At 51.6% G+C, this 56,236-nt stretch carries 63 protein-coding genes and 5 pseudogenes (2 of these 68 only partly in view); 20 read left to right on the top strand and 48 right to left on the bottom strand.

All coding sequences use genetic code 11. From position 1 onward, the window contains the following. Positions 1-349, bottom strand: partial view of a cupin domain-containing protein gene (locus BLP91_RS17070; protein ID WP_245662171.1) — the 5' portion only. Its footprint begins 239 nt before the window's first position; 349 of the gene's 588 nt are visible here — the first part of the coding sequence; its start codon is at positions 347-349; the stop codon falls past the left edge of the window. Positions 350-627: 278 nt separating this feature from the next. Between BLP91_RS17070 and BLP91_RS06885 the strand changes: the two genes are divergently transcribed. After that, positions 628-894, top strand: a complete 267-nt coding sequence (locus tag BLP91_RS06885) for a metal-sensitive transcriptional regulator (RefSeq protein WP_091568128.1) — start codon at positions 628-630, stop codon at positions 892-894. Between the two features lie 40 nt (positions 895-934). On the opposite strand, the gene BLP91_RS06880 is transcribed toward BLP91_RS06885, so the two are convergent. The 7 genes from BLP91_RS06880 to BLP91_RS16710 all read right to left on the bottom strand — a co-directional run bounded on the left by BLP91_RS06880 (position 935) and on the right by BLP91_RS16710 (position 4,852). After that, on the bottom strand, positions 935-1,198 hold the full coding sequence (locus tag BLP91_RS06880; protein WP_091568125.1) for a metal-sensitive transcriptional regulator: 264 nt from the start codon (positions 1,196-1,198) through the stop codon (positions 935-937). Positions 1,199-1,230: 32 nt separating this feature from the next. Further along, the gene (locus BLP91_RS06875) at positions 1,231-2,019 is read right to left on the bottom strand and encodes a sulfite exporter TauE/SafE family protein (RefSeq protein WP_091568123.1); all 789 of its coding nucleotides are present in this window, start codon (positions 2,017-2,019) and stop codon (positions 1,231-1,233) included. 61 nt (positions 2,020-2,080) lie between these two features. Then, complete coding sequence (locus BLP91_RS06870; RefSeq protein WP_091568120.1) at positions 2,081-2,308, bottom strand: sulfurtransferase TusA family protein; 228 nt, start codon at positions 2,306-2,308, stop codon at positions 2,081-2,083. A gap of 49 nt (positions 2,309-2,357) precedes the next feature. After that, complete coding sequence (locus tag BLP91_RS06865) at positions 2,358-3,512, bottom strand: MBL fold metallo-hydrolase (protein ID WP_091568119.1); 1,155 nt, start codon at positions 3,510-3,512, stop codon at positions 2,358-2,360. 22 nt (positions 3,513-3,534) lie between these two features. Continuing rightward, positions 3,535-3,930, bottom strand: a complete 396-nt coding sequence (locus BLP91_RS06860; RefSeq protein ID WP_091568116.1) for a DsrE/DsrF/DrsH-like family protein — start codon at positions 3,928-3,930, stop codon at positions 3,535-3,537. Between the two features lies 1 nt (position 3,931). Beyond that, positions 3,932-4,504 carry a sulfurtransferase TusA family protein gene (locus BLP91_RS06855; protein ID WP_091568114.1) on the bottom strand — a complete coding sequence of 191 codons (573 nt, stop codon included), beginning with the start codon at positions 4,502-4,504 and terminating at the stop codon, positions 3,932-3,934. Between the two features lie 18 nt (positions 4,505-4,522). Continuing rightward, positions 4,523-4,852, bottom strand: a complete 330-nt coding sequence (locus BLP91_RS16710) for a rhodanese-like domain-containing protein (RefSeq protein WP_425412192.1) — start codon at positions 4,850-4,852, stop codon at positions 4,523-4,525. A 250-nt stretch (positions 4,853-5,102) separates the two neighbouring features. Here BLP91_RS16710 and BLP91_RS06845 point away from each other — a divergent pair, with 250 nt between their 5' ends. Then, complete coding sequence (locus BLP91_RS06845) at positions 5,103-5,582, top strand: DsrE/DsrF/DrsH-like family protein (RefSeq protein WP_245662170.1); 480 nt, start codon at positions 5,103-5,105, stop codon at positions 5,580-5,582. Positions 5,583-5,652: 70 nt separating this feature from the next. Here the strand turns inward: BLP91_RS06845 and BLP91_RS06840 are convergent, their stop codons facing one another. Beyond that, a complete protein-coding gene (locus tag BLP91_RS06840) occupies positions 5,653-6,222 on the bottom strand; it encodes a class I SAM-dependent methyltransferase (protein WP_091568109.1) in 570 nt (189 codons plus the stop codon). A gap of 178 nt (positions 6,223-6,400) precedes the next feature. On the opposite strand from BLP91_RS06840, the gene BLP91_RS06835 reads away from it, so the two are divergent. Continuing rightward, positions 6,401-6,664 (top strand): hypothetical protein, encoded by a 264-nt coding sequence (locus BLP91_RS06835; RefSeq protein WP_091568106.1) that lies wholly within the window; start codon positions 6,401-6,403, stop codon positions 6,662-6,664. A 356-nt stretch (positions 6,665-7,020) separates the two neighbouring features. Here BLP91_RS06835 and BLP91_RS06825 read toward each other — a convergent pair whose 3' ends face one another. The 13 genes and pseudogenes from BLP91_RS06825 to nhaC all read right to left on the bottom strand — a co-directional run bounded on the left by BLP91_RS06825 (position 7,021) and on the right by nhaC (position 16,746). Then, complete coding sequence (locus BLP91_RS06825; RefSeq protein ID WP_245662186.1) at positions 7,021-7,623, bottom strand: sortase; 603 nt, start codon at positions 7,621-7,623, stop codon at positions 7,021-7,023. Between the two features lie 18 nt (positions 7,624-7,641). Then, a complete protein-coding gene (locus BLP91_RS06820; protein WP_281220458.1) occupies positions 7,642-8,358 on the bottom strand; it encodes a cytochrome c biogenesis CcdA family protein in 717 nt (238 codons plus the stop codon). Positions 8,359-8,377: 19 nt separating this feature from the next. Then, on the bottom strand, positions 8,378-9,001 hold the full coding sequence (locus BLP91_RS06815; protein ID WP_176757877.1) for a TlpA family protein disulfide reductase: 624 nt from the start codon (positions 8,999-9,001) through the stop codon (positions 8,378-8,380). Positions 9,002-9,070: 69 nt separating this feature from the next. Continuing rightward, complete coding sequence (locus BLP91_RS06810) at positions 9,071-9,838, bottom strand: hypothetical protein (RefSeq protein ID WP_091568092.1); 768 nt, start codon at positions 9,836-9,838, stop codon at positions 9,071-9,073. Between the two features lies 1 nt (position 9,839). Next, positions 9,840-10,163, bottom strand: coding sequence for a hypothetical protein (locus BLP91_RS06805; protein WP_091568090.1), 324 nt, complete (start codon positions 10,161-10,163; stop codon positions 9,840-9,842). Next, complete coding sequence (locus BLP91_RS06800; RefSeq protein WP_176757876.1) at positions 10,156-11,571, bottom strand: sensor histidine kinase; 1,416 nt, start codon at positions 11,569-11,571, stop codon at positions 10,156-10,158. The genes BLP91_RS06805 and BLP91_RS06800 overlap by 8 nt, the downstream gene beginning before the upstream one ends. Further along, positions 11,568-12,233 (bottom strand): response regulator transcription factor, encoded by a 666-nt coding sequence (locus tag BLP91_RS06795; RefSeq protein ID WP_218119241.1) that lies wholly within the window; start codon positions 12,231-12,233, stop codon positions 11,568-11,570. The genes BLP91_RS06800 and BLP91_RS06795 overlap by 4 nt, the downstream gene beginning before the upstream one ends. Positions 12,234-12,904: 671 nt before the next feature. Continuing rightward, positions 12,905-14,043 (bottom strand): annotated as a pseudogene (locus tag BLP91_RS06785) (GMC family oxidoreductase N-terminal domain-containing protein); the annotation flags it as partial. Beyond that, positions 14,036-14,197 carry a gluconate 2-dehydrogenase subunit 3 family protein gene (locus BLP91_RS16360; RefSeq protein WP_245662169.1) on the bottom strand — a complete coding sequence of 54 codons (162 nt, stop codon included), beginning with the start codon at positions 14,195-14,197 and terminating at the stop codon, positions 14,036-14,038. The gene BLP91_RS16360 and the pseudogene BLP91_RS06785, both read right to left, overlap by 8 nt. Then, complete coding sequence (locus BLP91_RS06780; protein WP_091568081.1) at positions 14,198-14,425, bottom strand: hypothetical protein; 228 nt, start codon at positions 14,423-14,425, stop codon at positions 14,198-14,200. 35 nt (positions 14,426-14,460) lie between these two features. Beyond that, positions 14,461-14,622 (bottom strand): hypothetical protein, encoded by a 162-nt coding sequence (locus BLP91_RS17065; RefSeq protein ID WP_245662191.1) that lies wholly within the window; start codon positions 14,620-14,622, stop codon positions 14,461-14,463. 24 nt (positions 14,623-14,646) lie between these two features. Continuing rightward, positions 14,647-15,129: pseudogene (locus tag BLP91_RS16935) on the bottom strand (DUF169 domain-containing protein); the annotation flags it as partial. 201 nt (positions 15,130-15,330) lie between these two features. Next, positions 15,331-16,746: a Na+/H+ antiporter NhaC gene (gene nhaC / locus BLP91_RS06770; protein WP_091568078.1), complete on the bottom strand. Its 1,416-nt coding sequence runs from the start codon at positions 16,744-16,746 to the stop codon at positions 15,331-15,333. A gap of 337 nt (positions 16,747-17,083) precedes the next feature. Between nhaC and BLP91_RS06765 the strand changes: the two genes are divergently transcribed. Next, on the top strand, positions 17,084-17,362 hold the full coding sequence (locus tag BLP91_RS06765; RefSeq protein WP_091568075.1) for an HPr family phosphocarrier protein: 279 nt from the start codon (positions 17,084-17,086) through the stop codon (positions 17,360-17,362). 252 nt (positions 17,363-17,614) lie between these two features. On the opposite strand, the gene BLP91_RS06760 is transcribed toward BLP91_RS06765, so the two are convergent. After that, positions 17,615-17,980: a DUF2512 family protein gene (locus BLP91_RS06760; protein WP_245662168.1), complete on the bottom strand. Its 366-nt coding sequence runs from the start codon at positions 17,978-17,980 to the stop codon at positions 17,615-17,617. Between the two features lie 160 nt (positions 17,981-18,140). Then, positions 18,141-19,130, bottom strand: coding sequence for a zinc-dependent alcohol dehydrogenase (locus tag BLP91_RS06755; protein WP_091568069.1), 990 nt, complete (start codon positions 19,128-19,130; stop codon positions 18,141-18,143). A 228-nt stretch (positions 19,131-19,358) separates the two neighbouring features. Between BLP91_RS06755 and BLP91_RS06750 the strand changes: the two genes are divergently transcribed. From BLP91_RS06750 to BLP91_RS06740, 3 genes are read left to right on the top strand one after another with little or no spacing between them, the layout of a single operon-like run. Further along, the gene (locus BLP91_RS06750) at positions 19,359-20,420 is read left to right on the top strand and encodes a Bug family tripartite tricarboxylate transporter substrate binding protein (RefSeq protein ID WP_091568066.1); all 1,062 of its coding nucleotides are present in this window, start codon (positions 19,359-19,361) and stop codon (positions 20,418-20,420) included. A 7-nt stretch (positions 20,421-20,427) separates the two neighbouring features. Next, a complete protein-coding gene (locus tag BLP91_RS06745; protein WP_091568063.1) occupies positions 20,428-20,886 on the top strand; it encodes a tripartite tricarboxylate transporter TctB family protein in 459 nt (152 codons plus the stop codon). A gap of 13 nt (positions 20,887-20,899) precedes the next feature. Further along, positions 20,900-22,423 (top strand): tripartite tricarboxylate transporter permease, encoded by a 1,524-nt coding sequence (locus BLP91_RS06740; RefSeq protein ID WP_091568061.1) that lies wholly within the window; start codon positions 20,900-20,902, stop codon positions 22,421-22,423. A 193-nt stretch (positions 22,424-22,616) separates the two neighbouring features. On the opposite strand, the gene BLP91_RS17260 is transcribed toward BLP91_RS06740, so the two are convergent. Further along, positions 22,617-22,739 carry a hypothetical protein gene (locus BLP91_RS17260; RefSeq protein ID WP_281220454.1) on the bottom strand — a complete coding sequence of 41 codons (123 nt, stop codon included), beginning with the start codon at positions 22,737-22,739 and terminating at the stop codon, positions 22,617-22,619. A 261-nt stretch (positions 22,740-23,000) separates the two neighbouring features. Between BLP91_RS17260 and BLP91_RS06735 the strand changes: the two genes are divergently transcribed. Further along, positions 23,001-25,613 carry a phosphoenolpyruvate synthase gene (locus BLP91_RS06735; RefSeq protein WP_091568058.1) on the top strand — a complete coding sequence of 871 codons (2,613 nt, stop codon included), beginning with the start codon at positions 23,001-23,003 and terminating at the stop codon, positions 25,611-25,613. A 305-nt stretch (positions 25,614-25,918) separates the two neighbouring features. Here the strand turns inward: BLP91_RS06735 and BLP91_RS06730 are convergent, their stop codons facing one another. The 4 genes and pseudogenes from BLP91_RS06730 to BLP91_RS06715 form a co-directional block, all read right to left on the bottom strand. Beyond that, positions 25,919-28,270: an FdhF/YdeP family oxidoreductase gene (locus BLP91_RS06730; protein ID WP_091568055.1), complete on the bottom strand. Its 2,352-nt coding sequence runs from the start codon at positions 28,268-28,270 to the stop codon at positions 25,919-25,921. 149 nt (positions 28,271-28,419) lie between these two features. After that, the gene (locus tag BLP91_RS06725) at positions 28,420-29,436 is read right to left on the bottom strand and encodes an MBL fold metallo-hydrolase (protein WP_091568052.1); all 1,017 of its coding nucleotides are present in this window, start codon (positions 29,434-29,436) and stop codon (positions 28,420-28,422) included. Between the two features lie 201 nt (positions 29,437-29,637). Continuing rightward, a pseudogene (locus tag BLP91_RS06720) lies at positions 29,638-30,614 on the bottom strand (NAD(P)/FAD-dependent oxidoreductase). A gap of 239 nt (positions 30,615-30,853) precedes the next feature. Continuing rightward, positions 30,854-31,690, bottom strand: a pseudogene (locus BLP91_RS06715) (aldehyde dehydrogenase family protein); the annotation flags it as partial. A gap of 2 nt (positions 31,691-31,692) precedes the next feature. Between BLP91_RS06715 and BLP91_RS06710 the strand changes: the two are divergent. Then, positions 31,693-32,076 (top strand): annotated as a pseudogene (locus BLP91_RS06710) (acyl-CoA thioesterase); the annotation flags it as partial. A gap of 67 nt (positions 32,077-32,143) precedes the next feature. Further along, on the top strand, positions 32,144-33,031 hold the full coding sequence (locus tag BLP91_RS06705) for a PaaX family transcriptional regulator (RefSeq protein ID WP_091568048.1): 888 nt from the start codon (positions 32,144-32,146) through the stop codon (positions 33,029-33,031). Positions 33,032-33,147: 116 nt separating this feature from the next. Here BLP91_RS06705 and BLP91_RS06700 read toward each other — a convergent pair whose 3' ends face one another. Together BLP91_RS06700 and BLP91_RS06695 are read right to left on the bottom strand one after the other, a co-directional pair. Then, positions 33,148-33,369: a hypothetical protein gene (locus BLP91_RS06700; RefSeq protein ID WP_176757875.1), complete on the bottom strand. Its 222-nt coding sequence runs from the start codon at positions 33,367-33,369 to the stop codon at positions 33,148-33,150. A 124-nt stretch (positions 33,370-33,493) separates the two neighbouring features. Continuing rightward, positions 33,494-34,375: a hypothetical protein gene (locus BLP91_RS06695; RefSeq protein ID WP_091568044.1), complete on the bottom strand. Its 882-nt coding sequence runs from the start codon at positions 34,373-34,375 to the stop codon at positions 33,494-33,496. 405 nt (positions 34,376-34,780) lie between these two features. On the opposite strand from BLP91_RS06695, the gene BLP91_RS06685 reads away from it, so the two are divergent. After that, the gene (locus BLP91_RS06685; protein ID WP_091568038.1) at positions 34,781-35,062 is read left to right on the top strand and encodes a hypothetical protein; all 282 of its coding nucleotides are present in this window, start codon (positions 34,781-34,783) and stop codon (positions 35,060-35,062) included. 274 nt (positions 35,063-35,336) lie between these two features. Further along, positions 35,337-35,819 (top strand): divergent PAP2 family protein, encoded by a 483-nt coding sequence (locus BLP91_RS06680; protein WP_091568036.1) that lies wholly within the window; start codon positions 35,337-35,339, stop codon positions 35,817-35,819. A gap of 116 nt (positions 35,820-35,935) precedes the next feature. Here BLP91_RS06680 and BLP91_RS06675 read toward each other — a convergent pair whose 3' ends face one another. Then, positions 35,936-36,499 (bottom strand): GNAT family N-acetyltransferase, encoded by a 564-nt coding sequence (locus BLP91_RS06675; RefSeq protein WP_091568033.1) that lies wholly within the window; start codon positions 36,497-36,499, stop codon positions 35,936-35,938. Between the two features lie 57 nt (positions 36,500-36,556). Between BLP91_RS06675 and BLP91_RS06670 the strand changes: the two genes are divergently transcribed. Then, the gene (locus tag BLP91_RS06670; protein WP_091568030.1) at positions 36,557-37,363 is read left to right on the top strand and encodes a cobalamin-binding protein; all 807 of its coding nucleotides are present in this window, start codon (positions 36,557-36,559) and stop codon (positions 37,361-37,363) included. Between the two features lie 44 nt (positions 37,364-37,407). On the opposite strand, the gene BLP91_RS06665 is transcribed toward BLP91_RS06670, so the two are convergent. Next, on the bottom strand, positions 37,408-37,662 hold the full coding sequence (locus tag BLP91_RS06665) for a YuiB family protein (protein WP_091568028.1): 255 nt from the start codon (positions 37,660-37,662) through the stop codon (positions 37,408-37,410). A gap of 203 nt (positions 37,663-37,865) precedes the next feature. Here BLP91_RS06665 and BLP91_RS06660 point away from each other — a divergent pair, with 203 nt between their 5' ends. Continuing rightward, a complete protein-coding gene (locus BLP91_RS06660; protein WP_245662167.1) occupies positions 37,866-38,633 on the top strand; it encodes a chlorite dismutase family protein in 768 nt (255 codons plus the stop codon). 64 nt (positions 38,634-38,697) lie between these two features. Here BLP91_RS06660 and BLP91_RS16705 read toward each other — a convergent pair whose 3' ends face one another. The 3 genes from BLP91_RS16705 to BLP91_RS06650 form a co-directional block, all read right to left on the bottom strand. After that, a complete protein-coding gene (locus tag BLP91_RS16705) occupies positions 38,698-38,838 on the bottom strand; it encodes a YuiA family protein (RefSeq protein WP_245662166.1) in 141 nt (46 codons plus the stop codon). A gap of 159 nt (positions 38,839-38,997) precedes the next feature. Then, positions 38,998-39,483 carry an NUDIX domain-containing protein gene (locus BLP91_RS06655; protein ID WP_091568022.1) on the bottom strand — a complete coding sequence of 162 codons (486 nt, stop codon included), beginning with the start codon at positions 39,481-39,483 and terminating at the stop codon, positions 38,998-39,000. Positions 39,484-39,558: 75 nt separating this feature from the next. Beyond that, positions 39,559-40,752, bottom strand: coding sequence for an NAD(P)/FAD-dependent oxidoreductase (locus BLP91_RS06650; protein ID WP_091568019.1), 1,194 nt, complete (start codon positions 40,750-40,752; stop codon positions 39,559-39,561). A gap of 435 nt (positions 40,753-41,187) precedes the next feature. On the opposite strand from BLP91_RS06650, the gene BLP91_RS06645 reads away from it, so the two are divergent. Together BLP91_RS06645 and BLP91_RS06640 are read left to right on the top strand one after the other, a co-directional pair. Further along, the gene (locus BLP91_RS06645; RefSeq protein ID WP_091568017.1) at positions 41,188-42,189 is read left to right on the top strand and encodes an NAD(P)/FAD-dependent oxidoreductase; all 1,002 of its coding nucleotides are present in this window, start codon (positions 41,188-41,190) and stop codon (positions 42,187-42,189) included. A 116-nt stretch (positions 42,190-42,305) separates the two neighbouring features. Further along, on the top strand, positions 42,306-42,500 hold the full coding sequence (locus tag BLP91_RS06640) for a hypothetical protein (protein WP_091568014.1): 195 nt from the start codon (positions 42,306-42,308) through the stop codon (positions 42,498-42,500). Between the two features lie 270 nt (positions 42,501-42,770). Here the strand turns inward: BLP91_RS06640 and BLP91_RS06630 are convergent, their stop codons facing one another. Continuing rightward, a complete protein-coding gene (locus BLP91_RS06630) occupies positions 42,771-43,283 on the bottom strand; it encodes a DUF2179 domain-containing protein (RefSeq protein ID WP_245662163.1) in 513 nt (170 codons plus the stop codon). A 239-nt stretch (positions 43,284-43,522) separates the two neighbouring features. Between BLP91_RS06630 and BLP91_RS06625 the strand changes: the two genes are divergently transcribed. After that, on the top strand, positions 43,523-45,595 hold the full coding sequence (locus BLP91_RS06625; RefSeq protein WP_091568008.1) for a catalase: 2,073 nt from the start codon (positions 43,523-43,525) through the stop codon (positions 45,593-45,595). A gap of 365 nt (positions 45,596-45,960) precedes the next feature. Here the strand turns inward: BLP91_RS06625 and BLP91_RS17060 are convergent, their stop codons facing one another. From BLP91_RS17060 to BLP91_RS06605, 4 genes are all read right to left on the bottom strand, one after another. Then, a complete protein-coding gene (locus tag BLP91_RS17060) occupies positions 45,961-46,269 on the bottom strand; it encodes a hypothetical protein (protein ID WP_091568005.1) in 309 nt (102 codons plus the stop codon). Between the two features lie 356 nt (positions 46,270-46,625). Then, on the bottom strand, positions 46,626-46,982 hold the full coding sequence (locus BLP91_RS06615; protein ID WP_091568003.1) for a HesB/IscA family protein: 357 nt from the start codon (positions 46,980-46,982) through the stop codon (positions 46,626-46,628). Between the two features lie 103 nt (positions 46,983-47,085). Further along, positions 47,086-47,325, bottom strand: a complete 240-nt coding sequence (locus BLP91_RS06610) for an aspartyl-phosphate phosphatase Spo0E family protein (protein ID WP_091568000.1) — start codon at positions 47,323-47,325, stop codon at positions 47,086-47,088. Positions 47,326-47,557: 232 nt separating this feature from the next. Next, complete coding sequence (locus BLP91_RS06605; RefSeq protein ID WP_091567997.1) at positions 47,558-47,818, bottom strand: DUF1450 domain-containing protein; 261 nt, start codon at positions 47,816-47,818, stop codon at positions 47,558-47,560. A gap of 211 nt (positions 47,819-48,029) precedes the next feature. Between BLP91_RS06605 and BLP91_RS06600 the strand changes: the two genes are divergently transcribed. Beyond that, the gene (locus BLP91_RS06600) at positions 48,030-48,635 is read left to right on the top strand and encodes a class D sortase (protein ID WP_176757874.1); all 606 of its coding nucleotides are present in this window, start codon (positions 48,030-48,032) and stop codon (positions 48,633-48,635) included. Positions 48,636-48,700: 65 nt separating this feature from the next. Here BLP91_RS06600 and BLP91_RS06595 read toward each other — a convergent pair whose 3' ends face one another. Genes BLP91_RS06595 through BLP91_RS06585 form a run of 3 tightly spaced genes read right to left on the bottom strand, consistent with a single transcriptional unit; the run spans position 48,701 to position 51,106 of the window. Continuing rightward, positions 48,701-49,018, bottom strand: a complete 318-nt coding sequence (locus tag BLP91_RS06595) for a YuzD family protein (RefSeq protein WP_091567992.1) — start codon at positions 49,016-49,018, stop codon at positions 48,701-48,703. Between the two features lie 25 nt (positions 49,019-49,043). Continuing rightward, positions 49,044-50,177, bottom strand: coding sequence for a bifunctional cystathionine gamma-lyase/homocysteine desulfhydrase (locus BLP91_RS06590; protein ID WP_091567989.1), 1,134 nt, complete (start codon positions 50,175-50,177; stop codon positions 49,044-49,046). 2 nt (positions 50,178-50,179) lie between these two features. Beyond that, the gene (locus tag BLP91_RS06585; RefSeq protein WP_091567987.1) at positions 50,180-51,106 is read right to left on the bottom strand and encodes a PLP-dependent cysteine synthase family protein; all 927 of its coding nucleotides are present in this window, start codon (positions 51,104-51,106) and stop codon (positions 50,180-50,182) included. A gap of 265 nt (positions 51,107-51,371) precedes the next feature. Here BLP91_RS06585 and BLP91_RS06580 point away from each other — a divergent pair, with 265 nt between their 5' ends. Together BLP91_RS06580 and BLP91_RS06575 are read left to right on the top strand one after the other, a co-directional pair. Beyond that, on the top strand, positions 51,372-51,593 hold the full coding sequence (locus tag BLP91_RS06580; protein WP_091567984.1) for a NifU family protein: 222 nt from the start codon (positions 51,372-51,374) through the stop codon (positions 51,591-51,593). A gap of 110 nt (positions 51,594-51,703) precedes the next feature. Then, the gene (locus tag BLP91_RS06575) at positions 51,704-52,981 is read left to right on the top strand and encodes an Nramp family divalent metal transporter (RefSeq protein ID WP_091568273.1); all 1,278 of its coding nucleotides are present in this window, start codon (positions 51,704-51,706) and stop codon (positions 52,979-52,981) included. A gap of 44 nt (positions 52,982-53,025) precedes the next feature. Here BLP91_RS06575 and BLP91_RS06570 read toward each other — a convergent pair whose 3' ends face one another. The 4 genes in view from BLP91_RS06570 to BLP91_RS06555 are tightly spaced (at most 17 nt apart) and all read right to left on the bottom strand, a layout consistent with a single transcriptional unit that may run on beyond the window. Beyond that, positions 53,026-54,045: an ABC transporter ATP-binding protein gene (locus BLP91_RS06570; protein ID WP_091567982.1), complete on the bottom strand. Its 1,020-nt coding sequence runs from the start codon at positions 54,043-54,045 to the stop codon at positions 53,026-53,028. Beyond that, on the bottom strand, positions 54,042-55,076 hold the full coding sequence (locus tag BLP91_RS06565) for an ABC transporter ATP-binding protein (RefSeq protein ID WP_091567979.1): 1,035 nt from the start codon (positions 55,074-55,076) through the stop codon (positions 54,042-54,044). The genes BLP91_RS06570 and BLP91_RS06565 overlap by 4 nt, the downstream gene beginning before the upstream one ends. A gap of 17 nt (positions 55,077-55,093) precedes the next feature. Then, entirely contained in the window at positions 55,094-56,035 is a 942-nt protein-coding gene (locus BLP91_RS06560; protein ID WP_143003486.1) for an ABC transporter permease, read from the bottom strand. 9 nt (positions 56,036-56,044) lie between these two features. Continuing rightward, on the bottom strand, positions 56,045-56,236 hold the 3' portion of the coding sequence (locus tag BLP91_RS06555; protein ID WP_091567976.1) for an ABC transporter permease. It continues 738 nt past the right edge of the window; the window shows 192 of its 930 coding nt (coding positions 739-930); its start codon lies off the right edge, out of view; the stop codon is at positions 56,045-56,047.

Here is a 56,236-nt window from a genome sequence, read left to right as displayed (position 1 = left end):
CCATCCTTCGGATCCATTTTTCCTTCGATTGCGACTTCAATAATTCAAACCCAACATATAAAAGATATAACCCGCTCTCACTTTTAATCTGGTGCAAGATACCGGGTCTTGAAAAAAACATGACGTTTTCCTTTAAGGGATAGTTAACGCCATCATCGATATACGTTCCGTTCCCATCCACCACATAACAAACTTCAAAAAAAGAAGGTTTATGCGTCGGGTTATCAAAGTGTTTTGGCACCACACCCCAATAATGGATATGGAAAACAGCTCCGTGATCATCTAACCGAATCGCATACTGGTTCAAAAAGTTTTTTCCCGATATCCATCGATATAAGGACACATGCATCCCCCTGTACTCCCCATGATACATGGCGACTGAGCGGAGAGAGCGGCTGATCTGCACTCATAAGTAATCCATCTTGTATGCTGATCCATGTTAACATAACATAACCAAAAAATTCACCAATGAAAAACGCAAAAGAGAAACTTGCAACCGGTGTTACTCCTCAGTCGTGGGTGCTCTCTTTCCAAACATGAGGACTCGCGTTTGACATCCCTTCGCCCATTCCCTATCATACATATAGGAGTACAACTATTTCATTTCAGACAGGGAGTCATGAGACCATGGAATACCCCGACGATATGAAACGCCGTCTGCGTCGAATCGAAGGGCAGATCGGGGGCGTTTTGCGGATGATGGAAGAGGAAAAGAACTGCAAGGACGTCGTATCACAACTTTCCGCGATCCGTTCCGCCGTCGATCGAGCCACTGCCTATATCGTCAGCCGTAATTTGGAACAATGCATCCGTGAAGAATTGAAAAACGGCCCAGAAGGCGATACTGAAAAACTGGTCCAGGAGGCCATAAACCTGCTTGTAAAAAGCCGCTAATGTTTAAAGAACGGGCCCTGGGGCGGGCCCGTTTTGCATGTTAACGACTCTTTACCAACAGCTGTACCGCTTCATCCACCAGATGATCGGCGGAATCATCGGGATGATTCTGTGCTTCCTGGAGGCATTCCTTCAGGTTGTCTGCGACAAGGATGGCCGCTGATCGATCAATCGCGTTTCGGATTGCCGAAAGTTGTGCCACCACCTCTCTGCAGGACTTCTCCTCCTCGATCATCCGCAGCACCCCTCGCATCTGTCCTTCCACCCGTCGGAGCCGGTTGAGTTGTTCTTTCCGATATGTCATCTCTATCCCTCCTTTCTGAATGATCAACAGAATTAAAACAGGATATCATACCAGACTTTCACAGCCGTCAGCAGAATAAGTGTAGCAAGTGTCCCTTGAAGGAAACCACGTTTGGCGGTCTGTCCCATTTTAGCGCCAAAGGAGGCACCCAGGAGACTGCTGACGATCAGAATGGTCGATTCAGCCCAAATGACTTGTCCCGCTAAGATTTTCCCGGTCATACCACCGATGGAAGAAAGCAGGACGATAGCCAGAGATGAAGCGATGGTGACCCGAAGCGGGATTCTTAATACGGAAATCATGATCGGGATCAGGATAAAGGCGCCTCCTGCGCCGACGATTCCGGACAAAATCCCAACGATAAAGGAGGAACCCACGCCGATCCCACGGGGATAGGTGAGAGGCTCTCCCGTCGCTTCTCCTTCTTCGTTCTCCTTACGGCCGGGTTTCAGCATCATAACTGCAGCGATCACCGCCATGATGCCGTAGACCAAATTGACCGCCTCACCAGGAATAAATTTGGAACCGTAAGCACCGATGAGACTCCCGATCACGATGCTGATCCCCATATCCAGCACCAATCGTTTGTCGATCAGATCGCTTTTTCGATAAGCCCAAACCCCTCCCAGGGTGGCAAAGAACACCTGGACCATGGCCAGAGCGGACACCTCTTGTGCCGTATAGGTGGCCACGCCGAATAGAGGGGGTAGATAGAGAAGCATTGGATACTTGACGATCGATCCCCCGATCCCCAGCATGCCTGATAAAAAGGAACCCAAAAAACCGATCAAGAACATCACCAAAATCAATTCGATAGACATGCAGTTTCTCTCCCTCCCTTACAAAAAGGGGGAAAGGGATCGGCCCTTTCCCCGTGGAGAATCAACCTTTTTTCACGTAGAAGGTGTAGACCCCACCCTCTTCCTGAACATCCAGCAGTTCATGGTCAGTCTGTTTCACCCAACTGCGAAAGTCGTTCAGGGAGCCTTTGTCCGTCGATTCCAATTTCATGATCTGGCCGCTTTCCAGCCCATCGATTCCTTTTTTCGCCCGCACAATCGGCATCGGGCAGGACAATCCCTTCGCATCGATCACTAGATCTGCTTTCATGATTCCTCTCCTTTTTTCTTCTAGATATATAGAACCAACCTTCAGCATTTCAGTCGTCATAAGCTTGGGACAGGGCACAGATATTGCGGCCCAGTTCCAGTTCGGATGCTTTATCCTCGTCCGCCTGAAGCAAGCCGGCGTTCACCCGTTTGATATCCACGTATTGAGGCGGGAACGTGGGCAAGCTGGACAGGATATATTGAACGAAAGCCTCTTTTCCTTCTTGAACCTTGCGCAATCCGTCATTGCTTTGCTTTAGTTCACCCAGTGTTCCCGTATACAGACCGTTCTCGTCAGCTTCATGTGGGCTGCTGAAGTGACCGGGCAGAACCACGGTCTCGTCCGGCAGCTCCAACAGCCGCTTAAGGGATTCATAGTGGACTGGCGCCCAGGTCTCCCCCTTACCACCCAAGTCGGGACGGGCGATCGACTGCAGAAAGATTGAGTCGCCGCTCAACAGATAACGGTCATTGATCAGGTAAGTGATGTTACCGAGGGTGTGACCGGGGATGTGCAGAGCTTTGATCCGAGTCGAACCCACCTTAAATTCTTGATTCGGCTGTACCATTTCGTAGGAGATACCCGCCGGCAGCATGTCGATGGGATGGATACCGTCGTAGGGATGCAAGTAGTAGGGCACATCCAACTCTTTGGCCAGGGCAGGCCCTCCACTGATGTGGTCGGCGTGTCCATGGGTATCCAGCACCGAGACCACCTTCAGCCCTTTTTCCTTCACAAATTGCAAATAACGGTCGATATGGCGCAGCGGGTCCACGATGATCGCCTCATCCCGGGAAGCGATCACGTAGCTGAGGCAGCCCCGAGCCGGACGAATCCCCTGGTAGAGGCTGATGTCGCTGTCCTCAACCACTGGCTGGAATGTGTAAAAATCGCCCCAGGCTTGCATGCCCCCTTCCAGGGAGAAAACATCGTACCCCTGATCTGCCAACATTTCCGCTACCATTTCCGAGGAGCCGCCCTTGACACAAACGACAACCACTTCAGTCTCCTTGGACAAGTGAGATTCCGCCGCTTTTTCATTATCCAGAAAATCGAAATAGGGAATGTTCAGATTCTGGACGTTTTTCCCTTCGATTTTCCAGTTCTGAAAATCCTCCGGGTTGCGCACGTCTAGAATCAACAGGTTTTCCCCGTCCGCGATTTTGTCTTGCAGTTTTTCTACCGTGATAGTTTTAATAGACATCGATTTCTCCTCCTCTCCGTCGTTAAAAACTGAGCGTGATATCCGCATCGTAGGCAAAGTCGAGAAAGCTGGCCGCGCCACCCACTTCGACGCCATCAATCAACTGGTTTTTATCGATACCCATCGCATCCATGGTCATCTGGCAGCCGATCAGCTTGACTCCGCTCTCCCGAGCGATATCCAGCAGTTCACCGATAGAGGGGACGCCCGCTTTTTTAAATCCTTCTGCCATGTGCTCTTTGCCGGGGCCCATCGACAGCTGTTGATGGCCCTCCCGGTGAATGATATTCAACCCTTCAAAAGTGAAGAAAATCCCCACTTCCGCATCGCTGGCTGCCCCCGCGGTGGCAATGTTCATTGTTTTGTAGGCGGTGGCCAAATCGCCATTGGCGGCAATGATCGCTACTTTTTTCGCCATCTCATTCATCCTCCTCTTTTTCAGTGGGACCTTGCCAATCCTTCATTCCTGGCACCACATTTTTGACCTGGAATCCCTTCTCGTGCAGTTTCTGACTGGCCAAATCGCTCCGGGAACCGGACCGGCAGATCACCCAGATTTCCTTGTCGGTATTCAACTCCGACAGGCGCTCATCCAATTCCCCGAGGGGGATAAGTTTCGCTCCAGGAATGTGGCCGAAGGCATACTCCATCGGTTCCCGTACATCCAGCACCGTCAGATCGGGATCGGAATAGCGCTTTTCCAACTCTTTCAGTTCCACCACATGGGGGAAACGTTGTTCTTCCTTCTCCTCCCCTTCGGAGGATTTGCGGATAAAGTGATGGAGAACGTCCCCTTCTTCCTTGCTGCCCAGGTACTGGTGTCCGGACCGTTCTGACCAAGCTTTGAGGTCCGCAAGGGAGCCACGGTCCGTCGCTTCCACCTGCAGCACCTCGCCTGGATTTAATTGATCCATCGCTTTTTTGGTCTTCACCACCGGCATCGGACAAGCGATTCCTTTACAGTCCAGCCTTTGATCCACCTTGTCACTCACTTCTTCATCCCCCTCCCCTTATTCAACAGGTCCGATCCATTTCTTCATGCCGCCTTCCAGATTCCAAACGGCATCAAACCCTTGGTCAGCGACGTATTGGCATGCCTTCTTGCTGCGGTTTCCGCCGGCACAGACAAAGACAATCTCCCTATTGGGGTCCAATTCCGACAGACGCATAGGAAGCTCTCTCAGCGGAATGTGTTTCGCTCCGGGGATCTTTCCGGTGCGGACCTCCCCATCTTCACGCACATCCACTAGGATCAAGTCTTCCCGACGATCCATTCGATCAAATAATTCCTGGGATGTTACTTTCTGGTATTTAGCCGTGTCGACACCTCCATAACATATACCCGTATGGGTAATTTGGGAAACAAACAAAGGGAAAGCAAAATCTAAATGACTTTCGTGTTGCAGTTCGTCCGTTTGGACAGCCCTATTATACATATAGGGGTATATCTATTGTCAAGGGATGATTTTTGATTCAACAGTTCTGTTCAGTACGTTTGCCCATCGTGAGATGTTTGACAAAATCGAAAGCTACCCATATACTTACACGGGTATATGTATTATAACATTTTTATTGAGGGAGGTTTCTGCTTTGGAAGAGAACAACACATCAATCGTTGTATTCAGCGGCGATCTGGATAAGGCGATCGCCAGTTTTATCATCGCCAACGGCGCCGCCGCGATGGGCGGGAAGGTGACGATGTTCTTCACTTTTTGGGGACTAAATATCCTGCGCAAGGAAAATTACGTCTCCCCCAATAAAAAGAGTTTCATGGAAAAGATGTTCGGCAAAATGATGCCTCAGGGCCCCAACCGCCTCGGCATCTCCAAGATGAATTTTGGCGGGTTGGGAAGCCGCATGATGAAAAAGGTGATGAAAGAGAAAAACATCTCCACCCTTCCCGAACTGATAGACATGGCCAAGGAGATGGAGGTCAACATCGTCGCCTGTACCATGTCGATGGATGTGCTGGGAATCAGTGAAGACGAACTGATCGATGGCATCGACTACGGCGGTGTCGCCGCTTATTTGGGCGAAGCTTACGATTCAAAACACAATCTATTTATTTGAATAAAGGATTCCTTCAACGACTTAACGTCGCCGTACTGATGGCCAGACACGGCGACGTTTTTATGCGGAATCATTTCTTTTTGGCCAAAATCATGTAATGATTCTCCGTGAGTAAACGGGTCCGAAGCGGCATCAGCCCCTCCGCCTCCATCACCTGTTCCATGTCGGTCGATTTCACCCGGTGATGAAGCGGCGGCCCTTCTTCACTCTCTTTTCGCTCCCATTCCAGACACAAACAGGTTCCCTGCGGTTTTAACACACGGTGGATTTCCTTGAGCGTTTTGGAAAGATCCACTTCGTGCAGGACCATGGACGCGATGATTCGATCCACTTCTTGGGATGGCAAGGGGATCTCCTGGATATCTCCTTTGAGAACCTCAACGTTAGACAGATGTTGTTCCTCGATTCGTGCCGATAAAGATTCTAGCATCTTCGGTTCGATATCCAGGGCATAAATGGTTTCCTTCGTCATCTGCGCAACAGGCAGCGTAAAATAACCGGTTCCCGCCCCCAAATCCAAGACTTTGTCCGATGATTGAATCGACAACTCCTTCAACACCATCTCAGGGGGCAACTGACGTCTGCGCTCTGGCGAATCAAGCCGGTCGGATTTGGCCGGGTCAAATCTTCGATCTGCCATTGATGATCTCTCCATTCTATCGGTTCATCTACCATAACATACCTTATCATGTATCGTTATTTACATCCTCGGTCATAAAAAAGTTATCGATGCACATATACCCCTACATGTATTTAGGGGTTGTCCGATCGGACAGACACGATTTCCGGGAGTCGTTTAACCCGAAGGAGTGGATCATATGAATCGTTGGATGAAAGGACTCAGATTTAGCGCGTTGGCGATGACTTTAACTTTTGCCGGAGGGGCTTTTTCTCCGTCCACGGTATCGGCAAACAGTTTGCAAACTGACACAGGTATCGCAATCGCGTCGGAAGATGAAGACGAAAATGCCCAATTGCGGGTCGGTGTGGCGGGTTGGGCGCTTCTTCAGAGGATGATGAAGCGAACGGTAAAGCAGATCTTGGAGCGTCTGTATCTTCTGAGGATGAAGGCGATGAATTGAGCCTCGACATTTTACTCGATGTACTCTTCAACGACGAGAACGAAAGTGACTCCAAGGATAACGATGACGATTTTCTTGGTTTGTTTTAAGTAAGGCCATCCATGTGGCGGACCTACCCTTTCGGGCTTTAGGTCCGCCTTTTTTACCGCAACAAACTCTTTAACATCAGTTGTAGAGGCTACCGAAAGGGAAAAACCACCCATGAGCAACTGTTTCTACTGGGGGTGGTTTACTGATCTCTTATTCTTCCAGGTTCGAGACAGACCTGGCTACGATTTGCTGGATTTCCAAGCATGTTCGGGCATTCTCCACCCTTTAAAACCGATCGCGTTCCAACACAATTGTTCACACCGGTACTACCGGTTTTTAATATCGACGAGGTCCGCACGGATGATGTAGCGCTGGGGAGCACTGCCCACCATGTCGAAAGGATAACAGGTGATTAACGAAGCATCGGGTTGATCATGTCCCACGATGACGGATCGGTTGTCGTCATCCACAATAAAGGTTTTTCGGATCTGATAAGTAAATACGCGGTCCTTGGTTTTAACATAAAATTTATCCCCGTCTTTCAACTCTCCCGCTCGGCGAAAGGCTGTTTCCCGATGTCCGGCCAGTACCGTGTGTCCTGTTTCCCCCGGGAGAACCGTTCCATATCCGATATATTGTCCCACTCCCTGGGCCAACTCGTCATCGCCGGTTCCGTAAATGATCGGAACTACCACACCGATTCGCGGCACGTAGAGTTTGCCGATTTCTTCTCCTCTTTGTGGATCAAGAGGGGAGGAAATCCCTCGGGTCAGGGAGGGCTCCCGTGTCCGTTCATCCCAGTTGTTTGCAATGCTCACGGCCAATTGTGGATCTGTCGCAGCTATTTTGAGCTGATCCCACCACTGAACCCCGTTGTAGGCAACCATCATTCCCCCGGTGATAATGAGCAAAATCGCTAAAAACCGCACCAATCTTGATTCCTCCCCTTAGAATCCCGTAAACCCGCCAAAGAAACCGGTCAGCCAGGAAATAATCAGGGGCATCTGATTGGTATACAACAGCACGCCGGAAACAATCATCAGGGCACCGCCCACTTTCATCAAGCGAGAGGAATATTTCAGAATCCACCGGGTGCGCCCCAGGAAAAAGGCCATCACAAAGAAAGGAATAGCGAATCCCAGAGTGTATGCAGTGATATACGTAAGCCCCGCCGAGGGATTAGAAGCGGCCAGGGCTAACACCGACACGAGGATCGGACCAACACATGGAGTCCAACCTGCGGCAAAAGCCATCCCAACCGCGGAAGAGCCGATGTAGCCCCACCGCTTGGTTCCGATATCAAACTTTTTATCTTTCATCATGAAGTTCGGTTTAAAAATCCCCAGCAAAAACAAGCCCATCGCGGCGATCAAGACCCCGCCGATCATCCGGATCAGATCGCGGTATTGGCTAAAAATCGTCCCAACCCAACTGGCCGAAAAGCCAAGGGCGAAAAAGATGATCGAAAATCCCAGGATGAAAAACAGGGTGTGAATCATGGTTGCTCGCCGTATTTCCTTGGAACAGTTGTCTTCCTGTAACTGTCTTACGGACATCCCAGTGATATAGGAGATATAGGAGGGATACAGGGGCAAACAGCAGGGGGATATAAATGAGAGCACACCTGCTCCAAAGGCCAGCCATAAAGTTACATCCGCCATCATTCTTCCTCCTTTCCCCTTTTTATGAGGTGAGATCTTCCATGATTTCCTGAAGTTGTTCTTTTGACATCGCTCCGGTGATCTTCTGAATCACTTCCCCTTTTTCATTTACCACGTAAGTCTGGGGAATGGAAAAAGCTTGGTACTTCTCCCCCACCTCGCCTGTTTCATCCAACAAAATAGGGAAGGTAAATTGTTCTTTTTTTACATACTTTTTCATTTTCTTTTTGTTATCCAAGCTGGTCAGGTTCACCATATGGAAATGGACTTGGTCCCCGTATTTTTCGTAAGCTTCCTGGATGTGCGGCATTTCCACCTTGCAGGGCGGACACCAGGAGGCCCACAGGTTAATGATACTGGGCTTTCCATCGTTCTCCGACAGGGTGACTTCCTCTCCTTCCAAGGTCTTCAACGTAAAGTCGGGAGCCTGAAATCTTTTCGCCGCTTGTTGATCCCGCGCCGGTCCCTGAGCCCCCTTAGCATTGTCTTTCGCGCTAGCATTTTCTTGATCGGCGGTGGAACGGTCCGACTCAGAAGTGTTTTGCTCCGAGCTATTTTGCCCCCCGGAGGTCCAAACGGCACCGGCGACCGCTCCCAAGATGACGACGCCCACCAGTAGATTGCGCCATAATACACGTTTCCTCATTCCCATTCCTCCTTCAACAACCCTTGTCGGGTTTTTTGAAAGATATCAGTTATCCATCGCATTCCAAACTCATGATAAAGGAGAAATGTGGTTTTTTTGTGGAGAATCGGGTTCCTTTTCATGGTGTCCCCATGGCCACCATCCGGCGATCCACGCCAATAGGGCCAAGCCGATGAACGCCCATTGTTCGCCGGAGAGGCCCAACCATAACCTGTTTGAATGGTAATCGAAGCAGGAGACCAGCAATAGAGAGATCCCCGTCGCCGTCCCGAGACGAACAAAGGTGTTACCAGAGAGGAGCCATCGCCTCTTCTTCCACCCCCACATCCACACCGCCGCCAACACGATCACACGGTACAGATGGACCGGATGATATTGTTGGCTGTATCCCTCCGGTGACATGCCCCAAAACAAGGAGGTGGTCTTGCCCAACCGTACCAACAGCAGATTGTAGACGATGCCTGCTGTCACCGCAGCGACGACGAGAACATCGAGAAAGCGTCCAATGCCGACACGCTTTCTGCGAAGGAACCAAGCGAGAAAACCGGCCGCCACCGCACCGCCCAACCAGACCCCCTTTTCCGTTCCGGATACGAACAGAAGCGCGCGGGGGTTCTGCCCAATCGCCGTCGGATCCCATAACAGCGGACTCCAGCGCCAGACGATGAACCACAACAGAGCGGCGTGGATCAGCACTTCGCTCCAGGAGATACGATTTTGAACCGGCGCTTCCCATTTTTCAGCCACCTTCCCGCCAGCGGCGATCGAGAGAGCGCCGATCATCCAGACGAGAGGCAGTAAAAACGGCCCCAAGGGAAGTACATCTTGTGTAAACATCTCATCCCTCCTTCTCACCAAATTCCCTTTTCCTATCTTTGTACCGGTCGGTTGTAGGCCGCCCGCAATGAGGGCAATAATGCCAAGATGCATCCAGAGACGTGCCACAGGAACACATTTTTTGTCTTTGCTGTTTAAACCATCGCTCGATGATCCGAAACAGCAACAAAGCCAACAGAAACAACAGCAAGAGGCGCAATCCCGTCAAAAAAGGGATTATCATCTCAGAAACCGGTCCGAAGGGGGTGGCCTGAACGGCCGTGGTCAGGCATCCTCCGCCTGCGAGAAACAACAGGATCACGATCCACCATTCCCGTCTACTCAATCGAATCCCCCCCTCTTTCCCCGCCGGATGTCCACATGGGAAACTCCATCAGAAACACGGTCCCTTCCCCCGGCCGACTTCTAACTTCAATCGTCCCCTGATGCAGATGGACCAACCGCCGGACAATGGATAAACCTAAACCACTCCCGCCATGCTCACGGGAGCGAGATTTCTCCACGCGATAAAAACGATCCCAGATGCGCTCTAATTCCTCTGTATCCATGCCCATCCCATGGTCTTGCACCTCCATGCGCATCCGGTCGGTTTCCGGTAAAGTGGACAGGCTCACGTGCACTTGGCCACCTGCTTCGGAGTGACGGATGGCGTTATCCAACAAGTTGAGTAAGATTTGGTCGAAACGGACCGGATCAAACCATAACGTTTGATCCACTTGACTCGACCACCGCAATTGAACCCCGTTCTTTTCAGCATGAGGTTCCAACTCTTGAATCACCTTTTCAACCCGTTCTGCCGGTAAGATGTACGCTTTATCCACCTCCAGCTTTCCCTCATCCAATCGACTTAAGGTCACCAAATCCTCCACCAACCGTTCCAGCCGGTCGGTCTGCTCCCGAATCACCTGTGTCAGGCGCTTTGACTTTTCCTTTGACAAGTCCCGCTCATCCAACAACGCCGTATATCCCTTCAGATAACTTAGAGGTGTACGCAACTCGTGGGAGACTTCGGAGAGAAAGGTGCGGCGGGAGGAGCGATAGGAGTCCAAGCTTTGAGCCAATTCATTCATGCTCTTACCCAGGGAAGTGAGTTCATCGTTTCCCCGTACGGAAACTCGAGTCTGATAATCTCCATGGGCCAGCCGTACCGCAGCATTCCGAATATCAAGAATGGGTCGCACGGTTTGATGGGAGAGAAGTAGTGCGATTCCGCCCCCGATGAGCAAAGCACCGACTCCGGCCAAGAGCATCAATGATTCCAGGGAATGAAAAATGGATGAAAGCCAGGTCATTTCCAACACTACCGCCACTGTTCCTCTCGCTTTCTCCGAAGGGGTGAAGGGTGAGGCAACCATCAGAGCCGATCTCCGGGAACCTGGCACCGTCATTCGATGCCGTTGAACTCCATCCCTTTGCCGAAGTCGATCCTGCACGGCCTGGATCAACGCTTTCTCCTTTGGCTTATCGTTATATAGCTCTCCTGAAGGTTGAAATACAAATACCCATCGCCCTGATCCCTGTTCCATTCGACGAATATATTCCAGCGTCTTCGGTGAAAAATCTTCGGACAACAGGGAGGCGTAAATACGCGTGCGATCTTCCAGGTTTTTTCCGACAAAAGAGGCGAAATGTCCGGTCACCACTTGGTAACTAGCCGTACCCAGCAGCAGAAGGCCGATCGTCATCGTCACCAGGACGGACAAGAGCCACTTGCCGGTGATCCCACGTATCATGGAGAAGACCTCCATTTATATCCATAGCCCCAAACGGTTTCCAGCGCTTCTGCTGTTTCTCCCGCTTGTTTAATTTTCTCGCGTAAATTTTTCACATGGGTATCTACAATCCGTTCATCCCCCGGAAAATCGAGCCCCCACACCCTTTCCACCAGCTCCGCTCTGGACCACGCCCGTTGGGGAGACGAGATCAAAGCTTCCAGTAAATCAAACTCCGTCCGGGTTAACTTCAATTCTTTCCCGCCTGCATAGGCGGTTCGTCCCTTCCGGTCCATGTGAATCCCCCCATCCCTTCCTCTGCCGGTCCGTCGCAGAACGGACTTGACGCGGGCGACCAGTTCAGGGGGGTCAAAGGGTTTGGTGACATAGTCATCGGCGCCCTTTTCCAAACCCGTCACCCGATCTCGGGGATCCGTACGCGCAGACAAAATGATCACCGGAAGGCGATCACCTTCTCTGGACAGGTGCCCCAGCACCTCCATCCCATCCCGATATGGCATCATCAGATCGAGAATACACAGATCAAAGGAATGAGACTGAAGCAGTTGTAAAGCTTCCTCCCCATCGGAAGCGGTAACAACGGAAAACTCATCTTCCAATATCAGAGTGAGCATCTCCCGCATTTCCGCTTCATCATCGACGATCAAAATAGAAGGCTGCAATATAAACCCCTCGCTTGTTGTCTACACTTAAAAGGATTGTAGACAAAAAATGTGTTTTTTTTGTGGAGAAGCGGGATCCTCCTCCCCTAACTTTCACCTACATCCAAATGGTTGATTCTTAGGGTCATCCCATGATGATACGCTTCCATTTTTGAATAGTTGGAGGATGGCCTTTCCGCCGTCCATGTTATCAGAATAGGATAGTCATAAAGAAAACTAAGATGTTAGGAGGAAAGAAAAATGAAAGGAAAAGCGCTATCTCCCTATCAACTAAAACCACATCACCTGGGGAAGCACCAAAATCCGCTTGAGAATGGAGATGAAATCTACGGGACGATTCAAGGGATCCGAGGAAATGGGATGATATTTATTCCAGCTACCAAACCCCTTTCCAAACATCGTGCAAAGTCCACCTTTTTCCCCTTGTTTCGTCCCCATTATTTTTATCTTCTTAATGAAAAATCGCTCCCCGATGACACGAAACCCTTGAAGATCTCCCGAGGAAATCTTTAAGGGTTCAATTTTCGCGATCCTCATCTTGCCGTAGCTGTTAGGGCTTGCCCATGATGCAGCATGTCGTTTTTACAACTCACGCAACCCGGGCTTTTCCCTTGATGTAATCGGCCGTTCGAGCGGCCAGCGCCATCACGGTGTTGGTCGGGTTTCCGCCCCATGGTAATCCGTCCGTAGTAGTTATAGCCCAATATGATCCGCTTCAGCTCTTCCCCCCACAAGGGCCCTTGTCTAGAACCGGTCACGCTCCCGTGAGCATGCAGGGTGTAGCCACGAGCGAACTCGTGTTGGGATTCGTTGCGGTAAAAGGCCTGGGTGGTGGCCAGTACCGACGTTCCCTTATACAAGCGGATCTCCTCATCAAACTTTCCGTACACATCATAACTGCTGTGGGGCATAAAGGCTTTACCCACCCAACCGCTGCTGTTGGCCACCCCCTCCGGAAACCGGTTGTCGGCGGAATTGAAGAGCAGACACGGGGTCTCCACCACAAAGGCGGACAGGATCATCAGCTTGGCTTTCTGTTCAAAGATTTTTCCCCCGTGGATAAATTGGACACCGGTGGCTCGGCCCCGCTGGTCCGTCAGAACCCGGGTCACTATGCAGTCGGGCAACCTCCGCACCCGCCCGAATCGCCTTCGGGATGTGGACGATCAAGGTGCTAAATTTGGGGCGTCCGGCATACACCCCTGGTTGCAAAACCCGCGGTTGATGCAAGGGGGGGCATCCTTCAAAAGGAGCGGACAGGATGGCTAGGAGGGAGACCACGCTCTCGATCCCCAGATTTTACACCCGTTTTGAAACATATAGGCATTGGGGCCTAAGGGCTCCCGCTCCGGATAGGGATACGGTCCGTGAAAATTGCCCCAGGGAAAATGTTTGGGACCGGAGACGGCGATCTCTTTTTCGATTTTGTCATAATAGGGGGCCAGGTCTTCATAGGTGATCGGCCATTCTTCCCCGACTCCGTCCAGAGTCCGCGTCCGGAAATCAGAATCGTGGAAACGGAGAAAAACCCCCGTAAAGTGGACGGTGCTTCCGCCCACTCCACGCCCGCTGTTATTATGACCCATGGTGAGGGGGTTTTGGCCGTCAACGATCCGAGTATCCTGCCACCCGAGATTTTTCATGGACAGCTCATCACTGGCAAAATCTTTTTTCGGGTCGCGCATCGGCCCGGCGTCGAGGACCAACACCTTCACCCCCGCTTTGCTCAGTTCATGGGCCAACACACCGCCGGCACTCCAGCTCCCACAGTTACGACATCCACTTCTTCATCGGCGTATTTTCTATTCATGTTCGGGCTGCGCCTCCCATGGATCCAACTGACCCATCTCTGTTCGCACGTACCCCCGCGGATAAGCGGGACCGCCGTAACCGATTTCCGACCAAGCGACCAGATGAGAATAATAAGCTTCCACAGTCATTTTGAGTAAGTAGTTAAGCCTCATCTAATCGATCAAAAAAGCTGTCCGTGCTGCTGATGCCGACGCATCAAGGGCTTTCAGCCCCTTACGGATCAGAACCGAGCCCTTCGGTACACCAGCCTTCCGCTGTCCTTCCCCGATTTTGGACGTGAACGTCTGACCGATGTGGGACAACACGAAATCGACAAGCACCTCTCGCTCATCCCCGGCTGATCGGGAGCAATAGATGCAGATACGGAAAGTAGTTTCCATAAAAAAAGCATCCGAATATGAATTCGGATGCTTTGCTATCGGGTTAATCCTTCTGCACCCACTCCGGGTAAATCGGCTCCAGAGGGGTCCGCTTGAATGCCGTAGGAAGGGATCGGATATCGCAAGCCGTTTTTGCAAAGCTGAGCCATCCCTTCGATCCCCTTCACTAGATCCTCCGGCGGGAGGGCCATTAGCATTTCTTCATCCAGCACCCCGCCAAAGCGGCATTCAGCGTAACAAGGAATCGATAAACTGGGTTGGCCTGTGGATAGGTCTTTACCCCATGAATCGGCGCAGGCGCTCTCGCCGACGACACTCCATTCAAACTTTTTATATCCTTTCCATTACAATCCGTTAATCAACAGAATCATCTGCCCCGGTGTGCCGTAAATCAAACAGATATCCGGTGGATCCAGCCGCCCGGTTGCCAGCCGGGAGACAGCCAGAGCTTCGTACCTTCCGTAGGGAACAACATCCAGCGCTCCTTGGTGAGCAGCCGAATCTTCCCGCGTTTCAAACCAAACCCCTTCCATCGCTTCACCAGTATACCACTCATGATCTTGTGCCATCAGCCAGACGATGGCTCCACATTGTTTCAGGGCAAGGTCATCGGCGGTGACGCCTAGAGTAAAGCAGATCCGTGCCGCTTGAGCCACGATTTGATCCAATAAATAGCGTCTTTTCGGGCGGCCTATCTTTGGCACCGCCTCATTTTCATCCCGATCGGGATGGTTTTTAAACGGAGGTATCAGTTTAAATCATCGGAAATCTGTTTCCAATGGAATTCTGTTTCTGTTGGCACGGGACATCTTCTCCCTTCTATGCGCACCATGGTTTGGACAGACGGTGCTACGAAGCCGACCATCCTTGGGAAAGACTCTCCTTTTCGGTGCCATTATCCTTTTCTATAAAGATGCCTTCTCTTCTTGTTCCAGTTCAAGCATCTCCTCTTTGGTTAGCTTTTGAATGGTGACTCCGTAAACTGCGTACAGGATGGAAATCATTGGTACGACAAAGTTGAGGATGGCATAAGGGGCATAGTCGAAGGGATGGACACCCAGTGTACCGATGATAAAGACGCCGCAGGTATTCCAGGGAACAAACACTGAGGTCAGCGTACCGCCATCTTCCAGCGCCCGTGACAAATTTTTGGAATGAAGCCGATGATCTCGGTAAACTCTCGCATACATGCGGGAGGGGATCACGATAGAAATGTATTGATCCGAACAGGTGGTATTGGTTGCAAAGCAAGAGATCACCGTGGAGGTAACCACCCCTTTGGCGGACTTGGCCAGCTTCAGGATCTGATTGACCATCACTTGAAGCATTCCGGAATGTTCGAGAATACCTCCAAAGGTCATCGCTACCATGGCCAGAGAGACGGTGTACATCATCGATTCCAACCCACCGTGGTTAAACAGATTGTCGACCATTTCCGTCCCCGTATCAATCACATACCCGCTTTGGAGAGCGGCCACCGCAGAAGCAGCCGAGTCGCCTTGAATCACGATCTGGGACAGAAACCCCAAAGCGATCCCCACCATTAAAGCCGGAATGGCCGGTACTTTCCTCGCAGCCAACACGATAACCAGGAGGGGAACAAGTAACAGATAGGGGGAGATGACAAAATGGTCTTGCAAAACTTGAATCGTATGCTCAATATGGGTGCCATTCATCTCCCTTCCTCCGAACCTCATCCCCATAAACCCGTAAACCACCAGAGCGATCAAAATCCCCGGAACGGTCGTGTACAGCATGTGACGAATATGTACAAATAGATGGGTACCGGTCAGCCCCGCGGCCAAGTTCGTGGTATCTGAAAGCGGCGACATTTTGTCGCCGAAGTAAGAGCCGGAAATAATTGCTCCGGCGATCATCGGTGCCGGAATCCCCATGCTTAATCCGATACCCAGTCCAGCCACCCCGATGGTACCCATGGTCGACCAGGAACTGCCGATAGCCAATGATACGATCATGCAGGTCACTGTGATCGACACCAGAAACAGAGAGGGCGACATGATTTTCAATCCATAAAAGATCATCGTCGCCACAATCCCGCCGCCAATCCAGGAACCAATGGTTAAACCGATCAACATAATGATGACGAGAGCCGGTAAAGCCAAGCGGATACCCTGATACATCATCTGTTCGATTTCAGACCATCTGTAACCGTAGCGCCAAGCCACCATGGCCGCCACCATGGTACCGAAAACCAAGGGCATATGCGGACTCTGCTCCAAAAGGATCACAGTCACAGCCATCGCCGCAATCATACAGGACAGTGGAAGCAATGCCACCGGAAATGAAATCTCTTTTTTCATCGTCAAATCCCCACTTTTTTTCATGATTTAGGGTTATCATAAAGGATTCCGACCCATTAGTCAAAATATTCGTAATAATACTCCCTTCTCTCGAACCGATCTGGAAGTGAAATCGTTCTCCGAGAAAAGCTAAGCAAAACGGTCCCTGCGGAAGACCAAACCGTCCAAAGGGGGTAGAAAAAAAGACCCATAGGGCCGCGCAGGTCTTTTAGTCAACCGTCACCATGGATCCGTTTTTTGATCAGTTCTCCCAAAATGTTCAATATTTATATAACGATACTTAAAAATCATCGGGTATATTTAAATGTAAAGGCATACAACGAAAGGGGATGCCCCGTTGCTTCGACAAAAGTTACTGGTATTATCGACGAGGATCACATTGGATCAGATCTTGGATCTGCGGCAAAAGTTCCTCCTCTTTCAAAGCGAAATTTATCTCCGCAAACAAGCAGCGGAGATCAACGGAAAAAGCATATTAAGTTTGGCGTGGTTCTTCAGTCACCTTCGACCGGGAGAATCCTTTCATATAGTGGCTCATGGAACCGATGCCGATCGAGTCATAAGTTGTTCGGAAAAGATGTTTCCCGTACCCAAACTTGCCCTGGAAGCCATGTGAAAGGGGAATCACCCTAACAATCGATGACTCCCTTCTACCCTCCGCATAAAGGATGGGCCAAATGGAGGGGGAAAAAACTATCCTTCCGACTGATCGACCAAAAAAGTCTCTTTTGTTATATTGAATTCAGAAAGGTTACCCGACCCAACCTTTCTCCCTCTTTCACCATCATCTTTCTCTGACCCGGAATACCGGCCATGATCGGCCGGTATTCTTTATTTTCACACCAGCGAACCCGTTTCCCTGTTCTCCTCACCAAATTCCGTCTGTAGGTTCGGCTCCGACGGAACATCCGCCCCGCCTCCTGCACGTATACCGATGGAAAAAGGCTTCCCCAATGGCGGTAACCACAGCGGAGATCAGCACTTCCATCCCCAGGGCAATCGGCCTTGTAAACAAAAGGGAACCCAACAGCCAGGCGCTTGCCAGGGCGAGACCAGAGTCCGCGATGGTCGCTATTCCATGACCATATCGCGGCAATACAAACCGGTCACCGATGAGATAAGCGAGACCGGTAGCAACACACTGGTGGTGAAAAGGGTTCCAAAGGAGATCCCGAAAAGCCCTCCCAGTACAAGCCATAAGACGGCGGTCATCATGATGAATTTGACCACCCATTTCTTGAAGCACTTCATCCTGTTCACCTTTTTCCTTTTTGAATAAAACTTTTTCTCATCTTAACTCCCTTCCATCTCCACACCGGACCCGTATTCCCGAAATTTTGAGGCGTTACACAGCAAAAGGCGGCAGCTTTTTCAGCTGCCGCCTCATTTTTCCTTTAGGATCCTCGAAAATCCAATAAAATTTTGCCATATTCACCTGACATCGCTTTTTCGTAAGCTTTCTCAGCCTGGGAAAAGGGAAGGATCTCGGAGACGACCTCATCCACCTTGAAGCGCTCGTCCCGCAAATACTGGATGCTTTTCAGATAATCATCGGGATAGTTATAGATTATGGATCCGTATAAGGTCCATTCTTGGCGCACCATTTGCATCACCGGAATATTGGCTTCCTGGGTCATGCCGATCATGACCATGGCACCGCCAGGGGCCACATGCTGGATACTCTGCTCGACGGATAACTTCGTTCCCGCGGCTTCGATCACCACATCGAAGGTTTCCTCGTCGATTTCCTCTGGTTTTGCTGCGCGAACCCGCCCAAGACGGCTCACCCACTCCCGCTTGGACGGTTTCAAGTCGACGGCGGTGACATCGGCTCCCAAATGATCCGCCAGGCAAGTCGCTAACATTCCCTCATTGCCACAACCGACGATTAATACGGCGGTACCTTCTGTTATGTTCACCTTGTTAAAGGCGTGAACCACCACCGCAAAGGGTTCGATCAACACCGCTTTTTCATCGGGGAGATTATCGGGAATCGGCAGCACATAACGACCGGGGAGGATCCATTCCTCCGCAAACCCACCGTCGGCATTGACGCCAAGGGAGCGTTTGTGACGGCAGAGATTGGTTCTCCCCTGTAGACAAAAATCACATTCTCCGCAAAATGTATTAGGGAGGATCACGACCCGAGTTCCGATATCGTAACCTACCTCTTTCCCCGCCTCCACAATCTTTCCCAATATTTCATGTCCGGGCCGGAGCGGATAAGTGGCATGGTGTAGTCGACCTTGAAAGAGACTGAGATCCGAGCCGCAGATTCCCCCGTAGATGGTTTGGAGCCGGATCTCTTCCTCCCCCGGGGACCGAAGGGGTTCCATCTCTCTTAACTCCAGATCACCGGGTTGATTGAGACGGATTTCCAACATGATTGATTTCTCCTTCAATTGTGAATGGTGTCCCTGTTTGTAATCGGTTCATGATCATCATTGTAAGTGGGACCCCCTGTTTCGTAAAGCGATGGCTGTTTTCATTTTTATATTTTTCCCTTTTGTGTAGACAAATCTTTTTAGCGTCTGCTATACTTCGTTCCAATCTGCAACTTTTATCATTTAACGGGCTAAATTTTCTCGATCATTGCCAAGGAGGTGGCATCTATGAAATGGTTGCGGTTAGGGACTGGCATGGTCCTGATTTTGAGTCTGATCCTATTGTCCGCCTGTAACGCTCCGGTTTTCCTGTCTAATGAATTCCAAACGACAGGCACCTATCCCTCCAAACCCATCACCGGCGTCATCCCCTGGGATCAAGGCGGGACCACCGACAGCATCGCCCGCACCATCTCCCCATTAGTTGAGAAAGAACTGGGACAGTCGATCGTGTTGACGAATAAGCCCGGCGCCACCGGCTCCATCGGAACCCACTATGTTTATGAACAGGAGCCCGATGGTACCCATTTGCTGTTTTCCGCGGAAAATCCGGCTCTGTATGGGGTACTGGATATTTCGGCGCTGGGATTTGACGACTTTGAACCGATTGCTCTGTACGCACGAACGATGGCAACAGTGGTGGTGCCCGCCGACTCCAAATACAAAACCCTGGATGACCTGCTCCAGGATGCCAAGGCGCGCCCCGGAAAGATCAAGATGGGATCCACCGGGCCGGGCGGACTGCCCCACGTGGTCAGCAGCATGATTAACGGTGCAGCCGGTACCCGCTTTAATCTGATCCCCTTCCCGGGAGATGGACCGGCTTTAACCGCCTTGCTGGGCGGGCATATCGATGCCACTGTTTCCGCCTTGAGCGCCGCCATCAATAATCAGAAGGCCGGCAAGGTAAGAATTCTCGCTGTGATCAACGATCAGCCGGTTCCAGCCATACCTGATGTGCCGACTGTGACGCAATCCTTGCCCCAACTGGAACAACACCTGCCATGGGGGCCTTTTTTCGGGGTGTGGGTGAAAAAAGGGACACCGGAACCGATAAAAGCGAAACTGGCGAAGGCTTTTGCCAAGGCGGAAGAAACCCCCAAATTCCAGAAAGCGCTGAGGAATATCGGCGCCATTCCCATGAACCTCCACGGCAAAGAGGCGGAACGATATTGGCGCGATTGGCAATCCACCACCGCCTGGTTGATCTATGAGGGCGGGGAAGCCAAGGTGCACCCCGCCAAGTTAAACATTCCCAAAAAACCATCCCGTTCCGATCAAGAGAGGTGATTGACGGATGACCGCTTCCAGCCGGGGAGTTCCCTTTCTGTTAACTGCGATCAGTCTGACAATCCTGGGGCTATCCTTCAACATTGAAGACAATCAGGTGTTAGATCCGTCATCCGCCAGTTTTTTTCCGGCGTTGATCGCCATTCTTCTATTGATTTGTTCCCTTTTGATATGGCGGAGGAAGGCCATCCCCGCCTCCGATGAAAAAGAGGACCAGGGCTCTGATGAAGGCTCCGAGCCTTCCCTTCCACTGGTAAGGCTGGTCTCTTTTATCGGTGGTATCCTTCTGTTTGCCGTGTTGATGCAGGTCATCCATTTCCTCCTTTTGTCGATTCTTTACCTATTTACCTCCATGACGATACTGAATCGCTCCCGTTGGCTGACCAACCTTTTGGTTGCGGTGATTACTGCTGGTGTGATCTACGTTCTGTTTGTCTATATCTTTAAAATCGTTTTTCCATCATAAGGAGGTGAATTCCTTGGCCTGGTTTGAATATCTCCTTATTCCATTTACGGACCCAAAACTGTTTTTCATCGCCGCCTTCGGTACCTTCGCAGGATTTATCATCGGAGCCTTGCCGGGTCTGTCGGTCACCATGGCCGCCACCCTGCTGGTCTCGCTGTCCTATACATGGGATACGATTCCTGCCATCGTTTTGATCATCGGGGTCTTTTTTGGCGGAGTGTATGGCGGTTCCCGCTCTGCCATTCTGCTCAATATTCCGGGAACCCCTTCCTCTTTAGCTGCCACCTTTGATGGATATCCCCTGGCACAACGGGGAGAAAGCGGGCTGGCCATCGGATACGCGACGGTCTATTCCGTTCTGGGGGGACTCTTAGGGATCGCGGTACTGGCCACAGCGTCCCCTCTCATCTCCTCCATCGCCCTTTCCTTTGCACCGCGTGACTATTTTCTGATGATGCTCTTAGGGATCCTCGTCGTCGGCAGCGTAGGATCCAAAGATTTACCGAAATCGATTTTCGTCGCCGGTTTAGGGATGATCATCGGTCTGGTGGGGATGGATTCTCTGACAGGCGTTGACCGTTTCACCTTTGGCAGTGTGGAACTGAAAGGCGGGATCAACTTTATCGCCTGCATGCTGGGGCTATTCGGGCTAGCCGAAGTGCTCCACCAACTCCGCCATCTGAAAAAGAACCGAATGAACGACATCTCAGGCCAGTTTCTCCCTTCCTGCGCTCAATTCCTCCGTTTTCTCCCGCTATCCATCCGGACCTCCGCCATCGGCGTATTGATCGGCTCCCTGCCAGGTGCAGGCGGCGAAATCGCCAGCCTGATGGCCTACGATCACGCAAAGCGAACGGTCAAAAAACCTTCCCGTCCCTTCGGCAAAGGGGCATATGAAGGGGTGCTCGCCCCCGACACCGCCAATATGTCGGCCATCGGCGGCGCCCTGATCCCGATGTTGACCCTGGGCATTCCAGGGGATGCGGTGACCGCCGTCATCCTCGGCGGATTGATGATCCAGGGGTTGACCCCGGGTCCACTGCTGATCCAGTCATCACCGGACCTGTTTGGGGTGATCATCGGTGCCGGAATCATTTCTGCTGTATTCGTATTTATCTGGGGATTGATGGGATTGTCCACTTTCGCCCGGATCGTCCTGATCCCCAAGCATGTGCTGCTGCCCATCATCGCCTTCTTGACCGTGGTCGGCGCGTATGCGATCCGCAATAGCGTCATCGACGTCTATTGGATGGTTATCTTCGGCGTCATCGGCTACTTCATGAAACAGTACCGTTTTCCGACCGGTCCCATGGTGCTGGGCATGATTCTGGGGCCGATGATGGAAGGGCACTTTCGCCGGGCGATCATGATCGAACAGGGAAGCCTCCTCGGCCTCACGACAAGCCTATTCACCCATCCGATCAGCTTTCTCTTAACCTTCGCCATCGTCTTCACCCTCGTCACTCAGACGCCCTGGTATGTCCGTTCCAAAGCAAAGCTCTTTAAACAGCACCAACGCCCCGCGAAAATCGAATAAGCAACTACGACCGGAACGGATCCCGTTCGGGTCTTTTTTTGAGATTGAAAAGATGAGGATCATGAAAAATAACTGCTTCCAGCCACCGATTATTGAATTGTGATAGAGAGAGAACTGTGAAATCTCCGCCCACAATGAGGTAGGCAAATGGTGCAGGTACATGTCGAGGGCGTCCTCGTGCTGCCACAGAACATCAGTCGTTTGGGGCTCGGGACAACTCCTTCGCTTTCTGCTGAATCAAAGGATGAGAGACCTCCACTTCCTCTGTTTCCGCCAGATCATCGGACAAGGAGGAAGACTGGCAAACCCGTTTCATCACGTCACTCCCTTTCGAATATTCATTCGTATAATATTATAAATATACCATCTGTCACGTTGATTCTGGATGTTATATTCCATGCCCTTCTCCCCCCTTATAACCCCAAGGAGGCCGATCGCAGTGAATTTCTCCAGAATTAAAGTGAGTGCTCACTTTAAAACTGATTTATGATATATTAACCTTACATCGGGCTTACGTCGATGGAAAGCACAAGTAGGCACATCCGGTCATTTCAATATGAGAAAAGGAGTGCGATGCATGGGATCCCGTATCTTGTTTTTTGAAGAGGTGGATCGGTCCAGCCTCTCTGATGTCGGCGGAAAGGGAGCCAACCTGGGCGAGTTGAGCCGTGCCGGATTTCCGGTGCCAGGAGGTTTCTGCGTGACCACTTCGGCTTACCGACATTTCCTCGCAACCAGCCCCGACGTGGATACATACTTGGACGCCTTGAATGCCTTGGACCCTCATGATTTGGAGTCCTTACGCAAATGGGGCGAACGGATTCGCAACCATCTGCTGCATTTGGACATCCCCGCTTCGCTGGTTCGGGAAATCGTCTCGGCCTGGGAATCCGTTGGAACACAAAACGCTTACGCCATCCGCTCCAGCGCGACGGCGGAGGACTTACCCACTGCCTCCTTCGCGGGACAGCAGGACACATTTCTAAATATCCGAGGCAGGGACGAACTACTGCAGTCCATTCGAAAATGTTGGGTCTCCTTGTTTACCGATCGGGCGATCGCCTATCGGGCAAAAAACGGCTTTGACCACCGTCACGTTTATCTATCGGTGGTGGTGCAGCGGATGGTGCAGCCGGAAGTGTCCGGCATCCTGTTTACCGCTGATCCCACCAACGGCCATCGAAACACGGTATCGATCAATGCCAGCTTTGGCCTGGGGGAAGCAATTGTCTCCGGCATGGTATCGGCGGATCTATACAAAGTCAAAAGCGGCCAAATCATTCAGAAAACCATCTCGGAGAAAAAATTGGCGATCCAATCCTTGCCGGAGGGAGGGACGATCCAAAGAGAGTTGCCTTTGGAACAACAGTCACAACCGGCCCTTACTGACAGCCAAGTGTTGCAACTGGCCACATGGGGAAAGGAGATCGAAAAGCATTTCGGATCCCCGCAGGATATTGAATTCTGTATCGAAGGAGACGAAATCTTCACCGTGCAGAGCCGTCCGATCACCTCCCTATATCCCCTTCCGGACATTCCTAGAGAACCGCTGCAGGTGATGTTCTCCTTCGGACACGTACAGATGATGACCGATGCGATGAAGCCTCTGGGGATTTCCGTCCTGCGCACGATTCTTCCCAAACAGGTCCTTCTGGAAGCGGGCAGCCGTCTGTTTGTCAATCCCACGGAGTTTCTGCGGACCCGCTTCGGCCGAAAGGCCTTCCCACGAGTGCTTCATCACTTATTCGATGAAAGGATCAGCCGGGCCATCCACGATGTGATCCAACGGCCGGACTTTCAGCAAGTTTCTCCCAAACCCCGGTTTTTCCGTTCCAAATGGCCCTTTTTCGCTCCCATCGCCAAAGAAGTGTGGAACAATCTGTGGCAGCGTGACCCAGAAGAGACCCAACGTCAGGTGGAGCGATTCATGGAGGAGAAGTGGAAGGAAGTCCATGAAAGGGTACAAGGAAGCCATGGCGTCGAGCGCTTGGAGACCATCCAGCGAGTGTTAAATGGTTTGGGAAAGGAGTTATTGCAAAACCTCTTTCCCTACGTCATCTCTTTTCCGATCTCTTACCTTCTGTTAAAAAAAGCCCTTGGAAATCCCGATGAACTGGCTTCCTTAAATAAGTCCCTCCCCGGTAATCTGACCAGCGAAATGGGTCTCCAGATCGGAGATCTAGCTGATCGACTTCGCCAGCTACCCGAGGTGGAAGCGTATCTCCGACAGGCTGAGGATGACCGTTTCTACGAAGGGCTGGATCAAGTAGAGGGCGGCGCCACCTTTCGACAAGCCTTTACTGATTTTATCCAACAATACGGTCACCGCTGCCCAGGGGAGATCGACCTGACCCGTCCCCGCTGGCGGGAGGTGCCCACCCAGCTGGTTCCAGCCATCTTGGGACATATGCGCAGCGTGGAGCCCGGGGCCCATCGACGCAAGTTTCAACAAGGGGAAGAAGAAGCTCAGGAGGCGAAGCAACGGATTTTAAACCGGGTTGGAGGAGGATGGAAGGGAAGACGGATTCAGCGTCTGATCCAGGTGTACCGTTACATGGGCGGACTGCGGGAGCACCCCAAATATCTGGCGACCCGGATTCTGGATGAATGCAAAAAAGCGATCGTGGCCGAGTTGGAAGAATGGGTAAAACAAGGGGTTCTCAACAAAGTGGCAGACGGATATTATTTCACCTTAGAAGAGTTGATCCAGATCGCCCACAGTTCCTTTCCATCGGACATTTCGGCCACCGTCGCGGAGCGAAAAGCGGCCTTTGAACGCCACCAAAGCCTCACCCCGCCCAAGGTAATGACCAGCGAGGGGGAACGGGTGACCGGCTCTCCCCGACAAGGCAACTTTCCCGAGGGAGCGCTTCTCGGAAATCCCGTTTCCGCCGGTGTGGTGGAGGGAAAAGCCCGCATCGTCCACAAGCCGGAAGAAGCCCAACTCCATCCCGGGGAGATTCTCGTCGCTCCCCATACCGATCCCGGGTGGACCCCGCTGTTTCAGTCTGCCAACGCCTTAGTGACAGAGGTCGGCGGCCTGATGACCCACGGTGCGGTGGTAGCCAGAGAATACGGGATTCCCGCTGTGGTCGGCATCGACCGCGCCACCGAAAAGATCGAGAACGGGCAAAGGATCCGCGTAGACGGAGATCAGGGGGTTGTCATGATTTTGATGGATGATTCCTAGTAAGCGTTGTGAAAAACGAGTGCGACATCGACCCGAGAGCGCTCCTCTTTCCTGGCAGAGAAGATTGGACGGCCCTGCCAATTATCCTGCTAAGGGCAAGGGCCAAGCTGAGATAGTTGATTCTCCTTTGGATAGGGGAGCAACCTTTATCAGAGCGTCAGCCTCGTCGGTTCGTGGTGCCCTCAAATACCAAGTCGCTCTTTTGGGTAAACGCTTCCCCTCGTATCGACCTCATTTATCACAATGAGTCGATAGCCACGAAAAACAACACCCCCGGCGCCCTGTTAAGGGTTCCGGGGGTGTCCTCAGGTCATCTCCGTTTCCAACTCCTCCACCCGCTTTTCCACATAACGGGTGTCTTTCTGCGCGTGATAGGTCTCCGCCTTTTCCACAACCACTGCCGTATTGTATTCGGGGATGGCCGCATATTCTTCGTAGACGCCTTTGGGGATCAATACATTCCCCTCTGGCCAATACACTTGCAGGTTGCCGCGACGTGTATCGGCGAATTGGGCCACACCTTGGAAACGGCCGTAACGATTGTAGAGGACGATCGCCTCCCCATCGCGGATGCCGATAGAGCGGGCATCTTCCGGATGGATCAGCACGGAATAGCGGTCGGCAGCGTTGGTCGGGTCGGTTTCCCCGTAGATCATGGAGTTAAACTGCTTGCCACGCCGGGTGGAGACATAAAAATGCCCCTCCGGTTTCCGCAGTTCCGGCAGTTCGATGGGGATCAAATTCCCCCGGCCATCGTCGGTGGGACAGATGCCCCCTTCACACAACCAGGCGCCTCCCCACTGAAACACATCCCCTTTTTTCTTCAGATGCTGAATCCCGTCGTAGTTAGGGTTGGCCTTGGCGATCTCCTCTCGAATCTCCTGAGCATCAGCAAAGGTGATTTGCTCCTTGGCCTCGGGTTTGACCCGAGCCGCCAAATCAGTATAGATTTCCCACTCGGAACGGGCCTCTTCAATGCGAGGTCCCTCAATCTCCGGGGAGAAGTAGACCATGCGCTCAGTGGAGGTGGAAGTTCCTCCTCCCGGCTGTTCGTACCGGGTCATCGCCGGCAGCACGATCACTTCCTCCTTGGCATCCACCAGGGTGGAGGTGTTCAGGATGATATCCTGATGCACCCGGAGCTCCATCTGTTCCAGACATTGACGGACGAAGTCCGGATCAGGCATCGTTTCCAAAAAGTTGCCTCCAGAGGTGTAAAACACCCTCAGTTTCCGTTGGTGCTCTTCCGGCAACAGGGCGTTTTCCAGGGAGTCGCCGACGGTATCTCCCTGCCAGCGGGGGATGTCGAAGTTCCACAGCTGCTCCAGCCGCTCAATTTCCTTCGGCTCAAAATCGCCGCCGGGCAACACAAAGGGATCGGCGCCCATCTCCCCGGATCCCTGGACTCCGGAATGGCCGCGGATCGGCATCACTCCGCAGTGTTTTCGCCCGATAAATCCGCGCAACATGGCTAGATTGGCTATTTGGGATACATTGTCGGTTCCGAAGCGATGCTGGGTGAGACCCATTGACCAGACGAAGACGCCGCTCTTGGAGTGGGCCAAGAGCCGGGCCAACTCCTCCATCCGCGCCCGGGAGAGACCGGAGGAAGCCTCCAGCGTCTCCCAATCCTGATTCAGTACATGGTCCTTTAAGTCCTCCACCCCATGGGTGTGTTGTTGGACAAACTCCCAGTCGATGGCGGATCCCGGTTCTTCGATCTCCATCTCAAACCAGTGCTTCATTACCCCGTTCATCAAGGCGATATCCCCGCCGATATTGACCTGGTAAAAATCGTCGGCGATCTTCGTGCCGAACAGGGCGGAGTCGGGAATCGACGGGACCCAATACCCGTCCATGGACGGCTCCCGGTACGGGTTGATCACGATAATTTTGGTTCCCTTACGCTTGGCGGCATACATGTACTTGGTGGAGACCGGCTGGTTGTTAGCAGCCACAGAACCCCAGAACACCAGCACATCGGTGCCGATCCAGTCCCGGTAATTACAGCTGGAGGCGCCGATCCCCAGGGAACGCTTCAACGCCGTCTTACTGGGGGAGTGGCAAATGCGGGAGGCGTTGTCGATGTTGTTAGTCCCCAGGAAACGAGCCGTTTTGGCAGCGGTATAATATACCTCATTGGTGATCCCCCGGGAGGTGAGATAAAAAGCCAGCTGCTTCGGATCGATCGACCGGATCTTATCCGCAATCCGATCCAGGGCATCATCCCAGGAGATGCGTGTAAACCGCTTTTCACCGGGTTTGCGCGACAACGGGTAGGGAATCCGTCCCAGCTGCCGCAACTCTGTACTGCTTTTCTGCCGGAGTTGATCGATATCGCTGTGGAGGATCTCTTCATCGATGGCCGGCATCGTATTCAGCCGCAGCACGTTGAGCCGGGTAGTGCAAAGATGGGGACCGGTCAGCGTCTGATCCCGCAGCCCGCCCACCCCCAGCGCGCACCCGTCACAAACACCCTGGGTCAGGATGCGGTAAGCGTAGGGCAGATTATCCCGGTTTTCCCACACCACCTTCGCCGTATCGCGGATGTGTTTTGGCTTGATCTTCCCCAAACCGAAGGGAACTGGACTCACCCATAACTTCGGATCGGGAAGACGAGGCAACTTCGTCGGTCCCTCATGTTTGGTCTGGCCCATCATCATCACCTCTCGATCAAACTAATACCGGATCCGTTTTCCTTAAAAGAGACTCCCTATGTTCACAATTTACAGTCTGTTTGTCCTTTTGTCCATATTCCAAACTGGGAAACGTGGAACGACCGGAAGCAACCGCAAGCGCGGTGGCATCAGCAGAGAAGTTTCTTTTCCTTCGCGTGATAAATATATGTACCATCCGCCTCCTTCCATTCGATCTGACCTTTGTCATCCAAGTAATCCAATAAACCCATCACTTCCGAAGCAACCAGAGGAAACTCAGCCTTTAATTTCGACGGATACATGATTTCGCATAATTCCATCGGCGTTTTGGGCGCCTTCAGGAGCCACTGTCGGAGCCGTTCCGCCTTCTGATCGATGCGCTGGATGCGATGATCGATCAGGCTCGCATGATCGGTAAACACCGAACCGTGTCCCGGAAAAATGCGTTTGACCGGTAAGGGAGCGCAGCGGAGCATCGACTCCCGATATTGGCAAACCGTCTTCATCCGGCGCCAGGTCCGTTCATCCGGTTCCACCAGGGCGTTGGAAGAGATGTGAGGGAGCAGCAGGTCGCCGCCGAATAACCACCCCGTCTCCCGATCCCATGCCATCAGATGATCGACGGCATGGCCGGGGACGTAGTAGAGTTCCAGTTTCGAGAGCTCCGGAATCGTCTCTCCCTCCTCCACCGGGCGAAGGTCCACCCCGTCTAAACGGATCTTATCCTTGCTGTGAACCCCTTTCCATAACCGTTTCACATAGTTGGCCCCGAGCTCGCCACATCCCATTCGTTCGTACAGTTTTTCAAAAAAACGAAGTCGTCCTTCCAAATAGGCAGGGTCCCGCAACAGTCGAGGAATGCTCCGGGGATGGACATAGACCGGTACCGGGTGACGGGTCACCACTCGGTTGACCAGCCCCACATGATCTACATGATGATGGGTCAGAAAAATGGCGTGGATGGATTCGATGGTTAACCCCCGCTGTTGTAACGCTTCTAAAAGAACGTTCCATGCCTCATCAGAATCGACGGCCGCGTCTATCAGGACTACAGACCCCTCCTTCTCCAGGAGGTACATATTGACCGGACCGACCGGAAAAGGCGTCGAGACGGTGATAGCAGTGACCGCCGTTTCACGGTCGACCCAAGTATGGATTTCTCTCAACCTGACTTTCTCCTTTCTCTTTATTCCATCTCTATTTTATCGCAATTGTCGCTTTTATTCGTCTTCCAATTGGGCTTGAAGGGCACTTTTTTAAACTTTCCGCATCCCTCCCCAACGCCATCGTTATCGAAAAATAAAACAGGGCGGACTCACAGGTTATCCACCCACCAGAGCACCCTGATATGGATTGTTTGGAAATCTTTAAAAGGACATATGGGAACTGTGCGCCGGTTGCAGTCTCAATCGGGGATTGAGGTACTGAACCGCATTGTTGACGGCGGTAGGAGCTTCGCCAAAACCGACGGCGATCAGTTTGACTTTTCCGTCATAGGTGGTAACATCCCCTGCAGCATAGATCCCGGGGATGTTGGTCTCCATCCGGGAATGGACCATGATGGAGCCTTTTTCGATCTCCAGTCCCCATTCTTTGATCGGGCCCAAAGAGGAAACGAAACCGTAACTGACAATCACTTCATCCACGTCGATGGATTCCGTCTCCTTGGTATTCGGATCCACCAACACCGCCTGTTCGATCTTCCTCTCCCCGTGCAGGGATTGGATCTGACGAGGGGGTGATCACCTGTACGCTGGATTGTTTGAGCTGTTCCACGCTGCTCTCGTGGGCCCGGAACCGATCCCGCCGGTGGATCAAGGTAACTTGTGAGGCGATTCGCTCCAAGGTGTTGGCCCAATCTACGGCGGAGTCGCCTCCACCTGCCACCAAGACCCGTTTTCCGGCAAACTGTTGCACATCCTCCACAAAATAATGGAGGTTCTGCCCTTCAAACCGTTCGGCCCCAGAAACGATCAATTTCCGGGGTTCAAAGGCTCCCACACCGGCGGTGATCACGATCGTTTTGGTGAAATGGGTTTGCCGGTCGGTCACCAGTTCAAAGCCGTCCTCCTTTTTTTCCACCTGGAGCACCCGCTCATCGAGGCAGATCTCCGGTCGGAAATATTTCGTCTGCTGAATCGACCAATTCCTGAGCGCGCACCTTGGGAAACCCGGCCACATCATAAATATCCTTTTCCGGATAGAGGGCGGACAATTGCCCCCCCAGTTGGGGCATGCTTTCGATGATTTTCACCGATCGTTTGCGCATGCCTCCGTAAAAAGCGGCAAACAACCCCGTCGGCCCGCCTCCGATGATGGTGATATCCGTCACTATGTTCGCCATGGTATCCCTCCACACCTTCACCATTCATGCATTATGGGACATTGCTCTCGCTTCGGTCAGACAGGGGCAAGAAGGTACCAAGATGGCGCCGCTCCCTTTGATTCCCTGCAGATTTTCGCGGGATAAGACGGTAAAGTCCCATTTCGAAAACGCCCCATGGAGCATCCCTTTCCTCGGTCAACGGCCGGAGTAGTTGGGCTCTCGAATGGGCATCCAAAATAAAAGGTGCGACGTATTTTTTAGATGCCGAAGGGATTCATCGGCTTGGTTCCGACGTAGGAGAGAACGCTTTTAGTTTCCGTGTACAGATCAAGGGATTCGAGCGCCAGCTCCCGGCCGAAGCCCGATTGCTTGTAACCGCCGAAGGGCAAGCCAGGAAACGTGGAGATCGGGTTGTTGACCATGACGATCCCCGCTTTCAGCTGTTCAGTGATCCGGTGCGCACGGCTGTGATTCTGGGTCCACACCGCGGCTGCCAAGCCGTAGATGGAATCGTTGGCCTGTTGAATGACTTCTTTTTCATCGCTGAACTTCATGATGACAACCACCGGCCCGAAGATCTCCTCCTGAGCGACCCTCATGTCATTGGTCACATCGACAAGCACCGTCGGTTGGTACCAATGACCTTTTTCAAATTCGCCTCCTTCCGGACGTTGACCTCCAAAGGCCACCCGCGCTCCTTCTTTTTTGGCCAGATCCACATAGGAGTGAATCGTCTCCAGCTGACCGGCAGAGATGATCGCCCCCACGTGTGTCTCTTTGTTCAGGGGATCTCCCAGCTTCAGCTGCTTCGTTTTTTCCACGAATTTCTCCACGAATTCATCGTAGATCGATTCATGAACGAACAGCCGGGAACGGGCTTCACAGGACTGGCCTGTGTTGTAATAGATGCCGAAGACGGAACCCACGACGGCACTCTCCAGATCGGCGTCTTCAAAAACGATATTGGGGGATTTTCCGCCCAACTCCAGGGTGACTCGCTTCAGCGTCTCCGAAGCCTTGGCCATGATATCTTTCCCGGTGCTCGTCTCCCCGGTGAACGCCACCTTGTCCACACCCGGGTGTTCCACCAGATAGGTATCCCAATTATTTCAAGTGGTTTGATATGGCCGGTCATCAATTTTTCCGCAGCATCGGTCTGTCTCCGGCGAAACTGGAAGCAGAAGAAAAAGTGATCCTTCCGATGCTGGATGCCGGGTGCACCTTTGAGAAGCCCCTTTATTACGACGATATCATCACCATCCACACCAGCGTAGAAGAGATCAGCCGAAAAACGATTCGGCTGAAACACGAGGTGTTTCGGGGAGAAACCCGCTCGGGCCATGGGCATGAAATCCGCGGATGGGTCCGAGAGTCAGAGGGTCGCCTATCCGCTGTCCCGATTCCAGATGAAGTCAGAACCCTGCTGGAACAAGACTCATCCAGCGAGCCGCAAGCCCCCAACCCCTGGCTGTCGACGTAGAAGGATTTTCATTCGGATATATATTCCGTTACAATGGTTTCAGGATATGGTAGAAGGAGTTATCGCAATGAAACCGAGATCCTTGATGTTTACCCTGTTCGGAGACTATATCCAGTACTATGGAGGCGAAATCTGGATTGGTAGCCTGATCCGTCTGATGGATGTATTCGGCATCTCCGAACAATCCGTAAGAGGGGCCACCTTTCGCATGGTCAACCAGGATCTGCTCCAGGTCCGTCGGGTGGGCAACCGCAGCTATTACTCGTTGACGGCCAAAGGGAAACGGAACGTTATCGATGGGGTGAAACGCGTCTACTCCATCAATAACCATAAGTGGGACCGTCTATGGCGGGTCCTTACCTACTCCATTCCGGAACAAAGACGGGAGTTGCGGACACAGTTCCGCAAAGAACTGTCCTGGCTAGGCTTCGGGTTGATCTCCAATAGCATGTGGGTGAGCCCCAATCCCCTGGAAGACAAAGTGATGAAATTGATCGAAACCCATGGACTGGAACCATATGTCTTTTTTTTCAAAACCGATTCTGTGATGACCCATGATGATGACGAAATCATTTCCCTCGGATGGGATTTGGACGAAATTAGCGACAAGTACGATCAGTTTATCCAATATTACGAGAAAGCCCATGAATCCTTGAGGGAACGGGTGTGGAATCAAGCGGTCGATCCCCGGGAGTGCTTTCGGATCCGCACCTCGATTGTCCATGAATATCGAAAATTTTTATTCCTTGATCCCCACTTGCCCCACGACTTAAGACCTGATCGATGGAACGGAACGCGAGCCCGTCAATTATTTTGGAATATTCATCAGTTGGTTTCGGTGGGAGCCGTCCACTTTTTTGAAGAATGCTTTGAACACGCTCCCGACGGAACCACGTTGAGCAATCGGGAAAAAGCGATCAACCCCTTTGTCGATGCCAATGTCAGCTTTGTATGAGAGACCTCCCTAACCAGTGGGCGGCCATCAGAACTGCCTTATAACCGACCACCGTGCTTTGTGAGGAGAGGGCAGCCATCTCCTGGGCTCGAGGGATCCGCGGCATCATATCCATACTAAATCACATCCGCCTTCTCATAGAGTGCCGCGGTCTCGGTCACCACAAGGGCCCCCGCTTTTTCATACCCTCGATCTCTATAATCGGCACCCAAGCCGACCCCGCTCTCAACGACGACGCTCATCCCGGACTCAGCCAGACGGCCAACCTCTTTTGGAACCAGTGCCACCCGGTTTTCGCCAGGTTCCGTCTCTTTGGGGACAGCGATTGTTAGTGACAACACTCTCTCCAACTTTCATTCGAATTTGATCTATTATACAACAATAAAATGGATGGGGATTCAGGGATGAAACAATAAAAAGCCGGATGCCTGTGTGAGGCGGCCGGCTTTTTTGTCGTTATCTTTACGCCGCTATCGCTTGATCCTCCCGTGGACGGATGAATTGATCATACCGGTACAGGACCAAGAGATAAGCAGCGGCGAAGGACAAGGGGAAGACGAGAATCACATACGTCAAGGCAAGTGGAATTCCCACAAGAATGCTTAACACAACAAATCCTTCGTGCACCAATGTCTGCAGCAACAACAGCGGAACCATCGTCACACCGGCGACGACGGCGAAGCCCAAGTTCACGGCGAGGAACACACCTCCAGCCAGCAAAACAGAGAGGAAAGAAGAACCAAATGAAGAAAAAACAACCCGGAACGTCTGCTTGATCGACTCCAACACGCGTAGATCGTCCCGAACCAGGACAGCCGGAGCATGAATGTTAAATTGCATCATCAGAAACACCAATGCCAAAACCGGCAGCACCATCACTACTCCGGCATCCCCTAACGCTTCCGCTGCAATCGCCAGCACAAGGAGAATCAAGTAAGCCGGAACCATGCAAAGGAACGCCAGGATGGACTGACCGGTCAATCGCCATAAAAAGCGAACTCCCTGGGAGAAAAAGGTGCCGATTTTTGACCTCTGCTCCAACAAAATTTGCATTCCCATCCCATAAAGCCCGCCGTTCAGAAAACTACCGAAAACCATGGAAAGCACCAGCACCAACAGGTAAGCCACAGCTATAAGGATGAACCCTATTATCCCCAGACCAGCAGCCATTTCAGGGTTCATCGCATCTTCCATCGACGCTGCCCCGCCCAAGAAGAGCACGGGAAACAATAACAAAATGATCGTGGCCACAAAACACGCCACATTAGCCACCAAATAACCGATAAAGGTGGCAAAGCCCAACCTCACCGCATGTTGCTTCAATAGAGAAAAATATGAAGGCATGAATCAGACTCCTCCCTTGAAAAACTAAAACAGAAAACATCACAATTTTAACATAAAAAATAAGTAGTGGCCGAAAGGAAAAAGTACATATCGGGTTTGGACACGACAAGGAGCCCTTTCATCTCTCCCGCAAACCCACTGAAGGCCATAAAAAATTATCCGGTACTTCTCGATCTCAACAACTATCCCCCTAGAACCGGCTTCCCAGTGCGCATGGAGTACCATCAGAGCCCTATACCTGGAAGCTCCCGAAACCGCCCCCGTCATGGAATAACTTCCACCTCCTCCTAATTCATCTCCTGAAATTCAACATCGTGATTTAGGATCGATTCACCAAGAAGAAGGGACCTTTTGGTAATAGATTGAATATACAAATAATAAAGGAGATCAAGGGGGCGGTTGCAGATGAAATTTGATAAGCAACTGTTCAGAAGCGATTCCTTTTTGATCATGTTCCACGCCGCAGGGTTCATCTTGTTGCTATTTGGAATTTATTCTACGGTCTTCCATCTGCATACCGGCGCCATGATGGCACCGGAGATGCTCGGGGTCCGATTATTTGACATCGCCGGGGGATGGGTACTCCTGGGCGGCTTTACGCTGAATCTGATCGCTTGGACTGGACTTCGCAATAAACGGAAGAAAACTACGATCCTCCCTTCAAAACAGAGTCGATTCCCCATGTAAGCCATACCTCCCGGAAGGGACCATCTCTCCACAGGAAGCGAACGGGGTTTTCGCCCCCCACGTCTCGGGTACAGACGAAGGGTGGGAAAACCCCGTTTCCCTTCTTTCTCTTGGTACAAGCAGGAGATCGTTCAGGATTAAAATCTGACCACCGGACAGCCAGGCATTTTATGATACAATGGAGATCTTAGGGAGCCTCTCCCCACGCATATAAAGCAAACTGATTTGAAACACCAAATAAACACCAGGGAAAAGCGAAAGGACGACACGGCCGATGGTTTCCAATCTATTGAACAACTACCCCCTCTGGGCTTCACTGACGGCGATCGCACTGGCCCAAATTCTAAAAGTACCGTGGAATTATACCGTCACTCGACAGTGGGATTTTAACTGGCTGTTTAACGCCGGCGGCATGCCCAGCGGCCATACGGCTGCAGTCACTTCCCTGGCCACCGCCATCGGCCTTTGGGAAGGCTGGGGATCGCCCCTGTTTGCTATCACCTCCATCCTGGCGATTATCGTCATGTATGATGCTGCTGGCGTCCGTCGTCAAGCGGGCATGCAAGCTCAGGTGCTCAACCAGCTGGCTGAGGATTTTGCCCAAGCACTGGAGGAGATTCGCCACATCAAACATAAATCACCCCGTGAAACCGGGGTGAAGCTGAAGGAGATACTGGGGCATCAACCGATCGAGGTGTTTGCCGGCGCCTGGTTCGGAATCGGCATCGCCTTGCTCATCTACTGGTTGTGGGTATAGAAGAGCGATAAAGGGCCTCCAATTTCCGAGAGGGGAAACTCTCTGTTCCTTCGATAATTGAACCTCGGGGGATGGCACTTTCCTGTGGCGGCTTCTCACCCGATACGCCACTCTTGTCAGAGGAAGCGAGCCATAAAAATTTCATCTACATACTTTCCCTCGATCACAGCTTGACGACGACGCCGGCCCTCCAGGCGAAACCCGTATTTTCGGTACAGACCGATCGCCCGCTCATTGGTATCCCACACATCCAAGTTGATCTTTTCAATCCCGTGATCCTTTGCCCAGGAGAGGGTGTATTCCAGCAGTTTCTTGCCGAGCCCCATCCCCCGATACCGGGGAATGAGCCATGTCCGGAATTGGGCCGTATGATGACTCATTCCCTTGGAACCCCGCTTTAACTGGGCGCTGCCGGCGATGTTTCCGTCTACTTCTACCACGGTGTACATCCCGTCGTGATCGCGAATTTTCTCGATTTCCCCTCTCTTTTTTTGTACATCGGGCCGGGTATCGGGAGATTCATCCAGATAAATTCCTTCTTGAATCACCCGAGCGAGGCGTTTACTCACCTCTTTGGCATCTTCGGGGTTGGCTTGGCGCAGCACCACCTCATGGCCTTTGATGCGATATCTTTTCTGTTCATCTGTCGGAAGGCCCGACCGTTTCAAATCCACAGCCATCAGACAACCATCTCCTTACGGGTTTGAGTAAAAACTGCAGGGAAAAGGGGTGTTTACATGCAGCGGATAGTCTCTCTCTGTCCGAGCAATACGGAGATCTTGTGGGCCCTAGGCCTCGGTGATCAAATCGTCGGCGTCGACGATTATTCCGACTGGCCGAAGGAAGTGAACCACCTTCCTCGGCTGGGTCCGGATCTATCCATCGACATGGAGCGGGTACAGTCTCTAAATCCGGACTGGGCCGTCGCTTCCCTTAGTGTTCCCGGGATGGAAAAAAACATTGAATCCCTCCGACAATTGAAAATCCCCTTTATCACGCTGTATCCCGGAAGCCTCTACGACATTCCGCAGGATTTTATCAAGGTAGCCCAGCAGGCCGGCGTGGAGTCTCGCGGGCGGGAATTGGCCGCTCAATTCACGAAAAAATTGGAATCGATCGAGAACCGGATTCCCCGCGATCAACCCGCTCCCCGACTATACTGGGAATGGTGGCCTAAGCCCGTGTTCACTCCGGGAAGAGAAAACTGGCTGACAGAGGTCAGCCAGATCGTGGGGGCAGTCAATGTATTTGGTGATGAAGGCGGACAGAGTGTCAAAACCGATTGGGAGACCGTGGCTGCCCGTCGCCCCGATTACACCTTGGCCGTCTGGACCGGTGTGCCGATTCACAAAGTGCGCAAGGAGAAAATTACCGGACGACCAGCTTGGCAAGGGCTTTCCTTCGCCGCTGACGATCGCGTTCACATCCTGGAAGAAGGTTGGTATTGCCGTCCTTCCCAGCGGATCCTCACCGGTATCGAACACTTAGCCCACCTCTTGTACCCCGACCGGTTCGATCCGCCGAACCCCCAGCGACCCTTGTGATTCCTGTTCTACGAAAAAGGGCCCCGTGTACCAGGGCCCTTTCTTTAAAACATGCGATATCCTTTTTTGCGCAGCGTCTGGATGGCCCAGGCACCGCCCAGTATCCCGGCCAAGCCGATGCTCAACATCAGGTAGTCTCCACCCTTGAGATCGAAGTTTAAAAAACAGTAAATCAAAACCCCTGCATACAGAATCAGTGGGAACCAGGTGGTTTTTAAAATCATGTTGAGTATAAAGGAAATACCGAAACCCATAAATCCAAACAGCGGGACGCTGATGATGATTTGGGGAAGACTCACATTTCATCGCCTCCGTTGATCCCTTGACACGACGGATCGTGTTCGTCCTGCGGATATTTTATCACAATTGTCCGCCCCAGGCGACGGGAAACCACCAGGAACAAGTTGTGGCATTCCGGCGACAAATTGGCCAGCCTATTTGCGAGAGCCCGTCCCCTTTCGATACAATAGGTTGTGAAGTGGATAACAAGGGGGTTTAGAGTATGCGTCCACAGTCTGGAGGTCGGCCCCCGATGGGGAGCCCGAGTAACACCGGTGGATCCGGCGATGCCGGGCAAAAGAAAAAACTGCCGACCCAGTTTGTCAACTTTGTCTTTTTTAAAGTCGATCCTGCCTGGCGGCGTCTCAGCCAGGAAGAACAGGAACAAGGGAAACAGGAATTCACTGCTGTGGTGAATGAATATAAGCAAAACGGCGTGATGGTCAACGCTTATTCCATGGTTGGCATTCGTTCCGACGCCGATTTCATGCTGTGGAGAATCGCCAAAAACGTAGAGGTATTCCAGGAAATGATGACCCGTCTGCTTCACACCGGCCTGGGTCAATACCTGGAGATCACCTACTCCTATCTTTCCTTCACCAAACGGAGCATGTATGTAGATAAGATGGATCCTGAACATCAAAACCCGCGGACGTTTATTATTCCCGGGATGAAAAAGTACCTGTTCGTCTATCCCTTTATTAAAACCCGTGACTGGTATCAATTAACCTATCCCACCCGTCAAGGGATGATGGATGAACATATCCAAGTGGGTAGCAAGTATCCCTCTGTCAAATTGAACACCACCTATAGTTTTGGTATCGACGATCACGAGTTCGTCGTCGCCTTTGAGACCGACGAGATTACGGATTTCTCCGTTCTGGTACAGGAACTGCGTGAAACGGAAGCCAGCCGGTATACCCTCCGGGATGTGCCGATGTTCACTTGCATCCGTCATCCCGATGTCAAGGATGCCTTGAATACCCTGTAACTTTTCCTTTAGCCGCTTTCTGTCGAAAGCGGCTTTTTCATAAAAAAACCCGGTTTATACCGGGCTAAACATCTTTCACCGGCTTTTTTCCGGTTCCCTTACAACAACCACAGGTTTCCGACCCGCCCAGGAGCAATTGTACGTATCCATCCCCTTTACAGTAGCTGCAGATCTCCGTGGAGGCAAACAGGTTTTGTCCGACCACGGGAACGAACCTCCTGTTTTTCAAATTTTCAGATCATGATACAGGATTCCCACGCAAAACAAAACCTGGAAAAAAACCAACGATAAGTCCTTCTGCTCTGTTGTAAGCGGGTCTTGCGCCTTTTTATGGACTCGATCGCTTTCAAACTCTCTTTTCTGTTTATGACCCGGAAAAAATTCGGTAACTTTTGTAGCCATAATCCCGTTGCAGGCTGATCGGGAGTCGTACCAGCGCCGGTTCCCATTGCTGTTCAGCGGATACGATCCGTCGCAGCAGATCGGTGGTGGCCGGGTCCTTGCGTAACACATCCCGGGACAGGTAACGGGCTTCCGCAATCTCCACCCCGTCCGGTGCCGGTTCGCCCTTTTCAGGTGCCATGATGAAAAACACCATATTGTCACTCTCCCCGGAGCGAAGCACGCCTGTTCGGATCCCAGCTACACCGATCACCCGGGTCCGTATACCAGTTTCCTCTCTGATTTCACGTTGCACCGCTTCGTCCATGGTTTCCCCCGGCGCTACAAAGCCGCCGGGCAACGTCCATAAGCCCATGGTAGCTCCATAACGCTTTTTCACCACCAGAATTTCACCGGTCTCCCGCAACACCAATCCGCCCACACCCAACCAAACACCGCCGCGTTTCATTCTATTACCCCTCCAGTTGAAACAAAAGAACCCCGTCCATCATAACCGGACAGGGCACTACAGCTTGCTCGGCACTCAAAACTTGGCTTTTTTGAACATCAGGGAAAGGCCGCCGATCAAATAGAACCAACGCCAATCGTTCACCCGCTTCAAGAAAGAAGCTTTGCCTCCGAAAAACTTTTTGCCGAAGGCGATTCCGATGGCGGAACCGCGTCCCAGGGAAGCCAGCGTTCCTTTTAAATCGAAAGAGAAGGGCTGCATTGAGCCTCCGCGCAACTTGGCGACCAGGTTTTTGGACAGATATTGCCCCTGTTGAGTGGCCATCTGTGCCGTGGGCGGATAGGGGCGTTCCTCCTCGTTAAAGATCAGGGAGCTGTCCCCCACCACAAAAAAGTCTTCATATCCAGGTGCGCGCAGATATTCGTCCACTTTTACCCGGCCGCGGGCCGTTTCGATCCCTGCTTCCTCCAGCAAGGGATTTCCACGGACACCACCCGTCCAAACGACGGTGGCCGCATCGATTTTTTCGCCGCCTTTCAGTATCACACCCTCGGGTGTACACTCTTCGATCGGCGTACTGATGCGGAATTCAACCCCGCGCTCCTCCAAATATTTGACCGCGTAATCGACCAGCTCTTTATCAAAGCCAGGCAGAACTGTCGGTGCGGCTTCCACATTGACAAGCCGTACTTTTTCCCGGGGGATATCAAACTCCCGGCACAATTCGGGAAGGCGGTCCACTAATTCACCGACATATTCGATTCCCGTAAAACCAGCCCCGCCGATCACGATCGTCAACAGATCGTCCCGCTTTTCTTCCAAGGTATTATACTCGGCGAACGCTTTCTCCATATGTTCCCGAATCAGACGGGCTCCGTTCAAATTCCGGATAAAGTAAGCGTGGTCCAAAAGCCCCTTGATACCAAAGGTTTCCGGCGCACTGCCCAGTCCAAAGACCAGGTAGTCATAGGATAGGGTTTCTCCCCCATCCAGTTGCACCTCTTTTTTGTCGGGGTCAACCTGGGTCACTTTATCCTGGATAAACCGAACCTTGTTCCGATCCAGGACGGAGTCAATATCCACCTTCGCATACTCGGAGGGTAGGGTGCCTGCAGCAGGTTCGTGGAGTTTGGTGGTCACGTGATGATATGAGTTCAAATTGACCAACGTGACCTCCGCTTCCTGTTGATTTAACTCCTTTTGGAGGCCGACAGTGGTCATCAAGCCGCCGTACCCTGCCCCCAAGACCAAAATTTTAGGAAGAGCCATCATACCACATCCATTTACTATGTTAAAGAAATCACAAGTTTCACCGGTTTCGCCGGACACTATAAACCATAATAAGAGTTTCGCTCTCTTTTGACAAGGTCCTTTGTGATCAGTCTATCCACTGAACGATCCGATATCCATCAGCGAAAGGACGAAACCAATCGCAAAAAGGCCGTTTCGCCAGTTTCTCTTTACGTTCATGAAGCGAATGACACAATTTTACTCTCAATCAAATGAGGTTATAGAGGAATATCCTGGAGATCACTGACGCTTGTTTTCCAGTCCCGACCATTTCGTTGGTTCCTTTAGGATTTTCGTGATAGAATACAATCGACCAGTGGGAAGGGTCTGATCCCTTTCCGAGGTTCCTGGCGAACCTCATCCATGGTGGGGATGTGACGCTTGGAGGGTAATATACGCTTTGGAGGTGCGCCGATGTCAGCAGTGGAACGTGACCGGGAAGTGGTGGATATCACCGTCATCGGAGGTGGGCCAACCGGACTCTTTGCAGCTTTTTATGCAGGCATGCGAAATTCATCGGTAAAAGTGATCGAGAGTCTGCCTCAGATGGGCGGTCAGTTATCCGCACTCTACCCCGAAAAATACATTTATGATGTTGCCGGATTCCCCAAAATCCTGGCACAGGAACTGGTGGATAATCTGCTGGAGCAGTGTAAACTTTTTGAACCCATTTTTTGTGTGAACGAAAAAGTGAACAAGGTGGAGAAAAACGAGGACGGGATCTTTGAACTCACAACGGACCGCGGTCTCCACCTGACAAGATCCATCATCATCACCGCCGGTGTCGGCGCTTTTGAACCCCGCAAATTGAAAGTGGAAGGCGCTGAGCGGTATGAACATACAAATCTTCATTACTTTGTCAATGATCTCCAACAGTTTAAGGATAAAAAGGTTTTGATCGCCGGCGGTGGCGATTCCGCCGTCGATTGGGCCAACATGTTGGAGCCGATCGCTAAACAGGTTACCATCATTCACCGCCGGGATAAATTTCGCGCCCATGAAACCAGTGTGGATAAGATGAAGCAATCCAACGTCGAGATACGCGTGCCTCGAGAGATCCTTTCTCTCAAAGGGGAAAATCGCATCGAACAAGTGGTGATCGGCGATAAGAAAAGCCAAGTGGTGGAGGAGCTGGATGTCGACGCCGTCATCGTCAGCTTCGGTTTTGTGTCCAGCCTCGGTCCGATTCAGGAATGGGGACTGGAAATCGAAAAAGGATCGATTCTGGTCAACTCCCGAATGGAAACCAACATCCCTGGCATCTATGCCGCAGGGGATGTAGCTACTTATCCCGGCAAAGTAAAATTGATCGCAGTCGGCTTTGGCGAGGCACCTACAGCTGTCAACAACGCCAAACAGTACATGGATCCACAAGCACGCCTACAACCAGGCCACAGCTCCAATATGAAGTTTTAAACGACAACCGCCTCCGAGGGAGGCGGTTGTATTATGCAAGTCATATCAGCATCGGGTGTATGAACCCGTTGGCCGGTGACAAACTAGGGGCAAATCGGGGAAAAGGAGTTTTTTACATGAATCGGAGCCGCTGGATCGCCGGATCCTATCACCTGCTGACGGTGTTGGCCACACTGGCGATTCCATTGTTGATCTTTTTCGGAAGCCGCAACCGTGGCAGTGAATCGGCTTACGGTGTAGTCGGCGCCATCCTCGCATTTGTGCTGCTATCGGCCTATCTCATCTTTTCCAACATGAAACGGGGGCGATGATCTTGGAGACGAACTCAGCTACGGGTTGCCCGGTTTGTAATGGTTTTGATGTTTTGGAAGTCGCCTGTCCTCATTGTGGGGAATGGATGGAAGACAGAGGACGCTATTTTGACATGTTGGCAGATTACAGCCCGTACCGGCCCATTGACGACATGAAAAAGACAGATGGGTGGACCGATCGGCCCACCTATCAATGTCCTCATAATCTGTTTTGCGTAAACTGCGGCTTTTATGATATGACCATGGTGGCGGAAATCCCTATATAATCGATTATTGGGTCCGTCGCACCCAAAATCCGCCAAGAAAGGTTTTCGGTTCATAGGAGACCAAAAAGGCGTTCGGATCCAACTCCTTAACATAATTGACCAATTCCTTCTGCCGTCTGCGCCGCGTCAATACGGTTAACACCAGACGCTCCCCCGTCAGTCCTTCTCCCACCCATGAAGTGACCCCAAACCCAGCCTCCCTCAGCTGACTTGGGATGTTGGAGTCTTCTTTGCGGGTGATCACCTGGACGGTGACATAGCCCATGGCCATCTTTTCTTCCAAAAGGGACCCGGTATAAATCCCCAGAGCAAACCCCAAGCAGTAAATCACCAAGTTATACCAGACGTCGATATGTTCCAATACCGTGGCCAGACCCAGCATATAGATAAACACCTCAAAAAAGCTGACCGCGGCTGCCAACTTTGCGTGTCCCTTCATCAACACGATCAGGCGGACGGTGGAAAGGGTCACATAGGCGATTTGCACAAAAAAAATAAACAGCGGAACCCACACCACGGCATGCTCCTCCTGTCTCCCATATTTATAAAATCTGCTCAAATCATACAACATGTTACCCTTTAACGAAAAGGAGGATCTTCATCCGGAAGAAACAAAGCGCTCCCAGCGGAACAGCAGGTACTTTCTGAGGGGACCATATTCTGATAACAACAGCTGCTACTAATCGAGAGAATAATTTCTCCAAAGCACCCATAATCATTGGATTGAGGAAAATCTAATGGGGGGATGGGTGATTTATGGATAGGAAACCATCGTCAAGAAACAGAAAAGGAGTTCCCGGAAATAGAAAAGATGAACAGTTGGAGAAGTACCGTCATAAAAATACCGGCACAGGGGAAAAGATGACGGATGATGCCGGATTTAAAATTTCAAATGATCGATGGAGCTTACGAGCAGGGAAGCGCGGTCCCACCTTATTGCAAGATTTTCATTTTTATAGAAAACAGTCACGTTTTAGCCGCGAACGAATACCGGAAAAAGTGGTTCATGCCAGAGGTTTCGGGTTATATGGTGATTTTGAAACCTATAAATCCATGAGACATGTGACCCGTGCACACTTTCTGCAAGAGACCGGGCGCAAAACACCTGTTTTTTGTCGATTTTCTACCTTTATCGGAAGTAAAGGATCGAAGGATACAGCCGTAGATATACGTGGCTTTGCGGTCAAGTTTTATACCCAAGAAGGAAATTACGACATGCTGTCACTTCAATTTCCAGTATTTATTCTGGCAGATGCCATGAAATTTATGGATGTGACGCATGCAGCTAAACCAAGTCCCATCACGGAAGTACCGCAAGCGACAACCGCACACGATAGTTTTTGGGACTATGTCGTCAGCAACCCAGAATCAGCCCATATGGTGATGTGGTTGATGTCTATGCGGGGCCGTCCCAGAAGCTGGCGTATGATGGCAGGCTGGCCGATTAATACGTTCTGGTTTATAAATGAACAGGGTAAAGGAACCTTTGTCAGATTTAAATGGATACCAAAACTTGGTGTACACTCATTGTTACTGGATGAAGCAAATATTATCGGAGGGGTCGATCCAGACTTCCATCGCCGTGATATCATCGAAGCGGTCAAAAAAGGAGCATATCCTGAGTATGAATTAGGTGTGCAATTAATTGCTAAAGAAGATGAGTTTAAGTTTGATTTTGATATTTTAGATGATACAAAGCTTTGGCCAGAAGAAGACGTTCCGGTTGAAATTATCGGCAAATTGACATTAAATCGACTCGTCGATAATTTCTTCGCAGAGGAAGAACAGTCATCGTTTGACCCTGCAACGCTTGTTCCAGGAATTGACTTTACGAATGATCCTGTCCTGCAGGGGAGGGCTTTTGCTTACAGAGATACAGATTACCATCGACTCGGTACAGGAAATATTAATGAAATACCAGTTAACAAGCCGATCGCAGAAGTGAACCATAACAATCGAGACAGCTATTCAAAATATCGAATTGATGTTGATTTCGTAACCTACCATAAAAATTCGTTGGCTGGAAATACACCAGCGGAGACTCCCCCAGAAGAAGGTGGATACGCTCATTATCCTGAGGAAGTTGAAGGACACATTACGAGAGAACGCCCAAGCGATTCTTTCTATGATTACTTTTCACAGGCACGACTTTTTTGGAACAGCTTATCCCCTGTTGAAAAACAAGACCTTGTGGAGACATTCATTTATCACCTTCAATATGTTAAAAGTGAATCGGTTAGACAGCAAAATGTGGATATGTGGGTCAACGTCGATCGAGAGATGGCATGTGTCATTGCCGACAATATTGGGGTGGAGCGTCCAAAAGGTTCAAATGTTCCCGTAACAAAAAGTTCCCCTGCCATTAGCCAGTTAAATACACCGCATTATGCATATACACAAAAAGTTGGGGTGTTAATTGGCAATGATTTTAACGGTGAGGAAGTCAGTCATGTTCTGAATACATTACAGAACTATGGCGTATTTATGGATATAATCAGTGAAAAGCTGGGTACGGTTACAGGGGCCGATGGCACAAACATTAAAGTCAACGAAACATTTACTACAAAATATCCTGTCTTGTATGATTCCCTCTATGTTGTTGGGGGTAGTGCTGTAAATCAAGCGAAATTGAATCAAGACATTAAGTTCTTCATTCAGGAAGCATACAAACATTATAAACCGATTGGTGTGGCCACGACTGGACAGTCTTATATTCAAGCATCAGAAAAAAATAACCTAGCGGGAGTCGTGTTTGCTGAAAATAACCCAAACTTCGGCGAGGACTTTCTCGCTGCAATCGCTCAGCAACGCTTTTGGAATAGAACATGATTTAGAACACTTATACTGTCGAGAAAGTCTCGACAGTCTATTTTTTTGGAACCCTTTACGGACAGTAAGATTAGTCATCTAGGGGTTGGATCCCAATCGAGCGTTAGGTTTTCAAGTACAAGTAGAGGGGGTCGTTTCGGACTCGGGTCAGAGCAATCGCAAGATCTAATCAAAACAGAGGTCGAAAATATCACGACATGTGTGGGGAGAACATAAGGTTGGATCACGGCGCAAAATGTCAAAAAGATGGCCGACCACCTAGTCAAAGTCGACTAGGTGGTCGGCCATCTTTTTGAAATGTCGTGGGCTGGTTTCTTGCCATAAAAAATTGGGTTCTCCAAACACTGAAACACCGGTTCCGGGGTTTAACCTTCTGTATCGGCGGGTCGTTGCTTCGACCTTAACGGGGGGCTTTCGTCGATTTTACCGGTTGCTTCTCCCACATGGCCTCCGCCGAGTCCTTCGTTCACCATCCGGTCGACATCCATCCAGTAGCGACCATTTCCTTCGCCTTCCACATCTTTTCGTTGCGCTTCAGGATGGGTTCGGATGACACGGGTGTCTGTCTTCTTCACCACACCAGAATCACGGCCGGTATGGTCAGCCCCCAATCCTTCATCCACCATCCAGTCAACTTGCTCATGGGTCGAATCCTCTTTTCGCTCCTGGGACACAGCCCACCACCTCCAAAGAGAGATTCCCCCATCCCATGGAGGTAGTAAAAGTGTTCCCGGGAAGGCTCCACATCAAACACTTGGTGGGTCCGGAGGGATTGGATCCACTGAGGTGTCATTATCCGGTTGATCCTGTTATCCGGTGGGTGATCGGTTCCGCCGGAACCCTCCTCCTGTTGAGGTAGCCGGCTTTGTTGCGGCCCAGAATGACCGGGTTACCATGTAAGGCATTGTTACGCCCACCGATATCCCATTGCCCTTGCCCCTTTTACAGCTTCCGATTCATCTTCATCAATTACGTTAAAACCGCCTCCCCTCGTCGGTGGGAGACGGTTGAAATGCAGAATGTTTGCTTGTTAGCATTTCTCCGGCGTACCCTCGTCAGTAGCCGTTTTAAAGGAGGTGCCACAGCCACAGGTGACAATGGCGTTCGGGTTGTGAATGGTAAACCCGCCCCCCATCATCGATTCTTTATAATCGATTTCAAGACCGCGAATCAATTTTTCGCTGTCTTGATCCACCAACACACGGATTCCATGGCGTTCCAGTTCCATATCCTTCTCCGTTTTATTTTCATCAAAACCGAGACTGTAGGTAAAACCGCTGCAGCCCCCGCCTGTCACGCCGACACGCAGATACTGCTTTTCAGGATGCTCCTCATCCTGAAGCATTTCCCGCACTTTGTGGCCGGCTCGCTCGGAAAGATGGATCATGCGAGTTCCCTCCTTTTACAACATGAGCTTCCTTTCTCCTATCCATTATATCGCAAAAAGGGATACAACCAAACCCCGACTCCGCCCGATATCGAATCCGGGTCTATATACGGACAGCAGCCACTTCGCGGATCTTGGATGAGTATCTGGGGATGGTGTATGTCGTCTGGTGATGGGGCTCATCATCCGTTGGATGACTCCAGCGGTTCCATTGGTTGTGGAGCTCGTCCAATTGTTGGCTGATCCGGATCACAGCCGGATGATCGATCCCCAATTCTGTAGCTTTATGCTGCATCCGTGCCCTCAAACGTTCCATCTCTTCTTCCAAAATGCCTCGCCCCACCTGACCCCCCCCTGTTCCACCTGATCCATTCCGATCACTATGGTATCAAAATCATACCACTCCTCCCTCCTACATGAAACGTCTTCCCCCCCCTTTTACTCACAAAATTTTAACGAATTAGTTCTTGAGTAGTAATTTATTGGCTCTTCCTCCGTAAATAATCAGCATACCTTTATTTTGTCATCTGCATCGGTAAAAAGGCTGCTGACAAGTTAATCATCAGCAGCCCAAATTACAACAGGTCCAGCAGGTCGTCCAATTTTTTTTGTTGGTCCTTTATCGTTTTCCGAATATTTTTTAATAACTCTTTTCCGTTTTCCCCGGTGACAATCTCTCCGTCGACCATCGCATAGGGGGTTTCAGCACAAATCTCACAGTTCCCCAGACAGGCCGACTCCAACACATCTACTTCCGGATCTTCTTCCAGTTCATCTTTTATTTCTTCCACATCCGACGTCAGCCGGTTGATGCAAAACTCAACCATCGGTTGCATCGACCTTCACCTCTTTAAACCAGTCGAGCCTGCGGGCATTACTTCTATTGTAACCGTAAATCGCCTGTAACAAAAGAAGCCCTCCTCAAGTGGCACCAGCCGAGGACCATTGTTTCCCCCGGGGAGAAGTGATAAAATATTTTTGTGAAAAATTTGGTTACAATAGCGCCTTTTTCTTATGCTTGATCCAGAATTGAGGAGGTTAGCACTCTTGACCCGTGGCATCGCCATCATCTTGATCATAACCGGCCTTTCCCTGATAGGCTATAACGGGTACCAATGGTGGGATCAGATCAATATTGCCGTCCATGACCCGCAATTGGCCATGTCTATCGCCGATGATTGGGATCAACGGGAAAAGCAGCCATCGGAAGAAAAAGGGATCGATACGGAGTTTAAGCCTGAGAAAGGGGAAAAAATCGGGAAACTGATCATCCCCCGCATCGGAGCGATCCTACCCATTATCTACGGGACGGGTGAAGCGGAATTGGCCAAGGGTGTCGGTCAGTATATCGGTTATGGAACAGTGCTCCCCGGGGAAACCGGCCACTCTGTGCTGGCGGGACACCGAGAGACCACCTTTCGCCGAGCCGGTGAGCTGAAAAAGGGTGACAAACTGTACGTTAAAATGAACGGCTACACCCATACGTACCAGATTCGCAAAACCTTCATCGTGGATAAAGATGATCGCACCGTCATCGTCCCCCACGATCAACCCGACATGTCATTGATCACCTGTTACCCCTTCAACATGGTGGGCAGTGCCCCCCAACGTTATATTATCCGAGCCGATCTGACCCACAGCGAAAAAAGCTGATGACGAAAACAGGTTCCCCGGTTCGTTGCCGGGGAACCTGTTTTCATCTATCATTATGCACCCCTTTAAACAGCTGGTGTAAGCCCCAAATCCTCCAATTTCCGTCGGATATCCTTTAAGCGAGGATTCCCTTCGCCCACGATCTCACCGTCGATCACAACCACAGGATACCACAGGTCCTCCTCAATCACCCGGCGGGAAAAAGCGGCTTCCTCTTCTCCCTCAGGATGATGGATATCCACATACCGGACGGTCACCCGACTGCCGTATTTTCTGCTCAGAGCCGCCTCCAGCCAGGTCGCCGTTTCCCGAGTGGAAGGGAGATTGACACAACTAGCGCACAGAGTTTCCGCACCGTAAACCAAGACAACCGCTTGATTCATTCGCCTCACTCCTTCCTGTTTGTGGTTAACGAAGCGCTTGTTCCAAGTCCTCCTGTAGGTCTCTCACATCCTCCACACCGACCGAAATACGAATCAAGCCGTCGGTAATCCCCAATTCACGCCTCCGTTCCGGTGGAATCGACGCATGGGTCATACGGGCCGGGACGGAAATCAGGCTTTCCACCGCGCCCAGACTCTCAGCCAGGATGAAATACCGGGTCCGGGACAACACCCGTTCTGCACGCTCCCCACTTCCCACATCAAAGGAAAACATGCCACCATAACCCCGAGCCTGACGGGAAGCGATATGATGTCCGGGATGTTGGTCCAAACCCGGATAAAAAATGTTTTCGATATCGGAACGGGATTGAAGCCATTGGACCAGCTTGCGAGTGCTGGCTTCATGCTGCCTCATCCGCAGTCCCAAGGTTTTGATCCCTCGGATCAAGAGCCAGGAATCATGGGGCGGTAGCACACCTCCAATGGAATTTTGCAGAAAATGAAGCCGTTCCCCCAGCTCGGCATCCTTCACCGCAATCAGACCGGCCACCACATCGCTGTGGCCGCCCAAATACTTGGTGGCACTGTGAACCACGATATCCGCCCCCAGCTCCAGGGGGTTCTGCCAGTAGGGGGTTAGAAAGGTATTGTCCACGATCAACAGCAGGTTTCGCTCCCGGCAGATATTCGCCAACTTCTGAATGTCGGTTACCTTCAACAGCGGATTGCTGGGCGTTTCCATGTACACAGCTTTCGTTTCAGGACGAATCGCCGCGGCCACTTCTTCCGGACGGCTGGTATCCACAAAGGAAGATCGGATCCCCAGGCGGTTAAACACCCCGCTCATCACCCGGTACGTGCCGCCGTAGATGTCATCCCCAACCACTAGATGGTCGCCCTGGTCAAACAGGGAGAAGATGGTGGAGATCGCCGCCATTCCCGAGGAGAAAGCGAAGCCGCGAGTGCCCAGTTCCAACTCAGCGATCAGCTTTTCTAGGGCTTCCCGCGTCGGGTTGCCCGTTCGTGAATATTCATAACCCCGGTGTTGTCCGACCGCATCCTGTTTATAGGTAGATACCTGGTAGATAGGTACATTGACGGCGCCAGTCTGTTCGTCGCCAAAGACACCACCGTGAATCAGTTTCGTGTCGATCCGCATGTTTACTCTCCCTCTCCATAAATATTCTGACTCAAATATCGATCGCTGCCGTCGGGAAAAACAACCACGATCCGGGTGCCGTGCGAAGCCTGTTTTGCCTCTTCCAACGCAGCGTAAAAGGCTGCCCCCGATGAACTGGCCGCCAACATGCCTTCCCGCCGGGCCAACTCCTTCACCATCTGGAAGGCTTCTTGATCGGGAACCGTGTGGATGGCATCAAAGTAAGAAGCATCCATATACTCGGGCAAAAACTCCATACCGATGCCTTCCGTCCGATGGGGCCCCGGTTCCCCTCCCCCGAGGATGGAACCTTCCGGTTCCACGATCACTGTCCGGATCTTTTGATTCTTCTCCTTTAAATAACGGGCGCAACCCATAAACGTACCGCCGGAGCCAGAACCGGCCACAAAAACATCCACCTGGCCATCCATCTGCTGCCAGATTTCAGGCCCAGTCGTATCATAATGCGCCTGGGGGTTGGCCGGGTGGCCAAACTGCTGGGGACACCAGGCACCGTCGATATCACGGACCAGCTCTTTGGCTTTGGCGATGGCCCCCTTCATGCCCTCCTCGGTCGGGGTGTTGACCACCTTCGCCCCCAAAGCCCGCATCAGCTGTTGCTTTTCAGTGGAAAACTTTTCAGGAACTACGAAAATCACCTGATAATCCGTTCCCACCGCAGCCATCGCGAGGCCGATTCCGGTATTGCCCGCTGTCGGCTCAATGATTGTTCCACCAGGTGCCAGATCGCCGCTCTCCTCACCAGCCTGGATCAAGGCGAGGCCTAATCGGTCCTTCACACTTCCACCGGGGTTCATATATTCCAACTTGGCGTAAATTTCTACCCCCTCCGGCAGAAAAAAGTGCTTCACCCGAACGATTGGCGTCCAGCCCACCAGCTCTTTGATATCCTGATAAACCTGCCTCATCGCCAGACCTCTCTTTAATATTTCCTTTTGGTATGTTATCTCCTTTATCTTACCATTTTCGTTCTACTACGGAAAGCTGCACCGATGATTGCCGGAAGAATTCGGGAAGGGGCAACTCACCCGAGACAGATACGGTGATATCTTATATAATAAAGGTGATATCCCGTTGATACCTCCGATTGATCAAACAGCGAAAAACATCTAAAATAACCGATTAAGAACGGGCGTTCAAGAAGTTTGCCCCTTTTGAAAGGAGCATGCCAGAATGAATGAACAAGTTCAGGAAGTCCTGGATAAGTTGCGTCCCTTTATTCAGCAAGACGGAGGCGACGTCCAACTCGTGGATGTGGAAGACGGTGTGGTAAAAGTGCGTCTGTTAGGTGCTTGCGGCAGCTGCCCCAGCTCCACCATCACCTTGAAAGCTGGCATTGAGCGAGCCTTGATGGAAGAAGTGCCCGGAGTGACGGAAGTGGAGCAAGTTCTCTAACCGAATATCCGGATATAGACCGCCTCTAAGAAAATCGGCGGTCTTTTTTTATTGCCATACACATTTTGGATCAGGTATGATGAGTGAAAAGTCTAAATATTATGGAGGGGATGATTATCTCCACGCAATTGAACCCCCTCAGGAAAACCCCGCCACAATCGATTACCAGCCGGTTGAAGCAGGTGGGACCCGGGGTGATCCTGGCTGCTACCGGAGTAGGCGTCGGAGATCTGGTCGCCGCTCTCGTAGCAGGCACCTTGTACGGACATGTGTTTGTATGGGCGGTTATCATCGGAGCTCTGATCAAATTCTGTCTCAATGAAGGCATCGGACGCTGGACCCTGGCCTCGGGACAAACCATTCTTCAAGGGTGGAGACAGCTAGGCAGCTGGGCGACCGGTTATTTCGGAGTCTATGTGCTGATCTGGGGATTGATTTACGGAGCCGCTGTCACTTCCACCACTGCTTTGGCCACGACGGCTATGTTTCCGGGAACTCCCTTGTGGGCTTGGGCTGTCTTTCACGGTCTACTCGGCTTTCTCTTGATCTGGACCGGTCGATACCGTTTTTTTGAAAAAGTGATGATGGGCTTGGTTGGGGTGATGTTTATCACTGTTATCGGATCCGCCGCCTTGATTGCCCCCAACCTGGCCACTCTCTCCCTGGGACTGATCCCCCGTGTCCCTGATGGCTCCCTCTTTTACGCACTGGGCCTGATCGGAGGGGTGGGTGGTACGATCACCATGGCTTCTTATGGATATTGGCTGCGGGAAAAAGGATGGAATCGGGTGGGCTGGGTTCCAATGATGCGCTTGGACACCACCGTAGCATATACCATGACGGGCCTTTTCACCCTGGCCTTGTTGGTGATCGGAGCGGAGATCCTGTACGGGACTGGAATCGTGCTCAAAGGGGATCAAGGGCTGATTTCCCTGGCGCAGCTGCTTGGAGAAGAACTGGGGCAACCTGTGCGTTGGCTGTTTTTGATCGGTTTTTGGTCCGCCTCCTTCACCTCCCTGTTGGGGGTGTGGAATGGGGTACCCTACCTTTTCTCCGACTTTGTCCGTACCATCAGAAACATCCCGGCAGAAGAAGCGGCTCCTTACCTTTCCGATCGAAGTCCTTATTACCGCGGATATTTAGCCTGGCTCACCTTCCCTCCTATGCTGCTTCTGTTTTTGGAAAAACCCTTTGCCCTGGTCATCGCTTATGGGGCCTTAGGCGCCTTGTTCATGCCCTTTTTAGCCCTCACACTCCTCTGGCTGCTCAATTCCGACCAGGTGGCATCAGTCTACCGCAACGGCTGGATGGCCAACGTCACACTGGCTGCCAGCATCCTCTTGTTCGCAGTGCTGGCCATCCAGGAGCTGGCTGCATTCTTCCAATAAACAAATCCCCCCTGAACCTCGAGAGCTTCAGGGGGTTTTTGCGTTCAATTGGATTGATTTTTGTTCGCTTCTTCTTTTTTAATGGATTCTTCTTGGTAGAGATGGCAGGAAACCCAGTGCATCGGGCGGACTTCCTGCCACGTAGGCACTTCCTGAGCACAGATATCCATCGCCTTGGGACAACGAGTGCGGAAACGACAACCGCTGGGCGGGTTGATCGGACTGGGGACATCCCCTTTCAGAATGATCCGTTCCCGTTTGCCCTCCATGTCAGGATCGGGAATCGGCACCGCTGACAACAGCGCTTCCGTATAGGGGTGTAACGGGTTGTCATACAGCTCCTGACTGTCCGCCAGCTCCACCAGGTTTCCCAGATACATGACACCGATCCGGTCGCTAATATATTTCACCATGGACAGATCGTGGGCGATAAACAGATAAGTTAATCCTTTTTCGCGCTGCAACTTTTTCATCAGGTTGACCACCTGGGCCTGAATCGAGACGTCCAGTGCGGAAATCGGTTCGTCGGCGATGATAAAGTCTGGATCGACTGCCAACGCCCGGGCAATCCCGATCCGTTGCCGTTGTCCTCCGCTAAATTCGTGGGGGAAGCGATCGGCGTGCTCTTCATTGAGACCAACTGTTTTCAACAGCTCAACCACCCGACGACGCCGTTTTTCCCCCTTGGCCAGGCCGTGAATATCCAATCCTTCGGCGATGATATCTGCTACCGTCATCCGGGGATTGAGGGAGGCATACGGATCTTGAAAAATCATCTGCATCTCCCGATTAAAATCCTTCCGACTTTTCCCCTTTAGATCCTTGGTGCTCTGCCCTTTAAAGCGAATCTCGCCGTCGGTCGCCTCATACAGGTTGATGATCGTCCGGCCGATGGTCGATTTTCCGCAACCGGATTCTCCCACCAGACCCAAGGTCTCCCCTTTATACACATCGAAACTGATATTGTCCACTGCTTGAACCACTTGATTGCGGCCCATGTTAAAGTGCTTTTTAACCTTTTTCACTTCCAAAATCTTTTCTACTTTCGGTTCGGCTACGCTCATTTTGAACCCCCTCCTGCCACTTCAGCTGGCGGCTCCACCGCGGGTGCCATCGGGTGCTCCAGCCAACAGTTCACCTGGTGGGTGCTGCTTTCCTCCACTGAGGTGGATTCCGGCATCTGTTGCTGGCAGATCTTCATCGCGTGCTTACACCTGGCGGCAAAGGGGCAACCCTGTGGCGGGGACAACAGATCCGGCGGCGTCCCCAAGATGGGATTTAATCTTTTCTCCCGGGTTAGATCCAGCCTCGGCATCGAGCCCATCAGACCCCAGGTGTAGGGATGGCGAGGGCGATAGAAGATCTCCTCCACGGTGCCCGATTCGATCACCTTACCGGCGTACATGACGACGACCCGATCCGCGACATCGGCCACCACACCTAAATCATGGGTGATCAAGATCGTGGAGGTTTGCAACTTCTCCTTCAGCTCATTCATCAGATCGAGGATCTGTGCCTGAATGGTCACGTCAAGGGCCGTGGTCGGTTCGTCGGCGATCAGCAGTTTCGGACGGCAGGCCAAGGCGATGGCGATCATCGCCCGCTGACGCATCCCCCCGCTGAACTGATGAGGATACTGATTGATCCGAGTCTCCGGGCTGGGGATCCCCACCAGACGCAGCATCTCCAGGGCCCGCTCTTTAGCCTCGTGTTTCTCCGCATGTTGGTGCTTGATCAGGCCTTCCATAATCTGCTTGCCGACAGTCAACGTCGGATTGAGTGAAGTCATCGGGTCCTGGAAGATCATGGCCATTTCCTTACCGCGGATGTCCTCCATCTCTTTCTCCGAAACCTGAGTTAAATCCTTCCCCTCAAACAGAACTTCGCCCGATTTTATCCAACCCGGCGGTTCCGGAATCAAGCGCATGATGCTCTGGGAGGTGACACTTTTGCCGCAGCCGGATTCACCGACGATGGCAAGGGTTTCCCCTTTATTGACGTCAAAATTGACGCCGCGCACCGCCTGCACTTCACCGTTATACGTTTTAAAAGAAACCTTCAGATCCCGCACTTCCAGTACTTTTTCTTTATCCATACCGTCCCCTCCCTTCGTTATTTCCTCATTTTCGGATCCAGGGCATCTCGCAGTCCATCACCCAACAAGTTGAAGCTCAACATCAATAGGGAGAGTACGGTGGCCGGGAAAAACGTTTGATAAGGGAAAATCTGCAACACGCCGTACCCCTCGTTGATCAGGACACCTAGGCTGGCTTCCGGCGGACGGAGTCCCAATCCGATAAACCCGAGGAAGGCTTCAAAGAAGATCGCGTTGGGGATGGTAAACATCAGGGTGATAATCACCGGCCCCATCACGTTGGGCAGCATGTGCTTGGTCAGCATCCGGCGCGTGTTGGCCCCTAAGGTGCGCGCGGCCAGGACATACTCCTGAGACTTCATCTGCAACATCTGTGCCCGCACGATCCGGGCCATATTGACCCACCCGGTCAAAGCGATGGCCAGGGCGATGGGAAAGATCCCCGGCTCCAACCAGATCAAAAGCAAAATGATGACAATCAGGTTGGGGATTCCCACCAGCACCTCGATGATCCGCTGCATCCAGTCATCCACTTTACCGCCGAAATAACCGGATATCGCCCCGTAGATCACTCCGATCGTCAGATCGATCGCCGCCGCGATCAGGGCGATCAACAGGGAAATCCCGGCCCCGTACCAGGTCCGCGTCCACAGATCTCGACCCAGGTTATCCGTTCCAAACCAGTGGGTTCCCTCGATTTTGTCGAAGGGAGAGATGTTTTGGGCGGTAAAATCTTGTTGACGGAAGTTAAATTCGTTCATCCCCGGGCCGAACACGGCCATCAACCCGATCACCACAATCAGAATCAGTCCGATAACCGCTCCCCGGTTGCGCAGGAAACGGCGCCGCACATCCGCCCAGTAGGAGAGCCGCTTCTTCGCCACCGTTTCCCCCGCTTCCGTATCGATTTCCGCCGGTTCAAACAAATCCGGGGACAACTCCTTCATATTCATCGCCATCGTATCACCTCACTCCTTCGGGCTTGTGAGCCGGATCCGCGGATCGACGACCCCGTACAAAATATCCACGATAAAAATGCTGAGGACCAGTAGGAAGCTATAAAACATGGTCACACCCATAATCATGGTGTAGTCGTTGGTCATAATGGAGTCCACAAACATCCAGCCCATCCCCGGGATGTTAAAAATCTGCTCCACCAC

The organism is Melghirimyces thermohalophilus, assembly GCF_900102685.1.
Taxonomy (GTDB): Bacteria; Bacillota; Bacilli; order Thermoactinomycetales; family DSM-45169; genus Melghirimyces; species Melghirimyces thermohalophilus.
This window is presented reverse-complemented; position numbering and strand designations above follow the sequence as displayed.

Coding starts and splice junctions, on each gene's coding strand:
- nhaC (WP_091568078.1), bottom strand. CDS start 16,746: ATGAAAAAAGAGATTTCATTTCCGGTGGCATTGCTTCCACTGTCCTGT.
- BLP91_RS06735 (WP_091568058.1), top strand. CDS start 23,001: ATGGGATCCCGTATCTTGTTTTTTGAAGAGGTGGATCGGTCCAGCCTC.
- BLP91_RS06595 (WP_091567992.1), bottom strand. CDS start 49,018: ATGAATCAAGCGGTTGTCTTGGTTTACGGTGCGGAAACTCTGTGCGCT.
- BLP91_RS06705 (WP_091568048.1), top strand. CDS start 32,144: ATGAAACCGAGATCCTTGATGTTTACCCTGTTCGGAGACTATATCCAG.
- BLP91_RS06865 (WP_091568119.1), bottom strand. CDS start 3,512: ATGTCTATTAAAACTATCACGGTAGAAAAACTGCAAGACAAAATCGCG.
- BLP91_RS06645 (WP_091568017.1), top strand. CDS start 41,188: ATGTCAGCAGTGGAACGTGACCGGGAAGTGGTGGATATCACCGTCATC.
- BLP91_RS06580 (WP_091567984.1), top strand. CDS start 51,372: ATGAATGAACAAGTTCAGGAAGTCCTGGATAAGTTGCGTCCCTTTATT.
- BLP91_RS06870 (WP_091568120.1), bottom strand. CDS start 2,308: ATGAAAGCAGATCTAGTGATCGATGCGAAGGGATTGTCCTGCCCGATG.
- BLP91_RS06660 (WP_245662167.1), top strand. CDS start 37,866: ATGCGTCCACAGTCTGGAGGTCGGCCCCCGATGGGGAGCCCGAGTAAC.
- BLP91_RS06640 (WP_091568014.1), top strand. CDS start 42,306: ATGAATCGGAGCCGCTGGATCGCCGGATCCTATCACCTGCTGACGGTG.
- BLP91_RS06590 (WP_091567989.1), bottom strand. CDS start 50,177: ATGCGGATCGACACGAAACTGATTCACGGTGGTGTCTTTGGCGACGAA.
- BLP91_RS06565 (WP_091567979.1), bottom strand. CDS start 55,076: ATGGATAAAGAAAAAGTACTGGAAGTGCGGGATCTGAAGGTTTCTTTT.
- BLP91_RS06670 (WP_091568030.1), top strand. CDS start 36,557: ATGCAGCGGATAGTCTCTCTCTGTCCGAGCAATACGGAGATCTTGTGG.
- BLP91_RS06835 (WP_091568106.1), top strand. CDS start 6,401: ATGAATCGTTGGATGAAAGGACTCAGATTTAGCGCGTTGGCGATGACT.
- BLP91_RS16360 (WP_245662169.1), bottom strand. CDS start 14,197: ATGAGGCTTAACTACTTACTCAAAATGACTGTGGAAGCTTATTATTCT.
- BLP91_RS06810 (WP_091568092.1), bottom strand. CDS start 9,838: ATGTTTACACAAGATGTACTTCCCTTGGGGCCGTTTTTACTGCCTCTC.
- BLP91_RS06755 (WP_091568069.1), bottom strand. CDS start 19,130: ATGTTGGAAATCCGTCTCAATCAACCCGGTGATCTGGAGTTAAGAGAG.
- BLP91_RS06605 (WP_091567997.1), bottom strand. CDS start 47,818: ATGCAACCGATGGTTGAGTTTTGCATCAACCGGCTGACGTCGGATGTG.
- BLP91_RS06560 (WP_143003486.1), bottom strand. CDS start 56,035: ATGGCGATGAATATGAAGGAGTTGTCCCCGGATTTGTTTGAACCGGCG.
- BLP91_RS06750 (WP_091568066.1), top strand. CDS start 19,359: ATGAAATGGTTGCGGTTAGGGACTGGCATGGTCCTGATTTTGAGTCTG.
- BLP91_RS06860 (WP_091568116.1), bottom strand. CDS start 3,930: ATGGCGAAAAAAGTAGCGATCATTGCCGCCAATGGCGATTTGGCCACC.
- BLP91_RS06760 (WP_245662168.1), bottom strand. CDS start 17,980: ATGGGTGGTCAAATTCATCATGATGACCGCCGTCTTATGGCTTGTACT.
- BLP91_RS17065 (WP_245662191.1), bottom strand. CDS start 14,622: ATGCTAATGGCCCTCCCGCCGGAGGATCTAGTGAAGGGGATCGAAGGG.
- BLP91_RS06880 (WP_091568125.1), bottom strand. CDS start 1,198: ATGACATATCGGAAAGAACAACTCAACCGGCTCCGACGGGTGGAAGGA.
- BLP91_RS06840 (WP_091568109.1), bottom strand. CDS start 6,222: ATGGCAGATCGAAGATTTGACCCGGCCAAATCCGACCGGCTTGATTCG.
- BLP91_RS06875 (WP_091568123.1), bottom strand. CDS start 2,019: ATGTCTATCGAATTGATTTTGGTGATGTTCTTGATCGGTTTTTTGGGT.
- BLP91_RS06685 (WP_091568038.1), top strand. CDS start 34,781: ATGAAATTTGATAAGCAACTGTTCAGAAGCGATTCCTTTTTGATCATG.
- BLP91_RS06655 (WP_091568022.1), bottom strand. CDS start 39,483: ATGAAACGCGGCGGTGTTTGGTTGGGTGTGGGCGGATTGGTGTTGCGG.
- BLP91_RS06585 (WP_091567987.1), bottom strand. CDS start 51,106: ATGAGGCAGGTTTATCAGGATATCAAAGAGCTGGTGGGCTGGACGCCA.
- BLP91_RS06800 (WP_176757876.1), bottom strand. CDS start 11,571: ATGATACGTGGGATCACCGGCAAGTGGCTCTTGTCCGTCCTGGTGACG.
- BLP91_RS06815 (WP_176757877.1), bottom strand. CDS start 9,001: ATGAGGAAACGTGTATTATGGCGCAATCTACTGGTGGGCGTCGTCATC.
- BLP91_RS06745 (WP_091568063.1), top strand. CDS start 20,428: ATGACCGCTTCCAGCCGGGGAGTTCCCTTTCTGTTAACTGCGATCAGT.
- BLP91_RS06675 (WP_091568033.1), bottom strand. CDS start 36,499: ATGGCTGTGGATTTGAAACGGTCGGGCCTTCCGACAGATGAACAGAAA.
- BLP91_RS06650 (WP_091568019.1), bottom strand. CDS start 40,752: ATGGCTCTTCCTAAAATTTTGGTCTTGGGGGCAGGGTACGGCGGCTTG.
- BLP91_RS06680 (WP_091568036.1), top strand. CDS start 35,337: ATGGTTTCCAATCTATTGAACAACTACCCCCTCTGGGCTTCACTGACG.
- BLP91_RS06575 (WP_091568273.1), top strand. CDS start 51,704: ATGATTATCTCCACGCAATTGAACCCCCTCAGGAAAACCCCGCCACAA.
- BLP91_RS06625 (WP_091568008.1), top strand. CDS start 43,523: ATGGATAGGAAACCATCGTCAAGAAACAGAAAAGGAGTTCCCGGAAAT.
- BLP91_RS06570 (WP_091567982.1), bottom strand. CDS start 54,045: ATGAGCGTAGCCGAACCGAAAGTAGAAAAGATTTTGGAAGTGAAAAAG.
- BLP91_RS06885 (WP_091568128.1), top strand. CDS start 628: ATGGAATACCCCGACGATATGAAACGCCGTCTGCGTCGAATCGAAGGG.
- BLP91_RS06730 (WP_091568055.1), bottom strand. CDS start 28,270: ATGGGCCAGACCAAACATGAGGGACCGACGAAGTTGCCTCGTCTTCCC.
- BLP91_RS06820 (WP_281220458.1), bottom strand. CDS start 8,358: ATGATGGCGGATGTAACTTTATGGCTGGCCTTTGGAGCAGGTGTGCTC.
- BLP91_RS17260 (WP_281220454.1), bottom strand. CDS start 22,739: ATGAAACGGGTTTGCCAGTCTTCCTCCTTGTCCGATGATCTGGCGGAA.
- BLP91_RS06780 (WP_091568081.1), bottom strand. CDS start 14,425: ATGGAAACTACTTTCCGTATCTGCATCTATTGCTCCCGATCAGCCGGG.
- BLP91_RS06615 (WP_091568003.1), bottom strand. CDS start 46,982: ATGATCCATCTTTCCGAGCGAGCCGGCCACAAAGTGCGGGAAATGCTT.
- BLP91_RS06695 (WP_091568044.1), bottom strand. CDS start 34,375: ATGCCTTCATATTTTTCTCTATTGAAGCAACATGCGGTGAGGTTGGGC.